Below are 56,589 nucleotides of genomic sequence, written 5' to 3' on the forward strand. Positions count from 1 at the left end.
GCAAGTCGACCTTCGTGCGCCAGATCACCGCCGTCGAGCAGCGCACCGACGGCAAGATTTGGTTCGACGGCAAGGAAGTGAATTTCAACGGCCCGATCGAGGCGCGCGAGGCCGGCATCGAGACGGTGTTCCAGAACCTGGCGCTGGCCGACGACCTCGACGTGCCGTCGAACCTCTTCCTCGGCCGCGAGAAGGTGCTGTTCAACCTCGGCCCGTTCTCGATCCTCGACCGCAAGGCGATGCGCAGGGCGACCGAGGCGGCACTGGTGCGCACTGCGGTGAAGATACCCAACCTCTCCAGCACCATCCGCCACATGTCGGGCGGGCAGCGCCAGTGCGTGGCGATCGCCAGGACGGCGACCTTCGCCTCCAAGCTGATCATCATGGACGAGCCGACGGCCGCGCTCGGCGTGCAGGAGACGGCGCAGGTCGAAAACATCATCCGCACGCTCAAGGCTAATGGCGAGCCGCTGATCCTGATCAGCCACAACATGCGGCAGGTGTTCGATCTTTGCGATCGCATCGTCGTCTTCCGGCGCGGCCGCATCGTCGCCAATCTGCGCAAGGAGAACACCGACGGGCAGGATATCGTCGCCTACATCACCGGCGCCAAGACCGGAGAGGCGGAGCTCGCCGCCGCCTGACAGGTCTTGCGGCGGATCGGAAGCGATCCGCCGCGATCAGCAAATCCCCGTGCCCGAGAGGCACGGGAAAGTTTTCAGAACCACCCCTCAAAGGACATTCCATGACTCTCCGCTTCGCTCTTCTCGGCGCCGGCCGCATCGGCAAGGTGCATGCCCGCGCCGTCGGCTCGAACCCCGATGCAAAACTGGTCGCCGTCGCCGACGCCTTCGAGAAGGCGGCAACCGACCTGGCGTCTGCTTATGGCGCCGAGGTGCGCACGATCGATGCCATCGAGCAAGCCAAGGACATCGATGCCGTCATCATCTGCACGCCGACCGATACGCATGCCGATCTGATCGAGCGCTTCGCCAGAGCCGGCAAGGCGATCTTCTGCGAGAAGCCGATCGACCTCGACGTCGAGCGCGTCGAAAAATGCCTGGCCGTGGTCGAGAAGGCCAAGGCGACGCTGATGGTCGGCTTCAACCGCCGCTTCGACCCGCATTTCGCCGCCGTGCGCAAGGCGATCGACGACGGCGCCATCGGCGCCGTCGAGATGGTCACCATCACCTCGCGCGATCCGGGCGCGCCGCCGCTCGACTATATCGCCCGCTCCGGCGGCATTTTCCGCGACATGACCATCCATGATTTCGACATGGCGCGCTTCCTGCTCGGCGAGGAGCCTGTCGCGGTCAGCGCGCACGCCTCGGTGCTGGTCGACAAGAAAATCGGCGAGGCCGGAGATTTCGACTCGGTCAGCGTCATTCTGGAAACCGCGTCGGGCAAGCAGGCCGTCATCTCCAATTCGCGCCGCGCCACCTACGGCTACGACCAGCGCATCGAGGTGCATGGCTCCAAGGGCATGGTCGCGGCGGAGAACCAGCGGCCGGTGTCGATCGAGCTCGCCAACGACAAGGGCTACACGCGCCCGCCGCTGCACGATTTCTTCATGACCCGCTATCTCGACGCCTACGCCAACGAGATCGCCGCCTTCATCGCCGCTGCGACGTCGGGCAAGAAGGCCGCGCCGAGCGGCAAGGACGGGCTGATCGCGCTGAGGCTGGCCGATGCGGCGCTGGAATCGGCGAAGACGGGCAAGACGATCCGCATCGGCTAAACGCGCCCAAACCGTTGTTGTAGCGAACACACAGGAGCAGAGCGATGAACGGTTCAGCCGGTCGCAATTCACAAACGCGCGCCATCGTTACTGGCGGCGCGCAGGGCATCGGCTTCGCTGTCGCCGAGGCGCTGGCCGACGAGGGCTGCCGCGCGCTGGCGCTGATCGGCCGCTCGCAGGACAAGGGCGACAAGGCCGTCGCCGCGCTCAAGAAATCTGGCGTCGACGCCATCTTCATCAGTGCCGATGTCGCCAGCGTTGCCGACTGCAAGCGCGCGGTCGCAACGGCGATTTCCCACTTCGGCGCCATCAACGCGCTGGTCAACGCCGCCGCCACCTCGGCGCGGGGCTCGCTGGTCGAAACCGGCGAAGAGCTTTTCGACCAGATCTTCGCCACCAATGTGCGCGGCCCTTTCTTCCTGATGCAGGGCCTTGTCGCGCATCTGTTGGAACGCAAGGCGCCCGGCTCGATCGTCAATGTGCTGTCGATGTCGGCGCATGCCGGCCAGTCCTTCCTGACACCCTATTCGACCAGCAAGGGCGCGCTGATGACGCTGACCAAGAATGTCGCGAGCGCCTACCGGAAGAACCGCATCCGCTGCAACGCCGTGCTGCCAGGCTGGATGGACACCGAAGGCGAGGACATCGTGCAGAAGAAATGGCACGCAGCACCCGACGACTGGCTGGCAAAGGCCGAGGCTTCGCAGCCCATGGGCCAGCTGGTCAAGCCGGCGCAGCTCGCCCGGCTGATCACCTATATGCTCAGCCCGCAGGCCGGCGTCATGACCGGCTCGCTGGTCGACTACGACCAGAACATCGCCGGCGTGATCGGAGAGTAGCAGCTGGCTTCGGCGTAACGGTGCGCGGGCCTAGAGCCCCCATGTCTGTCGGTTGCCGCAGCGTTGCCTTTCCCTCATAGTTATAAATCCGAACAATCATGGGGGTGGAATGATGTCTGCGCCCGAACATACCAGTTGGACTGTCGCCGAGGCAAAAGCCCAGTTCGCCGAGGTTATCGAGCGGGCGCGGTACGCGCCGCAAACGATCATCGAAAACGGCAAACCAAGCGTGGTTGTCGTGTCGGCCGAAGAATGGCTTCGAAAGACCGGGCGAAAGGGTACGCTTGCGGAATTCCTGTTGGAATCACCACTGCGTGGTGCCGATTTGGACTTTGAACGTCAACACGACGAACTGCGTGATCTGCCGGTATGAATCGCTACTCACTTCGTCATCCACGGGCGGAGCAAGGAGCGAAGCGACGCGCGCAGACCCGAGGATCCATGCCGTTACTTTGAAGCGTCGCAGCGGCGCAGAATTTTGCTCGGATGCATTCCTCGGCCAAGGTCACGGAATGGATCCCAGGGTCTTCCGCGACGGAGCTTCGCTCCTGCTTCGCCCTGGGATGACGAAATCGCGAGGTTCGGCCATTCCGATTGGCTCTCATCACCCACGTGACAAACACCCCCGCATCGACTATATGAGCCGCATGATCAACCTGTCCGCCACCTATTGGTACTTTAGCAGCTCGCTGGCGGCGGGAGGATTACGCTCGATCTGAAGATTGCAGATCAAAAATCCGACAAGCCGCCAGACCTGGCGGCTTTTTTGTTTCAGCCGGCAGGTCTCCTAACCAGGAGCAGAAAGCCGTGTTGACCACCACCGACGACCTTCGGGTCACCGAAATCAGGGCGCTGAGCACGCCGGAACAAGTGATGCGCGAAATACCGCGCACGCTGACGGCAACGCGCACAATTGCCACGTCACGCAACGCCATCCATTCCATCTTGACCGGGGCCGACGATCGACTTGTTGTCATCGTCGGCCCTTGTTCCATCCACGATCCGGTCGCCGCCGTGGACTATGCCAGCCGTCTGGCGGCGCTGCGCGAGACCCTGGCCGACCGGCTCGAGATCGTCATGCGCGTCTATTTCGAGAAGCCGCGCACCACGGTCGGCTGGAAGGGCCTGATCAACGACCCCGACCTCGACGGCAGCTTCAACATCGAAAAGGGGCTGCGCATGGCGCGCAACGTGCTGTCGGCCGTCAACAATCTCGGCCTGCCAGCGGCGACCGAATTCCTCGACATGACCATCCCGCAATACATCGCCGATCTCGTCGCCTGGGGCGCCATCGGCGCTCGCACCACCGAAAGCCAGATCCACCGCGAGCTCGCCTCGGGGCTCTCCTGTCCGGTCGGCTTCAAGAACGGCACCGACGGCAATCTCAGAATTGCGGCGGAAGCGGTGAAGTCGGCCGCCCAGCCGCATCATTTCATGGCGGTGACCAAGGGCGGACGCAGCGCCATCGCGGCAACCACCGGCAACGAGGATTGCCATGTCATCCTGCGTGGCGGCATCCAGCCCAACTATGATGCGGCGAACGTGGAAGCGGCCGCCGCCGAGCTCGGCCGCATCGGCGTAGCGCCGCGGCTGATGATCGACGTCAGCCACGCCAACAGCGGCAAGAAGCCGGAAAACCAGCCGAAGGTGGCGGCCGACGTCGCTGGCCAGGTCGCGGCAGGCGACGAGCGCATCATCGGCGTCATGATCGAGAGCAATCTCGTCGCCGGACGCCAGGACGTGGTGGCCGGCAAGCCGCTCGTCTATGGCCAGAGCATCACCGACGGCTGCATCGATTGGGCGACCACCGAGACCGTGCTGCACGGCCTTGCCGGAGCCGTCGAGTGGCGCCGCTCGGCGCGGCGCGCCATGATGGATGACAACCGGCAGGGGGCCGCCTGACGCGACCACCGGTGCCGAAGGGCGGCGGATCACGCCGCCCTCAGTCCCTCCCATGCGGTGAACACCGAGACCGCGAACAAAAGCAGCCCGGCCGCCCGGCCGGCGACAGCGGTCGCGCGCGGATTGGCGACCAGCAGGTCGCGGCTGCGGCCGGCGGTGATCGCAAGCCCGCCATAGATGGCGGCCTGTGTAAGCACCGTCAGCAGCCCCATGACGGTCGCCTGCATCCAGATCGGACCGTAGGCGGGCTTCAGGAACTGCGGATAGACGGCTAGTACGAAAAGATAGGCCTTTGGATTGATCAGGCAGGTCACCAGCCCCTGGCGAAAGGCTTTCCAGGCGGTGCGGCTGCCGGCGGGCGCATTCTCGCCGACGGTAATGGAGCTGCGCATCAGCGTGATGCCGATGTAGGCCATGTAGGCGGCGCCGGCAATCAGCAGCGGCTTGAACAGGATCGGCACGAAATGCATGAGCAGCCCGACGCCGACGGCGCCGTTCAGCGTGTGCACCATGCCGCCCAGCATGATGCCGCCGGTGGCCGCCAATCCCCTGTCGCGGCCGCCGGTCAGCGCATTGGCCAGCACGAACAGCATGTCCATGCCCGGCACGGCGATGATGCCGAACAGCAGGATGAAGAACAGCCAGAGGTTTTCCGTGTAGCTCATGTCAGTTGCCTGGCGTCTCGCACGGCGAAGCCGCAGCCGAATCTGTTGATTTTCAATTTGATAGGCAGGCCGTATAGGTGATCCCAACTGACGGTGTAGTGTCAGTTGCCTTCGAGCTTGAGTGAAGAAATGCGCAAGGCGTCGCGCCTGTTCGAGATCATCCAGATCCTGCGGCTGGCCAGGAAGCCGGTGACGGCGGCAATGATCGCCGAGCGACTTGAGGTGACGGTGCGCTCCGTCTATCGCGACATCGCCGCGTTGCAGGCAATGCGCCTGCCGATCGAGGGCGGCCGCGGCATCGGCTACATCCTGCGCCCCGGCTTCGACCTGCCGCCACTGATGTTTTCGATCGAGGAGATGGAGGCGATCGTGCTGTCGCTGGCGCTGCTGGAACGCACCGGCGACGACGAGCTGAAGCAGGCCGCAAAGCGCGTCGGCGCCAAGATCGCCGGCGCGGTGCCGCCACCTTTGCGGCAGACGCTCGATGCCAACGCGCTTCACGCTTGGGGTTTTGCTGCGCCTTCCGCGTCGGCCGTCGATCTCGCCCTGGTCCGCCGCGCCATCCGTGACGAGGAGAAGCTCGACCTCTCCTATCGCGATGAAGCAGGTCGTTTGACCCGGCGCATCATCCGCCCGATCGCGCTGATCTATTATGCCGAGACAGCAAACACCGTTGCCTGGTGCGAACTCCGCCAGGCCATCCGCAATTTCCGCAGCGACCGCATCGATGGCTGCCAGCCGACCGGCCTATTGTTCAAGGGCGAAGGCGACCGGTTGCGGCAGATGTGGGTCGACGGCTGGGAGATCAACGCGCCGGCAGGCGGCAACTAAGCACATCGCAGGTCGCATGCTTTGGAGATTGGCCCAAACGTCCATCGGTTCGTCATCCTAGGGCGAAGCAAGGAGCGAAGCGACGCGCGCAGACCCTAGGATCCATTCCGTGACGCTAAGGCGTTGCAACGGTTACAGAATTCTGCACCGTTGCAATTTAGGTCATAGGTCACGGAATGGATCCTCGGGTCAAGCCCGAGGATGACGACGTTGGGGGAGGCTTCAGCCAATTGCGAATGTTTGGGATGGTTCACTGAGATGAACGATGGAATCTTGTCTGCGGAGAAAGCCGGCACCTTCTTCGTGTCGGCGAACGACGTGAATCACCTCACATCCATCCAGCGCTGTTCCTGGAAAGACCTCGCCATCGCATGCACGGTGCGCTCGATCTCCAGCCCTTCATCGAAGTCGATGATCCGCGCCGGCTTGCCGGCAATCCGGGTCAAGAGCTCGCGGCATTCGATCATCTTGAGGTCGTTGAAGCCCAGCCCATGGCCCGGCGCCGGCAGGAAGGAGTCGTAGGGCTTGTGGTGCGGCGCCACCAGCACGGTGCGGTAGCCTTGCTCCGTCGGCCGGTCGGCGGTGAGGTAGAGCTGGAATTCGTTCATCCGCTCCTGGTCGTAGAGGATCGAGCCTTTCGAGCCGAAGATCTGGATGGCGATGCGGCCCTTGCGGCCCCAGGCCGAGCGGTTGACCAAGAGCGTGCCGGCGACGCCGTTTTCGAGATGCATCAGCACGCTGGCGATGTCGTAGGTTTCGACCGCGCGGCGCCCGCCCGAAGCGACCTTGCGGTCCGCATAGGGCTTGGCCATGTCGCACATCACGCGCGAAACACGGCCGAACAGCACCTTGATCAGCGACAGCGGATGCACGGCGAAATCGTCGAGCGCGCCATAGCCGGAGGCAGCCTCATGCTTCCAGAAGAACAGCGCTTCGGGATCGGCCATGAAATCCTCGTCCATCTCGATGCGCAGCAAATTGACGTCGCCGATCACCTTCTCCTCGAGCAGCGCGCCGATATGGCGGATGGCGGGGTTCTGGATGTAGTTGTAGCCGAGCACGGCGACCTTGCCGGATGCCTTCGCCGCCTTGGCCATCGCCTCGGCCTCGGCGAAGCTCGGCGCCATCGGCTTTTCGCACCACAGATGTTTGCCGGCTTCGAGGATGGCGATGGCCATTTCCGGATGGAACTGGTTGGGCGTGGTCAAGGAAACGACATCGACTTCCGGGTCGTTGACGACGGCGCGCCAGTCGCCGGAACCCCTGGCGAAGCCGAACTCGCGGGCCTTGCGCCTGGCGAGGTCGTCATTGATCTCGCCGAGATGCACCAGTCGCGGCTTGGGCACATCGGGAAAGACCGTGCCGACCGCGTTCCAGGCAATCGCGTGGCACTTGCCCATGAAGCCCGTACCGATGAGGCCCACTCCGACCATGTCGATGTCTCCGATGAAGGGGAAGGAATTCTGTATGGATGAGTTAGTCCATTTCCGGAGGGAATGGAACGTCCAAATCATTTTTTATGGTGTTCTTGCGCAAACTTGCTATGATGGGGCAGGAGAAGACATCGGCAGATGAGCGGGGGCGAAGCGACGATGGACGAACGGGTGCCTCGCGACTTCGAGACGCTGCGCGCGACGATCCTGGAGCGCCGCCATAACCTGCCCAAGCGCATCGCCCAGATTGCTGCCTACGCCCTCGACAATCCCGACGACATCGCCTTCGGCACGGCCGCCAGCATCGCCGCCTCGGCCGGCGTCCAGCCCTCCACGCTGATCCGTTTTGCCCAGCAGCTCGGCTTCGACGGCTTCACCAGCCTGCAGCAGGTGTTTCGCGAGCGCCTGCGCGAACGCAATTCCTCTTATGACGAGCGATTGGCGGCCTTGCGCGCCAAGGCCGAGGAAGGGGCTGGGCACCGGGCGATCTTCGACGGCTTTGTCGCCGCCGCCAGCACCTCGCTCAACGATATTTCGCGGGCGCTCAACGACGCACATTTCGAGGAAGCGATTGCGCTGCTGGCCAAAGCCGAGACCATCTACCTGCTGGCCAAGCGCCGCTCCTATCCGGTGGCGTCATACATCGCCTACGCCCTGGGCAAGCTGAAGATCCGCAACCAGCTGATCGAGTCGGCCGCCGGACTGAATGCCGAGATGATCGGCTTCGCCACGCCGAGGGACGCCGTCATCGCCATCAGCTTCTCGCCTTATGCGCCGGCGACCATCGAGGAGACGCGCTCGATCGCCGAGCAGGGCGTTCCGATCGTCGCCATCACCGACTCCTCGTTCTCGCCGCTCGCCCAGTTCGCAAAAGTCTGGTTCGAGGTCGCCGAGGCCGATTTCGGCGGCTTCCGCTCCTTGTCGGCGACGATGGCGCTGGCCATGGCGCTAACGGTTGCCGTTGGCGAGAAGCGGCGCGACGCCGGCCGCAAGCGCAAGGCCTGAACGGCCTCGCATCCGCCTTTTTCGGTCGGGGAACGCTCATTCCATATTGACTATGGATTGGAATTATTATTTCATATTGCCGGCGCCACGTTGCCGCTCGCGCGTGTTACCCACAACAACGTTGCTCGATACAACAAGGCCGATGGGAGGTTCGAATGGGCGAAGCCGTGGAAGCGAAACCGCTCGACGTCATCACCATCGGCCGCGCCTCGGTCGACCTCTACGGCCAGCAGATCGGCTCGCGGCTGGAGGACATCACCTCCTTCGCCAAGTCGATCGGCGGCTGCCCGGCCAACATCTCGGTCGGCACCGCCAGGCTCGGATTGCGCTCGGCGCTGCTCACCCGCGTCGGCGACGAGCAGATGGGCCGCTTCATCCGCGAGCAACTCCGGCGCGAAGGCGTTTCGGTCGACGGCCTGAAGACCGACAAGGAGCGGCTGACCGCGCTTGTGCTGCTGTCGGTCGAGAGCGAAGGCGTCTCGCCGATGATCTTCTATCGCACCGATTGCGCCGACATGGCGTTGGCGGAAGAGGATATCGACGAGGCGTTCATCGCCTCGGCACGCGCGGTTGTCGTCACCGGCACGCATTTCTCGCGTCCCAATTCCGATGCCGCCCAGCGCAAGGCGATCCGCATCATGAAGGCCAAAGGCGGCAAGGTGGTGTTCGACATCGACTACCGTCCGAACCTCTGGGGCCTTGCCGGCCATGCCGAGGGTTTTGAGCGCTACGTCAAGTCGGACCGCGTCTCGGCGCAGCTGAGGACGGTGCTGCCCGATTGCGACCTCATCGTCGGCACTGAGGAAGAGATCATGATCGCCTCGGGCGCCGACGATTGCCTGAGCGCGCTGAAGACCATCCGCGCGCTGTCCCCGGCCACCATTGTGCTCAAGCGCGGCGCCATGGGCTGCATCGTTTATGACGGACCGATCAGCGACGATCTCGAGGACGGCGTCGTCGGCAAGGGTTTTCCGATCGAGGTCTATAACGTGCTTGGCGCCGGCGACGCCTTCATGTCGGGCTTCCTGCGCGGCTGGCTCGGCGGCGAAAGTTTTGCCACGGCCGCGACCTGGGCCAATGCCTGCGGCGCCTTCGCGGTGTCGCGCCTGCTCTGCGCGCCGGAATATCCGACCTTCGAGGAGCTGCAGTTCTTCTTGAAGCAAGGCAGCAGGCATCTGGCGCTGCGCAAGGACGAGGCGATCAACCACATCCACTGGGCCACCACGCGCCGGCGCGACATTCCCTCGCTGATGGCGCTGGCCTGCGACCACCGCGTCCAGCTGGAGGATGTGGCGGCTAAGGTCGGGGCCGATTCATCACGCATCGCCGATTTCAAGGTGCTGACCGTCAAGGCGGCGGCAAGGATTGCCGCCGGCCGCGACGGCTACGGCATGCTGCTCGACGAGAAATACGGCCGCGACGCGATGTTCGAATTCGCCCGCCATCCCTTCGCCTGGCTTGGCCGTCCGGTCGAACTGCCAGGCTCGCGGCCGCTGCGTTTTGAATTCTCGCAGGACATCGGCTCGCAGCTCGCCGAGTGGCCGGTCGAGCACTGCATCAAGTGCCTGTGCTTCTATCATCCGGACGATCCTGAGGCGCTGAAGCTGGAGCAGCAGCAGAAGCTGCTCAGCCTGTTCGAAGCCGCGCGCAAGGTCGGCCGCGAACTGCTGGTCGAGATCATCGCCGGCAAGCATGGCAAGCTCGACGACACCACCGTTCCGCGTGCGCTGGAGGAACTCTATGCGCTGGGCATCAAGCCCGACTGGTGGAAGCTGGAGCCGCAGGCCTCCGCCGGCGCCTGGGCGAAGATCGAAGCGGTGATCCTGAAGAACGACCCCTGGTGCCGCGGCGTCGTGCTGCTCGGGCTGGAGGCGCCGCAGGACGAGCTGGTCGCCGCCTTCGCCGCCACCGCAAATGCACCAATCGTCAAAGGCTTCGCCGTCGGCCGCACCATCTTCATCAACGCCGCCGAACAATGGCTGGCCGGCAGGATGTCGGATGACGAGGCTGTCGCCGACATGGCATCGCGCTTCGAGCAGCTGACCGAGGCATGGCTTGCCGCGCGCGGCCGTAAGGCAGCATAAGAAGACCGCTGAAGGACTGCGGAGGAGACACCATGAGCAAGACCGTTCGCCTGACGATGGCGCAGGCGCTGACCCGCTTTCTGTCGCGCCAGATGACCGAGATCGACGGCAGGAAGATACCGATCTTCGGCGGCGTCTGGGCGATCTTCGGCCATGGCAACGTCGCTGGTGTCGGCGAGGCGCTCTATCAGCTGCGCGAAGAATTGCCGACCTTCCGCGCCCATAACGAGCAGGCGATGGCGCATGCGGCGATCGCCTATGCCAAGGCGAATTTCCGCCGCCGCTTCATGGCGGCCACCAGCTCGATCGGCCCCGGCGCGCTGAACATGGTGACGGCGGCGGCGCTGGCGCACGTAAACCGGTTACCCGTCCTGTTTTTGCCGGGCGATGTCTTCGCCAACCGGCTGCCCGACCCTGTGCTGCAGCAGGCCGAGGACTTCTCCGACGGCACGGCGAGCGTCAATGACTGCTTCCGCCCGGTATCGCGCTATTTCGACCGCATCACGCGGCCGGAGCAGATCATCCCGGCGCTCAACCGTGCCATGCAGGTGCTGACCGATCCGGCCGAATGCGGCCCGGTGACGCTTTCGCTCTGCCAGGACGTGCAGGCTGAAGCTTACGATTATCCCGAAAGCCTGTTTGCCGAACGCGTCTGGACGCCGCGTAGAATTCGTCCCGATCGCCGAGAGCTGACCGCCGCCGTCGCGGCGCTGAAGGGCGCGAAAAAGCCGCTGGTGATCGCCGGCGGCGGCGTCCTCTATTCGCAGGCTTCGGGCGAGCTGGCGAAGCTGGTGCAGGGCGCCGGCATTCCGGTCTGCGAGACGCAGGGCGGCAAATCCTCGCTGCCGGATGATCATCCGCTCAACATGGCGGCGGTCGGCGTCACAGGCACGTCGGCCGCCAACCGGCTGGCGGAAGAGGCCGACGTGGTGCTCGCCGTCGGCACGCGCCTGCAGGATTTCACCACCGGATCGTGGGCGCTGTTCAAGAACTCCGGCCGCACCATCATCGGCCTGAACACGCAAGGTTTCGATGCCGGCAAGCACTGGGCGCTGCCACTGGTTTGCGATGCCGCCGAAGGTCTTGTCGAACTCGGTGCCGCGCTGGGAGACTGGAAGGCGCCGAGCGCCTGGACCGACAATGCACTGAACGGCAAGAAGGACTGGCAGGCTGCTGCCGCCAAGGTGACCGCCTCGACCAATGCGGCCTACCCTTCCGACGCGCAGGTGATCGGCGTCGTGCAGCGCGCCATGGGCTCGGGCGTCACCTTGCTGCACGCCGCCGGCGGCCTGCCGGGCGAATTGCACAAGCTCTGGCAGGCGGGCGCGCCCGGCTCCTACCACGCCGAATACGGCTTCTCGACCATGGGCTATGAGATCGCCGGCGGCCTCGGCGCCAAGATGGCCAGACCCGACCAGGAAGTCGTCGTCATGATCGGCGACGGCTCCTATCTGATGCTCAATTCCGAGATCGCCACCTCGGTGATGCTAGGCCTCAAGCTCACCATCGTGCTGCTCGACAACCGCGGCTATGGCTGCATCAACCGGCTGCAGATGGCGACAGGCGGGGCCAACTTCAACAACCTCCTGAAGGACGCCCGCCACGAGGTAATGCCCGACATCGACTTCGCCGCCCACGCGGCAAGCCTCGGCGCCATATCCGAGAAGGTCGCGTCGATCGCCGAACTGGAAACGGCGCTCGCCAAGGCGAAGAACAATGAGAGGACCACGGTGCTGGTCATCGACACCGATCCGCTGGTCTCGACCGAAGCCGGGGGGCACTGGTGGGACGTCGCCGTGCCGGAAGTCTCGACGCGCCCCCAGGTCAACGCCGCACGCAAGAAATATGAGGAAGCCCTGGGCGACCGCCAAGGCTGAGCCTCGCAACCGACTGAAGCTGGAGTGACGACTTGAAAGCCAAACTGGGCATGTCCCCCATCGCGTGGTGGAATGACGATCTCGTGGAATTGAGCGATGACGTGTCGCTGGAGGAGTGCCTGCGCCAGTCGCGTTCGGCGGGCTTCACCGGCATGGAAATGGGCCGCCGCTTCCCCAACGACCCGAAGGTGATGCTGCCGATCCTCAAAGCGGCCGACGTCACGCTTTGCGGCGGCTGGTTCTCCGGCACGCTGGTCGACGAGGACATGGCCAAGAACAAGGATCGCATCCAGCCGATGATCGACCTGTTCAAGGCAGTCGACGCGCCCTGCATCGTCTATGGCGAAGTCGGCCGCTCCATCCAGGGTGACCGCTCTAAGCCTTTGGCCACCAAGCCGAAACTTTCAGACGACGAGATGAAGGCCTATGGCCGCCGCGTCACCGAATTCGGCGAATGGTGCGCCGACCAGGGCATGCCGCTCTCCTACCACCACCACATGGCGGCGGTGGTCGAGACCGAGCCGGAGCTCGACGCCTTCATGCGCCATTCCGGCGAAGGCATTCCGCTCTTGCTCGACGCCGGGCATCTCGCCTTTGCCGGCGGCGACGTGCTGCGCGCCATCGACAACCACCACAAGCGCATCAACCACGTGCATGTGAAGGACGTGCGCATGGCCGTGATCGACGGGCTCGACCGCACCAAACAGTCCTTCCTAGATGCCGTGGCGCTCGGCGCCTTCACCGTTCCGGGCGACGGCTCGCTCGATTTCGGCGCCATCGTCCAGCGCTTCGCCGACCATGGTTATGAAGGCTGGTTCGTCGTCGAGGCCGAGCAGGATCCGAAGAAGAACCCGCCGCTGAAGATGGCTGAGGTCGGCCACAGGGAACTGATGCGGGTGATGACGGCAGCCGGCTACACGGTGGAGACGCAAGGGTTTCCGAATGCATGACCGCTGGATCGGACGCCGCCGGCGGCCTATCTGAGCACAGGTCCGCTGAACCTCGGATGGCGCGATGAAAGACTATGAGCACCCCTTCTTCCGGCCGCTGTGGCGGCGCGTTGTCGTCGTCGCCGTCTGCCTGGTCTGGTCGGTGATCGAGTTCGCCTCCGGCACGCCCTTCTGGGGCGTCATCGCGCTCGGCTTCGCCGGTTATGCGGTGTGGCAGTTCTTCTATCTCTACAAGCCGGCCGAGGAGAAGGCTGACCCCGAACCGAAGGAATGAAGCGGTCGATGGGCTGGAGGGTTCACGGATCGGACAGCGCATGGCGCATCGATTGCGTTGACGATTGGCTGAAATGCCTCTCACTTCGTCATCCACGGGCGAAGCAAGGAGCGAAGCGACGCAGCGCAGACCCGAGGATCCATTCCGTAACTTCGAAGCAGCCGCTGCGGTACGGAATTCTGCTCCGCTGCGCCTTCGACTGAGGGAACGGAATGGATCCTAGGGTCTTCGCGACGGAGCTTCGCTCCTGCTCCGCCCTAGGATGACGAGGTTGGATGGCCTGCATCCATCAGAGCCAATGTCGAGGAAATTAGGAGAGACAAAAATGTCGAAACTGCTCGTCAAGGCCGATAAGGGCCACGGCCACGTCGCTCATGTCACCCCGCAAAGCGCCGGCTGGACCTATGTCGGTTTCGATCTCCATCGGCTGCGGCCGGGCGAGACAGCTTCGGGCGAGACGGGCGACCGCGAGGTCTGTCTGGTCTTCGTCACCGGCAAGGGCAAGGCGTCGGCCGGCGGCAAGGATCTCGGCCTGCTCGGCGAACGCATGTCGCCGTTCGAGGGCAAGCCGTGGTCGGTCTATGTGCCGGAAGGCTCGGATTGGTCGGTCACCGCCGACACCGGGCTGGAGCTCGCCGTCTGCTCGGCGCCAGGCCTGGGCGGCGGGTTGCCGGTTCGTGTCATCGGCCCGGACGATCTCGGCCAGGAGGTGCGTGGCAAGGGCACCAACACACGCTACGTCACCAACATCCTGCCCGAGGGCAAGCCGGCCGACTCGCTGCTGGTGGTCGAGGTCATCACGCCGGGCGGCCACACCTCGAGCTATCCGCCGCACAAGCACGACCAGGACAATCTCCCGGTAGAATCCTATCTCGAGGAGACCTACTACCATCGCCTCAACCCGCCGCAGGGCTTTGCCTTCCAGCGCGTCTATACCGATGCCGACAGGAACGGCGTGCGCGATCTGGACGAGGCGATGGCGATCGAGGATGGCGACGTCGTGCTGGTGCCCAAGGGCTATCACCCTTGCGCGGCCTGCCACGGCTACGATCTCTACTATCTCAATGTCATGGCCGGCCCGAAGCGGACATGGAAATTCCACAACGCGGCCGAGCACGAATGGTTGATGAAGGCCTGACCGGGTTCTTTCGTTCCCGCCGAAACCATTGGTCCAGCGCGGAAAAATGGTCGGCTAACGACCGCACGGCTCCGTTTGCCTTCGAAAACCCACGAAAGCTTCGTCAATCCGTCATGGAAATCACCTATGGCAGCGGGTCTGATACATGTCGCCCGAGGCGCTGAGCTGTTTTGGGACAACGACTTGCCGCAACCAAAGACTTGAAGCGCGTCACATCGATCCCCGTCGGGTAATGCGCTTCGACGAGGACTTTTTATGCGTTACGCCATCTATTTCACCCCACGGCAGGACGAGCCGCTGGCGCGGATCGCCGCCAACTGGCTGGGCCGCGATCCGTTCGGCGCGGCGACCCGGCCGGTCGAGGCGGTGGGTGAATTGTCGGCCGCGGAAGTCGCCTTCCACACCGCCTCGGCGCGGCGCTACGGCTTTCACGCGACGCTGAAGGCGCCCTTCCGGCTGGCGCCGAACGAGACGGAAGCCTCGCTGCGCGCCGCGCTCGACACTTTCGCCGAAGCGACGCCGCCGGTCATCATTCCGCGTCTTGTCGTCGGCCAGATCGACGACTTCTTTGCCCTGGTGCCGGAACAGCCATTGCCGGCGCTCAACAGCTTCGCCGGCGAGGTCGTGCGTGCCTTCGACAGTTTCCGCGCGCCGCTGAGCGAGGCCGAAATCGAGCGGCGCAGCCCGGATTCGCTGAAGCCGGACGAATTCCGCAACCTCTGCCAGTGGGGTTATCCTTATGTCTTCGAGACATTTCGCTTTCACATGACGCTGTCCGGCCGCGTCGGGCCACAGGAAAGCCAACGTGTTCTGGCAGCGATTGACAGCCTGTTTGCCGATGTGCTCCAGCGTCCGGTGTCGGTGGATGCGCTGACCCTGTTTGTCGAAACCGAGCCGGGCGCCCCGTTCATGGTGCTTTCCCACCATGCGCTTGGACACCGCTCGGCCAGGAAGACCGCTTGAGCCGACTGCCCGATTTGACCGCCAGGTTTGACAACTTGAGACCAAGGACCGCCTGAGATGACCGCCGAGACCGTTTTGAACAATGCCCGCATCGTGCTGCCCGGCGAGATCGTCGAGGGCTCGCTGCTGCTGCGCGACGGCCTGATCGCCGCCATCGAGCCGGGCGATGCCCGCACCGGCGAGGACATGGGCGGCGACTACATCATCCCCGGCCTGATCGAACTCCACACAGACCACCTTGAAGGCCATTACGCGCCGCGGCCGAAGGTGCGCTGGAACCCGATCGCCGCGGTGCTTGCCCATGACGCACAGGTGGCCACCGCCGGCATCACCACCGTGCTCGATGCCTTGCGCGTCGGCATGGATGAGGACGCCGACCTGACCTCCGACGACGTCCGCAAGCTTGCCGACGCCATCGAGGACAGCGTGCGCGAAGACCGGCTCAGGGCCGATCATTTCCTCCATTTGCGCTGCGAGGTCTCGGCGCCGGACTGCCTGAAAGCCTTCGCCAATTTCGACACCGACGACAGGGTCAAGCTCGCCTCGCTGATGGACCATTCGCCGGGCCAGCGCCAGTTCGTCGATCTCGAGACCTATGCCTATTACTACCAGCGCAAGCTGAAGCTGACGGACCGCGATTTCCAGGAATTCTGCGAGAAGCGGATGGCGGAATCGGCGCGCAATGCCGGTCCGAACCGCGCCTTCATCTCGGCCGCCTGCCACGAGCGCGGCATCGTTCTCGCCAGCCATGATGACGCCACCGCCAGCCATGTCGGCGAGGCTGTCGAACAGGGCGTGCGCGTGGCCGAATTCCCGACCACGGAAGAAGCGGCAAAGGCCTCGAAGGCGGCCGGCATGGGTGTCTTGATGGGCTCGCCCAATGTCATGCGCGGCGGCTCGCATTCCGGCAACGTCTCGGCGCGCACTTTGGCCGCCGCCGGCCTGCTCGACATCCTGTCGTCCGACTATATTCCCTTCAGCCTGATCCAGTCGGCCTTCTTCCTCGGCGACGTCGTCGAAGGCATCTCGCTGCCGCAGGCGGTGGCCATGGTATCGAAGAACCCGGCCGAGGCCATCGGCCTTGCCGATCGCGGCGTCATCGAGCCTGGTCGCCGCGCCGATCTGGTGCGCGTGCGCGTCGACGACCATGTGCCGGTGGTGCGCACCGTCTGGCGGCAGGGCCGCCGGGTCGCATGATGGTTTCAGCCTTGATCGAGCGCACGCTGGCCGAGACCTTTCCGATCCGCAACGGCGTCTTCGTCGCCGTCGTCGGGCCGAGCGGCGCCGGCAAGGATACGGTGATCGGCTACGCCAAGCAGCGCTTTGCCGGCGAGACCCGGCTCGAATTCGTGCGCCGCGTCATCACAAGGCCGAGCGACGCGGCAAGCGAGGATCACGACACGCTTGCCGACGCCGCCTTCGCCGAGGCCGAAGCCGACGGCGCCTTCGCAATCTGCTGGGACGCGCATGGCCTGCGCTACGGCCTGCCCGCCGATGTCGACTGGGCGGTTGGCAACGGCCATGTCGCCGTGGCCAATGTCTCGCGGTCAGTCCTCCCTGCGCTGCGCGAGCGCTATGCCAATCTGGCGGTGGTCGAGATCACCGCCGCGCCGGAGATCCTGGCCGAGCGGCTGGCGGCGCGCGGTCGCGAATCGCGCGGCGAGGTGCTTGCCCGCCTGGCGCGCAGCACGACCGTGACGCTTTCCGGACCGGACGTCACCTCGATCGACAATTGCGGCGCCAGGGAAATCGCCGGCGAGCGCTTCGCCGAAGTGCTGCGCAAGGCAATGGCCGTATCCGACCTGTCGGGATTAATTGGATAAAGCATGTCTCCCGACAGTGCAGCGGTTTCGGGATAAAGCGATGCTAAAAAGCAAAGACCAATTCCCGGAAAGCGTGAAACGGTTTTCCGTCCGGAATTGCGCCAAAACAAATAGATAGAGCGGGTCAGCGTTTCGGTTAAACGATGAGCCGCTCCGGTTTATGTTGCGTGCCGGTCCCGACCTGCAGGACGGGTGTCAGCTGACGTGGTTGCCGCAGGTTGCGCTGGCGCGTCCAGGACCGCGACGTGATGCCGGTACACCATTTCCCAGCCCTTCCAGCCGGTGAACAGCAGGATACAGACAACGATGAATGAAAGCAGCACGCCCCAGGGCCGAACTGCGGCTTCGGCACCCTCGCTATAGCGCAGATAGAAGTTGACCAGCGCCAGAACGACCGCCGTCAAATTGCCGAGCATGTGATACCAGGCATCGGTCAATGCGCGAATGCGCGGCTCGCTGAAGAAGTCGATAAAACCAGCTACTGCTGCCAGGAGAGCCATCACGATAGCTGCCCCAATCAGCCACATTGATGCCCGTGCCCAGAAGGCATCGGCAGTCCTCCAGAACACCAGGTCGGTGACAAACGCGCCGACAAGAAAAGCAACAGGAAATGGAATGAGCATCGGATGGATGGGGTGACTCCCCACCTTGGCGGTGCTTACCGGATTCGTGGCCATGGCGGCGCCTCCGAACGTTAAAGCTCAGGTCAACGCAAATATATCAGTTTCGTTCCAATCGCAGATTGAGCCCGGAGACCGTTTTCGCGAAACACGCGATCTTGCTGCCAAGTCGCTGGGCGCGGCATGGATGCGGCCAACATTGGTTGCGGCATAAATGACCGCTTACTGGAAGTTCTGCATTACTCCGCCGGCGCGCCGGCAACGTTTCTGCGCGTTGCTTCCATCATCCGCCGCCGGGCCCTGAACACGCCCCATTGCTGGTCGACCAGCACGCCGATCAGGATCACGCCGCCCATCACTGCGAAGTTGAGCGAGGAGGGGATGCCGAGCAGGTTGACGAGGTTCTGCAGCTCCTGCAGCAGCACGGTGCCCAGGATGACGCCGATCAGCGAGCCTTCGCCGCCGCGCAGCGAAAACCCGCCGAGCACAGCGGCGGCGATCGCGTAGAGCTCGTAGAACTGGCCGTGGCTGGCCGGCGAGATGGAGCGTGTGTACATGGCGAAATAGATTGCCGACAGCGCCGTCAGCACGCCGCAGATGACATAGGCCGACATCACCACGCGGCCCGTGCGGATGCCCGAATATTTCGCCGCTTCCTCGTTTTTGCCGATGGCGTAGAGATAGCGCCCGAACACCGAGCGGTGCAGCACCACCCACATGACGATGGCAATGACGATCAGCGCGATGAAGCTGTTCGGCACGCCATAGCTGCGGCCGGCGGTCAGGAACTCGAGGTCCGGGAAATTCTGCCCGAAGGCAAAGCCCGCCGTGCCGTCGGCGGTGTAGAAGCGCGCCACGCCGCGATAGATGAGCAGGCCGCAGAGCGTGACCACGAAGGGCTGCAGTTTCAGCCTCGTGATCAGCCAGCCATGCACCAGCCCGATGACGGCGCCGAGCGCGATGATGATGATGAAGGCCAAAGGCCAGCCAAGCTCGCGCACGGCGATGAAGTCGATGAACAGTGTGCCTAACAGCGCCACCACCGAGCCGACCGATAATTCGATGCCGCCGGTGATGATGACGAAGGCCTGGCCGATCGACAGGATGCCGAACAGGCCGATCAGGTTCGAGGTGTTGGCAAGGTTGATCGGCAGCAGGAAGCGCGGGTTGATGATCGCCACCACCGCGCCGACCACCAGGATCAGCACCAGCAGGCCAAGATCTTTCTTGCTCATTGCACTCCTCCCGCTGCCTGCAGCGATTTCGGCTTCTTGCCCACCGCCAGCAAAAGCACGTTTTCCTGGCTGAAATCGGCCTTGTCGAGAATGCCGGAAATCTGCCCCTCATGCATGACGGCGATGCGGTCCGAGACGCCGATCACCTCTTCCATGTCGCTGGAGATCATCAGCACGGCGACACCGGCGTCGGCCAGCGCCCGCATCAGCCCGTAGATCTCGGCTTTGGCGCCGATGTCGATGCCGCGTGTCGGCTCGTCGAGGATCATCACCTTGGGGTTCATCGCCAGCCATTTGGCCAGCACGACCTTCTGCTGGTTGCCGCCCGACAGCGTGCCGGTGCGGGTCAGGACCGACGGCGCCTTGATGCCGAGGTCCTTCTTCTGCTTCTCGGCGGTGGCGATTTCCGCGCTGGTCGACACCAGCGAGCGCTTCGCATGCGCCGGCAGATTGGGCAGCGAGATGTTCTGCGCGATGGAGAGGTCAAGCAGGATGCCGGTGAGCTTGCGGTCCTCCGGCACCAGGAAGATGCCGTTCGCCACCGCGTCGGCAGCGGAGCCGACGTTGAGCGCCTTGCCCTCCAGCGCGACACTGCCGGCGAGCCGCTCGTCGATGCCGAAGAGGACGCGTGCCAGCTCCGTGCGCCCCGAGCCGACCAGCCCGGCAAGGCCGAGGATTTCGCCGCGCCTCACCTCGAGGTCGACCGGCCGGTCGGGATAGGCGGTGGTGCAGACGGAACTGGCCGAGAGCGCCACGCCGCCGGGCGCACGGCCTGCTTCGGCGGCCTTCTCGCGCTCCTTCAGCATACGGCCGATCATCAGCTTGACCATCTGGTCGTGGTTGATTTCGCTCTTCGGCAGCGTGCCGGCGAGCATGCCGTCGCGCAGCACCACGACACGGTCGGCGACGCGCTCGACCTCGTGCAGGCGGTGCGAGATGAAGATGACGCTGATGCCTTCCGCCTTCAGTCCCTTGATGACGTCGAGCAGCTTGTCGGTCTCGGCGATCGGCAGGCTGGAAGTCGGCTCGTCGAGGATCACCAGCCGCGCCCTGATCGACAGCGCCTTGGCGATCTCGACCATCTGCTGCTGCGCAAGCGACAGCGAGGCGACCGGCGCGTCGGCGGAAAAATTGGCGCCGACGCGCTTTAAGAGCGGCGCCACCATCTCGCGTAGCTTGGCGCGGTCGACGAGCTTCAGTGGCCCGCCGCGCAGCGGCTCGCGGCCGAAGAAGATGTTGGCGGCGACATCGAGGTTGTCGAACAGATTGAGTTCCTGGTGCACGAAGGCGATGCCGGAGCCGAGGCTGGCTTCCACGGTCAGCCCGTCATGCGCGACGCCGTCGACGGTGATGCTGCCGCTGTCCGGCCGCGTCACCCCGCCGAGGATCTTCATCAGCGTCGATTTGCCGGCGCCGTTCTCGCCGACCAGGCCGATCACCTCGCCCGGCCTGACCTCCATCGAAAACCCGTCCAGCGCCACGACGCCAGGATAGGTCTTGCGCACCGCCTCAAGGCTCAGGAATGGAGCGGATTGAACGATGGATGGGTCGGAATAGTTCATCGCGCCATGGTTCATCGAGCTAGCCAGCAGCCGGTGGGCCACAGACTGACGGGCCTTGCAAGGCCCGTCAATACAGGCGCCGGCTCAAGGTCCGCTTTGAGCCGGCGCAACTGTGCTGAGCTTACTTGCCCTGCATTGCCTTGAGATTTTTGGCGTAGGCGTCGACGTCATCCTTGCCGATGATCTTGGTCGGGATGATGATCAGGTTACCGGCCGGGATGCCCGACTTGTCGCCCTTGAGATAGGCGGCCATCAGCTTCATGCCCTGATAAGCCCATTCGAACGGCTGCTGCACGACGGTCGCGGCGACCGTGCCTTCCTTGACGCCGCCCAGCGTGATCGGATCGTCGTCGAAGCCGACGACGGTGATCTGGCCGAGCTTGCCGGCGTCGCGCAGCGCTTCATAGATGCGCGGCGTATTGTAGGAATAGAAGCCGACCATGCAGGTGATGTCGGGGCTGGCGACCAGCGCATCCTCGACATTCTTCTTGGCGCGCGCCTGGTCGATGTCGTCGCCGCGCACGTCGACCAGCTCGATCTTGCTGCCGGCGAGCCCGTCCTTCATGCCCTGGATGCGCTCCTTGGCGTTGTCGGCGCCGAGCAGGCCGACGAAGCCCAGGCACTTGCCGCCGTTGGGCATTGCCTTCTTGGCGATCTCGGCCGCCTGCTTGCCGGCGTCGACGTTGGACGAGCCGATATAGGCGACGCGCTTGGTCTGCGGGGCGTCGCTGTCGGTGGTGAACAGCGCCGTTTCCGACGCGATCTTGTTCAGCCCGTCGGTCGATGTCTTGGGGTCGACGGCCGAAACCATGATCCCCTTGACGCCGGCGGTCACCAGGTCGTCCATCAGCCGCTGCTGGATGGCGACCGACGACTGTTCGGGATATTTGAGTTCGAGAGTATAGTCGGGCAGTTCGCCCTGCGCCTTCTTCACGCCGGCTTCCGCGGCCTTCCAGAAGTCCGACGCACCGTTGACGACGAAGGCCAATGTCGGCTTATCGTCGGCACGCGCGATCGCCGTGGCCGCCAGGCCAAGCAGCAGGGCTGCCGTGGCGACGGATGCATTCCTGATCACAGATTTCATATTCAACCTCCCTTTTGAAACTATCGCTGATATCGGCTGCGGCCCGGACGCCCTCCTCCTCAAGGGGTGGCCCAAAGGTCTGGCAACTTAGGAACGGAGCCAATCCAGCCGCGACCGAAACACTAGACACTCATTCGACGTTCGTAAATAGTCCGATTTGTCTGACATTTTCGTGAGTGTGCGGCGGGTCCGTTTCCGGGGTCAAGCCGGTCTGATGGCGCGCCGCTTACACTCGTTGCCGTCACCGGCCGGAAGCCCCGATCTGGTTGCGACGCGTTGACAGTAGGACGCTTACGACTATTAGTAAAGAGTATTAGTTATGAGATGCCCGCAGCGGAGGAGACTATCGAAGCAGGGCGCGCACGGGAGGAGGGAGAGCGGTGGCGATCAGCTTTGCCGCCGCGGCGGTTTGAGAAAAATCAACCATTTTCCGCCCTTGGCCGGTCGTTTTTCGTCGTGTGATGACGCGAGTGGCATGGGATGCCTTGCGTGTGATAATATATATAAGCAAGGGTGCCCTGTCCGATAGGCGCGCCCGACGACATCTTGCCTTTGATGCGGCTTTGCCTGAGAGCGGCCGGGCTTGGGAAACGACGATGAGCGAACCGACACAACTGCGCGACCCTCCCGAGGCATCGAAGCGCCGCAGGCCGGCCGCCCGCGGCCCGAAGGGTCGCGTCACCATGACCGACATCGCCAGGGCCGCCGGCTGCTCGCAGGCGACGGTATCGTTCGTGCTCAACAATTCGCCGGGCATCCGCCTGTCGCAGCAAACCCGCGACCGCGTGATCGAGGCGGCACGGGCGCTGGGTTATTCGCCGCCACTGTTTTCCGCGCTGCGGCCGCCGGTGGCGCCGTTCGAAGGGCTGGACGGCGTCATCGGCTTTGCCGTCGACCAGCTCGCCACCAGCCCCGAAGCGGTGGTCGCCATCGAGGGCGCACGCCAGGCCTCGTGGAACGCCGGCAATGTGGTTCTGGTGGCGCAGACGATGGGCGACGCCGTGATGGAGCCGAAGGCCATCGAGGCGCTGACCCGGCGCGGCATCTCGGCGCTGATCTACATGACCATCTTCACCCGCGAGATCACCGCGCCGGACTTCCTCTATGGCCTCGACATTCCGGTCATCCTGCTCAATTGCTACACGGCCGACTATGCGTTTCCGGCCGTGGTGCCGTCCGAGATCGCCGGCGGCCAGAGCGCCACCCGGCATCTGATCAGCCACGGCCATCGCCGCATCGCCACCATCACCGGCGAGCCGTGGATGCAGGCGGCGCAGGACCGGCTGAAGGGCTATCGCCGCGCGCTCGCCACAGCCGATATCCCCTTCGATCCGGAACTGGTGGTCGAAGGCGACTGGTCGGCCAGCGCCGGCTACGCCGCGACGGTGAAACTGCTCGCGCTGAAGGACCGCCCGACCGCCATCTTCTGCCAGAACGACCGCACCGCCATCGGCTGCTACGAGGCGTTGAAGGAGGCCGGACTGCATATCCCGCAGGACATTTCCGTCGTCGGCTATGACGACGAGGAGATCGCCCGCCATCTCTTCCCGCCGCTGACGACATCGATCCTGCCGCATCTGGCGATGGGCCAATGGGCGATCGAGCAGCTGGAAACGCCGCCCGCGCCCGGCCGCGGCCGCTATCCGATCACCAAGCTGGAATGCCCGCTGGTGGAGCGGGAGAGCGTGGGGCACGTTAGGGGAGCGGCAGCATGAGAAGCCCTAGGTACCAGCCGAAATTTCGCAACTGTATTGACATTGTCATGACAGTCATTAGATATCTGAAGATATCTGATCCCGACACAGGAGGATTTCGGATGGCGCAGTTCAGTCATGCGGGCCGCAATCGCGACGCAGCGCGCAAGGATGATGTGATTCAGATCCGTGCTTCGGCGGGGACGAAGGCCATCCTTAGCCGCGCCGCGAGCTTGCGCGGGCAGAGACTGTCGGAATTCATGCTGGACAGCGCCCGCAGGCAGGCCGAGGAGACCATTCTCGACCAGCGCGCCTTCTTTCTCGATACCGACGCGCATGAGAGATTTCTCAATCTGCTTGATACCCCGAACAAACCGACCGAAGAACTTCGCGCACGTATGACGCGCAAGCCCGCCTGGGAGCGTTGATGCCCGCTGAGGGAGGGCAACCGCAGGGATTTCGTGTCAGCCCTCCGGAGCGCCTGACTGTCGATCATGACGTCTCCGAATTTCGCAATGGTAAGCATTGGTCCCTTGACGACTGGTTGCGTAACCGTGCCCTCGCAGGTGAAGGACTTTCTGCCCGAACCTATGTTGTCTGCGATGCGGACACGAAAGATCGCGTCGTCGGCTACTATGCGATCTCGACGGCGATGGAGGAGCGGGTCGCGCTGCCAAGCGCGAAGCTGCGCAGGGGCATGCCCGAGCAAGTTCCCCTGCTTCTGATCGGCCGCCTGGCAGTCGATCAGGCGCTCCAAGGAATAGGGCTCGGGGGTGACTTGCTTTCCGATGCGCTGCGGCGCTGTCTGGCAGTCTCGGACATTGCCGGGGTTCGCGCCGTGGTGGCGCACGCAATCGACGATGACGCGATGGGTTTCTATCAGCGGCACGGCTTTGTCCTGTCTCCGTTGGGCGAGCGAGTCATGCTGATGCCGATCGAGACGGTGCAGGCACTGTTTTCGAGAATTTAAGTCGAGCCCGCATGGATCAACTGCAAAGACGAGGAGATCGCCCGCTTTTCGCCGCCGCGCAGAATGGCAGATAAACAAACATTCACCCCGATCGCAACTGCGCGCGCATGGCGTCGCGGAAGCTGCGGAAGTTCGGATAGCCGAGCAGCGCGAGCAGCCTGAGCAGCGTGGTCCTGGGAAGCCCCGTGGCCTCGGCCATGTCGTCCGCCCTCATGAAGGCGGCGTCGGCCCATCGGCAGCGAAGGAAGTCGCTCAGCGCCGGATGTCTGGCCACCGGCTTCGGCTCGCAGGCCAGCGCCGCGACAAGCGTCGGCGGCGGCGACAACAGACCGGGCCGCGCCGGCATCCGCCCGCTTCAGGCCAGGTTGATGGCGACGTTGCGCAGCAGCGCAACGGATTTGCGCATGCCTTCCATCGGCGACAGCATCATGTCCTCGTGCTCGATCGACAGCACGTCGTCGTAGCCGGCCTGCTTCAGCGCCGTGCAGAACTGCCGCCACCAGGTTTCACCATGGCCGTAGCCCAGCGTGATGTAGTTCCAGGCCCTTTCGGCAAACAGTGTCGGCGGGCGCGCATCGAGCGTGCCGTCGATGCCGGCCGGCACCGGTTCGACGCGCGTATCCTTGGCGTGGACATAATAGATCGCGGAGCCAAGCTTGCGCACGGCGGCGATGGGGTCGGCACCCATCCACATCGGATGGCTCGGATCGTAGTTCGCGCCGACCGTCTCGCCGACGGCATCGCGCAGCCGCAACAGCGTCTGGACGTTGTACACGGCCTGATGGCCGTGCAGTTCCAGGCAAAGCTTCCTGATGCCGAGATTGTTCGCGAACTTCACCAGATCGCGCCAGTAGGGAATGATGCAGTCGTCCCACTGGTAGCGCTGGATGTCGGCGCATTCGGGCGGCCAGTCGGTGACGATCCAGTTGGGGTTGGCATCGCCCGGACCGCCCGGCAGCCCGGACATCATCACCACGCGATCGATGCCCATCAGGCTCGCCAGCCGGATCGTGTCCTCGGTCACCCGGCGGTGTGTCTTGCCCTGCGGCCCTGGATGCAGCGGATTGCCCGAGCAGTTGAGCGCCGCGATCGTCAGCCCGTGGTCGCGAACCTTGGCGGCGAATTCGGCGCGAGCCGCCGCACTGTCCAGCAGCGCCGGCAGATCGATGTGCGGAGCCGACGACCAGTTGCCGCAAGCAAATTCCAGCGTTTCCAGCCCCAGTTCGGCGGAGGCGCTCAGCATCTCGTCGAACGATAGGTTGCCCAGGCTGTCGGTGATCATGCCAATCTTCATCTGCGGGCTCCTGGTTGACTTGGGACTACACGGTCAGAGCGTCACGGGCTCGAACCTGCCCGACCTTGCGGAGGCAAGCGCCGCTTCGCAAAGGATCATCGCCTTACGGCCGTCGCTTGCCGTGACGGCTGGCTTCCGCCCCGTCTCCACGCAGGAGATGAAGTGATCGATCTCGGCGGCGTAGGATTCAGCGTAGCGCTCGACGAAGAAATAATAGGGCTTGTCGCGCGATATGCCGTTGCCGCCATACGCCTCGACCGAGGTCGGCAGCCGGTTGCCGGCCTGCAGCATGCCTCCGGCGCCATGCACCTCGATACGCTGGTCGTAGCCATAAGCGGCCCTGACGCTGTTGTTGATGTGGCACTGCCGGCCGGACGCGGTGCGCAGGATGAACATCGCGGTGTCGTAGTCGCCGAGCTTCCTGTATTGCGGCGCCACCAGGGACGACCCGGTGGCGAACAGCTCTACCGGCTCCTCGCCCAGCATGTTCCGCGCCATGTCGAAGTCGTGGATCGTCATTTCGCGAAAGACACCCCCGCCTCCGGCCAGCGCCTCCTCGGTTTCCGGTTCGGGATCGCGGCTGGTGATGATGACCTGTTCGACGGCGCCGATCTCGCCGGCGACAAGGCGCTCCTTCAGTGCCCGGAAGCTCGGATCGAATCGGCGGTTGAAGCCGATCTGGAACGGCACTCCGGCCTTGGCGACCGCAGCCAGGCACTCGTCCGTGCGCTTGAGGTCGAGATCGATCGGTTTCTCGCAGAAGATCGCCTTGCCTTTCGACGCCGCGGCCATGGCAAGACGGGCATGCGTGCGCGTCGCCGAGGCGATGAACACCATCTTCACCGAAGGATCGTTCATCACCGCCTCGGTGTCGGCGATCTCGGCGCCGGTCGCGGCGGCGACGTGGTGTGCCGCCTCGCGATTGGGATCGACGATATAGCGCAACCGGATCCTCGGGTGGCGCGCGAGATTGCCCGCGTGCACGCGGCCGATCAGCCCCACCCCGAACAGACAAACATCCATCATGCGTTCGACTTTCCTGTCGGGCCGTCCTGTCGCGGAACGGCCAGTTCATGTTGCCGGGCGGTGTTCACTTCACCGCGCCCATGGTGAGTCCGCGAACCAGGTGCCGCTGCACCAGGAGCGCGAAGAAGACGATCGGCAGCGCGCCGATGACACCCGCCGCCGCCATGGAGGCCCAGTCGGTATCGATGCGTCCGATCAGCGTCGCGGTGCCGCGCGGCATGGTCATGGCGCGCGGCGTCGCCGTAAGTGCCAGCGCGAAGAGAAATTCATTGAAGGTGACCAGCACCGCGAAGATGGCGGTCGCCGCCAGCCCGGGAGCCGCCAGCGGCAGCGTGATGCGGCGAAAGGCGCCGAAGCGCGAATCGCCGTCGACCATCGCGGCCTCCTCGAGATCGACGGGGATCTCGCGAAAGAAGCTCTCCATCATCCAGACGCAGAAAGTGATGTTGAAGGCCGTGTAGGTGGCGATCAGGCCGAGCCAGCTGTCGAGCAGCCCGAGGCTCAGCATCAGCAGGTAGACCGGGATCAGGATGACGACCGGCGGGATGATGCGCAGCGTCAAAAGGAACAGGCCGACCTTGCGCTCCATGGCGAAAGGCAGGCGGAACCTGGCGATCGCATAGGCGCCCATCGCGCCGGCCACCAGCGCGATGGCGACGGAGAAGAAGGTCACCACCAGCGAATTCGTCAGGTAAGAGCCGAACTGCTTTTCGGTGAACAGCCTGACGTAGTTGTCGAGCGTCGGCACATGCGGGTAGAGCGTGCCTTCCTGGGTGATCTCGCGGTTGGACTTGAGCGAGGTCGAGACCAGCCAGTAGATCGGCAGGAGCACGGCGGCCAGCACGAAGACGGTGGTCAGGATGCGCGCCAGGCGGGTCCTCATGACGCATCGACCCTGCGCAGGAGCCTGATGGCGCTGAAGGCGAGCGCGAGCACGACGAGGCCGATCGTCACGAACAGCGCCGCCGCGTATCCGGTCTGCTGGAACTTGAACGCGGTGTCGTAGCCGTAGATTGAGATCAGCCTCGTCGCCTCGCCCGGCCCGCCCCGGGTCAGCACGAAAACCTGGTCGAAGGTGCCGAAGGCGTCGATGGTCCGCAGCACGATGGCCACCGCCAGCACCGGCCGCATCATCGGAAAGGTGAGGTCGGCAAAGACGCGCCACGCGCCGGCGCCGTCGACGCGCGCCGCCTCGAACGGCTCGTGCGGCAGCGATTGCAGGCCGGCAAGCAGGATCAGGAACATCAGCGGCGTCCATTCCCAGACATCGAGCACGACCAGGCCGATGAAGGCATTGAGAGGGTTGCCGAGGATCTGCACCGCGCCGCCGCCCAGGGCCACCGAAAGCGCAGTCAGCATGCCGGCGTCGCTGGCGTAGATCAGCCGGAAGACGATGGCGACAACGACCGGCGTGACCACCATCGGGATGATGAGCACGGTCCTGAGCAGGCGGATGCCGCGAAACTCGCGCAGGCAGAACAGCGCCAGCGCAAAGCCGAGCACCGCCTCGAACGACACCGACAGCGCGACGAACTTGACGGTGATCCAGAGCGCGTTGAGGAACTGCGCGTCGCTCCACAGATGCAAATAGTTCTGGAAGCCCACATCGGAGATCGGCGAGCCATAGCGGTAGGCCCTGGTGCTGGCGCGCAGGCCATCCCAGAGCGGATAGACGAGCACGCCGAGCACGATCATCAGGCCCGGCGCCAGCATGAGATAGGGAAGGGCGAGGTCGAGCCCCGCCCCCTGCAGGCGATATTTGCGCGCCTGCGTTGCGCCCCGCATCAGTAGTAACCGGCCGTGGTCAGGTAGTCCTTGACCTGCTTGGCGGCATTGTCCAGCGCGGCGCCGCCGCCGGAGCCGGCCTGCAGCGCCTTGTTGAGCTCGATGCCGAGCAGTTCCTCGACCTTCGCCCAGTCGGGCGTGCGCGGCCTCGGCAGCGCGCCGGCATCGAGCTGCTGCAGGGCGACCGGGATCAGCCGGTTGCCCGGCTTGGCGATGCCGAAGGCGCTGCGCTTGACCGGGATCGAGCCGGCTTCCGAGAGCTTTGCCTGGGTTTCGGCGCTGACATACCACTTCAGGAACTCGATCGAGTTGGCCTTGTTGGGTGCCGATTTCGGCACGCCGGCAATGAAGATGCCCATCTGGGCGATCGCCTGCTGCTGCTTCGGCACGACGCCGAAATCGAGCTTGCCCGCCACCTTGGTTTGGGCGGGATCGTCGGCTTTCAGCGCATTGCCCGAATATTGGATGATGGCGCCCGCGTCGCCGCCGAGGATCGCAGCACCCTCCTGGTCGGAATCGAACTCGACGACGCCGCTCGGCGCGTTCTGCTTCATCGTGCCGACGAAGAAATCGGCCGAGGCCTTGCCTTCGGCCGAATTGAAGATCGGGTTCCACTTGTCGTCGAAGAAGGAGCCGCCGAACGACAGGAAAACCGGATACCAGCTGGTGACGATCGGATTGCCGGAGACGCCGCGGAAGACGACCGGATATTTGATCTTGCCGGCGGCGACGCCTTCCTTGCCTTTGGCGATCACCTCGTCCCAGGTCTTCGGTGCGCCGCCGGTGAAGACGTCATTGCGGTAGGTGAGTGTCTGCAGGTCGCCGACGAACGGCACGCAGATCAGCGTCGGCTTGGCGTTCTCGAAGCCCTTGACGCGCGGTCCCTTCTGCGGCGGCCAGTAGCCCATGTCGATCATCGAGCCGATCCAGTCCTTGTCGGAACCGTCGATGCCGCCGGCGCCAAGATCCTCAAGCACGTTGGCGGCGCCGAACTGCGGCACCCACGGGTCGTCGAGCAGATAGAGGTCGTACTGGCCGGCGCCGCTCTGGGCATCGGCGAACCACTTCTCCAGCGTCACGCCGTATTCGTCCTCGAGGAACTCGATGTCGAAGCCGGCCTCCTTGGCTTGGGGGATGATCTTCTGCTTGAACGGCGTCAGCCCGCCATCGGCGAAGGCGCCGATGATCACCTTCTTGCCGGCCGCCCTGGCCGGCATCGGCAGGCCGAGCGTGGTGAGGGCGGTGGTCGCCAAAGCCAGGCCAAGCCCGGCCTTGATGACGGAGCGGCGAGTAAGTCTGCTGGAATGCATCATTTCACTCTCCCATTGTTGTTGACCCTGTGGACGGCGGTAAGGCCGGCCGGATTGAAGAAACAGGCGTTCGCCGGGTCGAAGGCGACGCCGATGCTTTCACCCACCACTCCCCGGAAATCGCGCCCGGCACGCACCGAGACGTTGCCGCCTTCGAGACGGACATTGACCAGCGTCTCGTTGCCCATCGGCTCGACGACGTAGATTTCGCCGGGCAGCGCGCCCGGTTCGCCTGGCTGGGCGACGCTGCAGTCCTCCGGCCGCAGGCCGATCTCGACGACGGAAGCGGCGCGACAGGCGGTGAGCCGCGCGGCATCCAGCGCGACGACCTTGCCGCCCACCGTCACGCCGTCGTCGGCAAGCCCGGCGGGCAGGATGTTCATCGGCGGATTGCCGACGAAGGTGGCGACGAAGCGGTTTGCCGGACGATCGTAGATGTCGATGGGCGGGGCCATCTGCTGCAGCTCGCCGCCATGCATGACGGCGACGAGGTCGGCCATGGTGAGCGCCTCGACCTGGTCATGGGTGACGTAGATGGTGGTGGCGCTGAGGCGCTGGCAGAGCCGCTTGATCTCGCCGCGCATGGTGAGCCGCAGCCGCGCGTCGAGATTGGACAGCGGCTCGTCCATGAGGAAAGCCGCTGGATCGCGCACGATCGCGCGCGCCAGCGCCACGCGCTGCCGCTGCCCGCCGGAGAGCTGGCGCGGCCGGCGGTCGAGCAGGTGGCCGATTTCGAGGATGGCGGCGACCTCGCCGATCTTGGCCTTGCGCCCGGCATCGGGCGTGCCGCGGATCCACAGCGGATAGCCGATGTTCTCGGCGACCGTCATCTGCGGATAGAGCGCGTAGCTCTGGAAGACCATGGCGATGTCGCGATCGCGCGGCTGCAGCCGCGTGACGTCGCGCTCGCCAATGAAGACCTTGCCGGCGGTCGGCATGTCGAGGCCCGCCAGGATTCGCAAAGCCGTCGTCTTGCCGCAGCCCGACGGGCCGAGGAGCGCGAGGAACTTGTGGGCCGGCACGGCAAGGTCGAGCGATCGCAGCACGTTGAGCGCGCCGAAATTCTTGACCACGCTTTTGTAAACGACCGAACTCATCGCCTTCCCCGGCGCCCCATTCTGCCTTCAGGCCTTGCGTTCGTCGACTGTGAAGCCGACGCGTTCCGCCAGCGCCTTCAGTTTGCGGTAGCCCATCCTGGCATAGGTCAGGGGATGCGCCTTGGCCGGGTCCTGCTCGGCCTCGACCACCAGCCAGCCGCAATAGCCCTTGTCGGCGAGGATCCTGAGCAGCGTCGCATAGTCGATCGCGCCGTCGCCGGGCACGGTGAAGATGCCTTCCATCACCGCGCCCATGAAGCTCATGTCGGCCTCGCGCGCTTTCTTCAGCACCGCCGGTCGCACATCCTTGCAATGGACATGCACGACGCGGCCGACATGGCGGCGCAGCAACTGCTCCGGGTCGCCGCCGGAGAAGGCGCAATGGCCGGTGTCATAGAGCAGGCCGACCGCCTCGCCGGTGGTCTGCATCAGCATGTCGATCTCGGCGTCGGTCTCGACGATGGTGCCCATATGATGGTGGAAGGCCATGCCGACGCCGAAATCGGCGAAGCGCTCGGCCAGCCGCGTGATTTTTTCGCCGTAAGGCTTCCATTCGTCGGCCGCGAGCTTCGGCCGCTGCGAGATCGGATCGTGAATGGCGCCATGGCGGCCGCGCGAGGTGTCGGCATAGACGACATGTTTCGCGCCGAGGTCCTTGAGCAGCGTCAGATGCGGGCGGATCGCTTCAAACTCGTCCTCGACCTCCTTCTCGCAGATGCGGCCGTCATACCAGCCGGAAACCAGCGCCAGCCCGTAATGGTCGAGGATCGGCCCCAGCGTGCGTGCCTGGCGCGGAAACTTGCCGCCAAGCTCGGTGCCGGCATAGCCCGCCTCGGCGGTTTCGCTCAGGCAGGTCTCCAGCGGCGTATCGCCGCCGAGTTCCGGCACGTCGTCATTGGTCCAGGTGATGGGATTGATGCCAAGTCGAACTGTCGTCATTGCTCGCTTTCGGTCCCGCGGCCGGAAGGTTGCGGGCGTTCGTTTTGAGGAGGGAAATGGCCACGGTTCTGTCGGCAGGACCCCTGCCGTTTCTTATTTTGGCCGGACGCCCTCCCAGCGCCTTGCCAGACTGTCTTGCGTTGACGTCTTGCCCCGACGTCATAGAGGCAACTCTACGCCGCTCTGTCTCCATCGCGAGGGCCAGTTTTCCGGAAAATGAAGGAACCAGTTCAAGTCGACCGGCGGCTGTGGCAGGATGGGTAGGATGGGAAATCTGGAAATCATCGAGCGGCGGCGCGAGGCCCCCCTCTCTGTCCTGCCGGACATCTCCCCCTCAAGGGGGGAGATTGGCAGCTTTGGCGCCTCGCTTCTTCTTGCGACATTGGCAATTGGCGAAAGCCGGCGCGACATCCGATCTCCCCCCTTGAGGGGGAGATGTCCGGCAGGACAGAGAGGGGGGCGAAGGAACTCGACGCTGGAGGCCAAGCGTCTCTCAACCCGCCATTCCATCCATGGCGCAAGGTAAGCCATGCGCCCCCACCCCAAACCCCAGGCCTTCCCCCTCGATATGCTCGCGGTAAACCGCGCGAGCCCCGAGCACCTCTCCCGCCAGCTCTATCACGGCCTCGTCGCCATCATCCGCAACCGCACGCTCGCGCCGGGCTCCGAACTTCCCTCCACCCGCGCGCTTGCCGCCGAGCTCGGCCTTGGCCGCAACACCATCGTCTCGGCCTATGACCAGCTGGTCACCGAGGGCTATCTCGCCAACCGCCGGGGCGCCCGGCCGGTGATCGTCGACCTGCCGGAAGGTCCGCGCGAGACGCCGGCTGAAGCGCTGCCAACGCCCTTGCGCGCGCCCTCGCGGCGCGGCGAGGAGCTGCTCAGCCAGCCCTGTCACCACGGCACGCCGGGCCGCTTCGCCTTCCATCCGGGCATGCCGGACGCGCAGAGCTTTCCATTTGGCGTCTGGGGCCGGCTGGTGGCGCGCCGCGCCAGCCATGGCGAAACGCTGTTCGGCACCTATGAGGTGACCGGCCATCCGGCGCTGAAACAGGCGATCGCCTTCTATCTGTTTTCGGCGCGCGGCGTGCGCTGCCGGCCGGAGCAGATCGTCATCACCACCGGCGCCCAGGCTGCGTTCGATCTTCTCGCCCGCCTGCTGCTCGACCCTGGCGATACCGTCTGGATGGAGGAGCCCGGCTATTACGGCGCCAAGGCCGCCTTCACCGTCGCCGGCGCCCGCATACTGCCCATCCCGGTCGACCAGGAGCGCGGCTGGCACCTCGATGCACCCGACCCCGCGCCGCGCCTCATCTATGTGACGCCGGCCTGCCAGCATCCGCTCGGCATCACCATGCGCATGGAGGAGCGGCTGCGCCTGCTCGACATTGCCGAGACGTCCAACAGCTGGGTGATCGAGGACGATTTCGACGGCGAATACCGCTTTCAGGGCCGCCCGGTGCCGGCGATCCAGAGCATGGACCGCTCCGGCCGCGTCATCTATGTCGGCACCTTCGCCAAGCTTCTGTTCCCGGCCCTGCGTATCGGCTTCATGGTGCTGCCGGCGGAGTTGGCAGGCCGCATCGTCAACGCGCTCTCCACCACCGGCCAGTTCGCGCCGCTGCTGCTGCAGGCAGCCCTTGCCGACTTCATCACCGAAGGCCACATGAGCCGCCACCTGAAGCGCATGCGCCGCATCTACGCGCAGCGCCGCCAGCTTTTTCGCGACATCGTCGCCGAGCGGCTCCGCGACGAGATCACGCTTTCGGCGGCGGAAGCCGGCATCCAGGTCGTCGGCTATCTCAAGCCCGGCATCGACGACATCGAGGTCAGCCAGGCGGCGGCGCGCAGGGCGGTCAACGTCTCGCCGCTGTCGAAGTATTTCCAGAACACCGCCGCCACGCAAGGCCTGGTGCTGGGCTACGCCGCCTGCAACGCGGCCGAGACCGCCGACGGCGTCGACCGGCTGGCGGCGGCGATACGCGACACGCTGGCGTGAAGGCGCGCCGGCGCCTGTGTCATGCCGGGTGCCTCAGGCTCGGATAGGACTCTCCCCTTGTGGGCAGGGCAATCGCATATGGCAGCGCCAGTCCCCCACTCCGGCCGCTGCGCGGCCACCTCTCCCCCATGTCCATGGGGAGAGGAAAATCCGAGCCTTTCAAGGCCGCGACCTCGGCGGTTGGCATTTCCTCTCCCTCGCCGAAGGTGGGGGAGAGGTGGCTCGGCGAAGCCGAGACGGAGTGGGGGAGCGCCATATGCGATTGCCCCCACGCTTGGCAGCGATCCCGCCGCGGGCTAGCCTGCGGCCAATAGCAATTCCTGGAAAACTGTACCGCGGTTTTCCGTCCGGAGGGGCTGAGCGGTTTCTGAACCGCGCTGATAAAAGCGAGGGCAAGATGGCGTCGATCTTCACCGTTCACGAAGCGTCAGGCTATGAGCAGCTGATGGGCCGCTGGAGCCGCAGGCTGGCGCCTTTGTTCATCGACTTCGCCGGGCTCGCCCCCGGCGAAAAGATCCTGGACGTCGGTTGCGGCACCGGCAGCCTGACCTTCGAGCTGGCGAAATCCGCCGGTCTTGCCGAGATCCAGGCCATCGACTTCTCGCCGGTCTTCGTCGCGGCGGCGAAGGAGAAAAACACCGACCCGCGCATTGAAATCCAACAGGGCGACGCCACCGCCTTGCCTTTCGAAGACGGCAAATTCGACCGCGCGCTCGCACTGCTGGTGCTGCACTTCGTGCCGGAGACCGGCAAGGCCGTAGCCGAGATGCGCCGCGTCGTGCGGCCGGGCGGCGTGATCGCGGCCGTGGTGTGGGATCACTATGGCGGCATGCCCGGCATGCGCATGATGATCGACACAGTGGCAGCGCTCAGCGAAAGCGGCCGCCAGCTGCGCAGCCGCTACTGCTTCCAGCCGATGATGCAGCCCGGCGAAATGAAGCGGACTTTCGTCGAGGCCGGCCTTGCCGGCGTCATCGAAGCCGAGCTGATGATCCGCATGGACTACCAGAATTTCGAAGACTACTGGGCCCCGATCGCCGCCGGCGAAGGCCCGCTCGGGAAGTACATGACCACGCTGGATGGAGCCGAGCGGGAGCGCACCGAGGCGGCTGTGCGCGATGCGTATGAGGCGGGCCGGCCGGACGGGCCGCGATCGTTCGCCAACGTGGCTTGGGCTTGCAGGGGGGTGGTGGGGTGAGGTGGAGCAGGGCACAAGAGCCCCATTCAGCTCTTTCTTAACAAGGCGCTAAAGCATACTCCCGGGCGTGACGATTCTGGTCGGACAGAACGCTGTCTCTTCCCCGCATCGCAGTAAACCGCTTATGGTCGTCGCTCACAACGGGGGTCGATTTGTCTGATTCTGCATTTTTTGCCGCTGGTGCACTTTTCTCGACCGACTATCTCAATGAAGGCATAAAGGAGAGTGCGGCCTACCGTGGCGTCGACGTGGTCGACCTGCGTGTCCAACTTGAAGCTATCGCGGCCTCCTTCCCGCAAAACGCCAGGACCAACGAGAGCCAGACTGAGGATGATTTTATTTTTCCGGTGCTAGCGGCGCTTGGCTGGTCGGAGTTCATGCGTCAGCAAAACCTGACGGTCACCGGCCGCGATGACGTGCCAGATGGTTTGCTATTTTCCGACGCATCCGCGAAGTCCACCGCCAATGCACAGCGGGACCAATGGCAGCGATATGCGCACGGTCTAGCGGTCGTCGAGTGCAAGCGCTGGTCGCGCCCCCTGGACCGCGCTTTCGGTCGGGCTGAGACGACTGCGCCATCGACTCAGATGCTGCGCTATTTGCGCCGGCTCGACGACATCACCGGCGGCAAACTCCGGTGGGGCATCCTCACTAACGGCCTGCGCTGGCGGCTCTATTGGGCTGGAGCCCGCTCGATCTCGGAGGAGTTTCTAGAGGTTGATCTTGGCCGGGTTTTGGCCCTGGGTGAAAGATCGGACCTTTTTGCCGACGAGACCGCTAGGGATCACTGGCTGCGAGTGTTTGCAGTCATGTTCGGCCGCCAGGCCTTTCTGCGTGACGGCGTAGATCAGCGTTCGCTGCACGACCGCGCGCGGGCGGAAGCTGCCTTTTATGAAGAGCGAGTGGCGGCCAGCTTATCCAACGTTGTGTTTGAACAAGTTTTCCCAGATCTTGCCAAGGGACTGGCGGAATCTGCACCGGACGCTCCGATGCATGAGATCCGGGATGCGGCCTTGGTCCTTCTCTATCGCCTCTTGTTCCTCCTTTACGCAGAAGACCGCAATTTGCTGCCGGTCAACGACGACCGCTACGATGATTACGCCCTCCGCCCACTCCGCCTGGAAGTCGGCGAACGTGTTACGAATGGTGATGCCTTTTCTACCACCGCGGCAAGGTTCTGGTCACACATCTCCGATCTATCCCGTATGATCGACAAGGGTGACAGTTCGGTCGGCATTCCTCCTTATAATGGTGGACTATTTGCAACCTCCGCGACACCGTTACTCGCCAGCGCGCGTATCTCCGATAGCATTATGGCGCCCGCGCTTGACGCGCTATCCTATGAGCGTGCATCGGGCCAGCGGCGCTACATCAACTACCGTGATCTGTCGGTTCAGCAACTTGGGTCTATCTATGAACGATTATTGGAATTCGAGATCGTCCGGGAACCTTTCGGCGACATAGATTACCTCGCAGTCCGTCCGAACCTGTTCGCGCGCAAGAACTCCGGCAGCTACTATACACCTGAGGAACTCGTGGGTCTGATCCTCGACGAGGCGCTAAAGCCGCTAATCACCGAGCGGCTGGAAGCTTTCCGATCGGCTCAGACCGCGCTGTCCGAGGAAGGCGAAGACCAAAAACGTCGGATCCTGCGAGAGGTAGATCCCGCTGAGGCGATCCTGTCACTTCGTGTGTGCGATCCGGCTATGGGCTCAGGCCATTTCTTAGTTAGCCTCGTCGACACCTTGGCCGATCATGTTCTCGATGCCATGGCTGAGGCCGCCGTTTTGGGTGCGGGTCTTAACTACAACTCGCCACTGGCGGACAAAATCGAGGACATTCGTGGCACAATTCTGAAGAACGCTAGGGCTGCAAACTGGACGATTGATGAAGGGCAACTGGATGACCGGCATATCATCCGCCGGATGGTCCTAAAACGGTGCGTGTACGGCGTGGACAAGAACCCGATGGCAGTCGAACTCGCAAAGGTCGCCCTCTGGCTGCATACGTTCACCGTCGGGGCACCGCTTTCGTTCATCGATCACCATCTGCATACGGGCGACAGCTTGTTCGGCTTCTGGGTTCGTGATGCGATCGACAAGGCTAGTTCCCTTGGCGGCGAACTCTTCTACAACGAGGCCCTGCGCAACGCTCAACGATCTGCGGAAGCAATGAAAACCATTGAGGCCCTCACCGATGTGGAGATCGGCGAAGCGCATCGTTCGGCGGCCATGTACGAGGACATCGAACTGATGACCGGTGAACTCGACGGTTTTGTCAGCTTTATTCATGCGCTTGACTGGCTCGATCTAAAGAGCAAGTCGGATATAGGCCTCATTCGTCTTTGGCTCGATGGTCGTTTTGGGGAGCCTATTCCGATCGCACGAGGCCGCAAAGCGCCGCAGACGGGAATGGCCAAGCCAGACGAGGTCGAGGCGTTCACCGCAATCTGGCGCCGCGCCCGCGAGCTAATCTCCGAGGAGCGGTTCCTCAACTGGCAAATCAGCTTTCCAGGCGTCTGGAATAGCTGGGCTAGCACAAGCAGGGAAGGCGGGTTCGACGCCGTGGTTGGCAATCCGCCATGGGATCGGATTAAATTACAACAAGTTGAGTGGTTTGCTGCACGTCGCCCCGCAATCGCACGAGCGCAGCGGGCATCGGACCGAGCTCGAATGATCACCAAGCTCAGGTCGGATGGCGATCCACTGTTTGAAGACTTCGTGAAGGCAGACATGCGCGCCGCCGACGGGGCCCGTGTAGCCCGCGGTTCTGGCCACTATCCACTACTCAGTCGAGGGGATATCAACCTGTACAGCCTGTTCGTTGAGCGCAGCCATGCACTGGCGAAGCCCACTGGCATGATCGGACTCTTAGTGCCTAGCGGTATCGCTTCGGATCTGTCGGCCAGCGCCTTCTTCCGCAAGATAGCGACTCACGGGCACCTGAAAGCACTCTATGATTTTGAAAATCGCCGTCCGCGCTATGGCCTCGAACCGTTTTTTCCCGACGTCGACAGTCGGTTCAAATTCTGCGCACTCGTTACCAGCCCCAGCCGCCAGTTCGACCAGGCAACGTGTGGCTTCTTCCTTCAGGCGGCGTCAGAAGTTGCCGATCCTGACAAAGTCTTCTCCATTAGAGCGACTGATTTTGCGAGCGTAAACCCCAACACCGGAACAGCACCGATTTTCCGCTCTCAGCGGGACATGGAGATAATCACGGCGATTTATGCGCGCCTGCCTGTGCTCGTTGATCGCTCCAGTGGGACGCCCGTTGCCGCTTGGCCGCTACGATACGCGACTATGTTTCACATGACCAACGACAGCCACCTGTTTCGCACCCGCACCGAGTTAGAAGAACTCGAAGGGGCCTGGGAGGTCGGCGGAAATTGGTTCGAGTCCTCCTCTGGTAGATGGGCACCGCTCTATACGGGTCGGATGATCCATCAGTTCGACCATCGTGCCGCATCTGTAACGGTGAATGAGATGAACCTTCATAACACTGCGCAAAGCGCCGAAGTTACAGCCGAAATGAAGGCAGATCCAACGTTTCTGCCTACACCTCAATATTGGGTGCCGGAAAGTATAGTAGCAAATACGACCGCACAGAGCACTGTTATCGTTTTTCGTGACATCGCACGCCCAACGGATGCCCGAACAATGATAGCTGCCCTTGTTCCTCGGGCAGGCTTTGGGAATAAAGCGCCCCTATTGTTATCGCGGGATGCCACTCTTAGTGATTTGGACAAGGCGCTAATCGTAGCGAATCTCAATTCGGTTATTTTCGACTACATAATTCGCTCAAAAGTACAGGGAGCCAGCTTGAATTGGTTTATTCTCGAGCAGCTTCCCATTGTCCCGCAAGCTCACTATAGCCGCCGGTTCGGGCATTCCACCGCTGCCGACATCGTTAGAAAAGCCACTTTGGAACTGAGTTACACGGCGCACGATCTAGCGGCGTTGGCATACGGTGTCGGATATCTAGACGCGGAAGGCAAAGTCCTCCCGCCCTTCATTTGGGATGATGACCGCCGTTTGACCCTTCGCGCAAAACTCGATGCGATATACTTTATTCTCTATGGCGTATTTGATCCATGCAATATCACGCAGAGCCGGGAAGATATCCGCTATATATACTCGACCTTTCCGATCGTTGAGCGGGAAGAGACCGAAAGGTGGGGTACCTACCGCAGTAGAGAGTTGTGTTTGGCATGGATAAACGCGCTTATAGCCGGTCAGCCCGACGCACCCATCAACTCACATTGATCAATCCGCTCGCCCGACGTGACTTGGCTGCGGAAGCAGTGGGAGTCGTTATCATACACTCTTTGGACAGTCGACCTCCCTAAGCGAACCCCCAGCGTCGAGCATTCTTTCGGCTTTGATGGACACACCTATCGGCAAGTATCGTCTCGTATTTTGCTGGCGATATAAACTTTGCGTCGTAAACATTATCGGCTTTTCGAGTTAGGTGAAGTATCGCCGGCCGCGTGATCGACAAAATGGGTTGAATACGGACCTGATGTGTGTTGTTTGAAAAATGCGTAATGTTCGTGACGAGTTGTTCACCGGGGAAATCCAACCGGATAGCTCTCTCCTCAGTTTGGGCGACTCCGAAGTAGGCGCCCAGGGTTGCCACCGGGAGTTGCACGGCAGACCCGGGTTTACCTTGCTGCCCTCCTGTCTCGCGGGCCAATATTTGAAGATAAAGGTGCTTGGGTTTAGCCGAGATAGCGCTGAAAGCCGAAAGGAACCCGTCCTTTTTCCCTTGGCTTTGCTTTGGTAAATTCAAGATCTTTTCGAACAACGGACGAGGTTGCGGTTTGGCACCTGCGGACAAAAAAGGCTTTCCAGACTTAAGCAATCTGGCGGGGGAGCGGTCCTCTGCAGCTGATCCTGGTAATTTCGAAATTCGCAATACGTCATTAATGCCGACAGCTGTGGCCTGTTTCTTTATTGTGTTCCAATATGCATCAAAAGCTTTTTCTTCGGCGCTGCCTCGCAAACAACTTACCTCCAGCGAAGCCTCGCTATTTCGCTGAAGGCCGCCGCCGGTGAGGTTCGTCGAACCAACAATTATTCTCACTTCCGAGGTGGAGCGGAATTCGTAGTATTTGGGATGGAAAGTGGCGTTTGCGAACTTATCTTCCACAAAACCGGCGTATGTACGGGTAGGATAGAGGTTCTTCAGAAGTATCCCATAGTACAAAGCGTCGGGTGTTGTTACTCCGTTGCCCGCCCCATATATGCTCTCGATCCGTCCCCCTCTCGCAATTAAAGCTTCAATGCTTGAGCAGAGTAATCCGAGGCCCTCCCATCTAGCATATGCAACTGCGAACCGCACTCGCTCAACTGTAGGATCTTTGAGCAGTTGGATCAGGCGCTCTCGGGTGGCTTCATGACCATGAGTCACCTGAGCAATAAGCACTGGTTTTGCGTTCACGAGACATCCCCTCAGCAGGCTCCCCGAACAAGGTAACCTACACCCCCAGCAAGCCCGAGGATTCCACTTCGCGCAAGTGCTGGTGAGCCGATGTCCGACCGCCCCATGCACACATCTGATTTGCTCGGATCGCTAGTGATTCAAGCTGACTGACCAAACTCACAGTCGGCGTCCGAAATCGAAACTTTGATACCGCATTGAAAGGCAAATTTCGCGGACGGTTTGGCGAGGATGACAACAAATTTTATGGCGCGCCCGAAGAGATTCGAACTCCTGACCCCCAGATTCGTAGTCTGGTGCTCTATCCAGCTGAGCTACGGGCGCGCAACAGGCCATGTATGACATGGCCTCGCGATCCGGTCGTGACGACCGGCCGCGATGTGGTGTGTTCCCTAGCGACTGAATTTCGGAAAAGCAAGCCGATCCGGCAAAAGTTTTGTCGCAGGCGTCATCCGGCGAGGCAAGCCCGGACCCCGATCCTTCGAAATGACCAAGACCCGGAATCTAGCCCCGGTCTGACGCAACGACGGCGGTTCCCAGTCGTCAGGCCGGGCGGCGCAGGCCGTTGCGGGCCTGGTCGAGGCGGACCGGCTGGTCAGGGATGGTGACGGCGAAGACGGTGCGGCCGCCGACCGATTCGACGAGCTCGACCGTGCCGCCATGGGCGCGGATCAGTTCATGGGCGATCGCCAAGCCGAGACCGGTGCCGCCGCTGCGGGCCGAGCCGCGGAAGGCCGCGAACAGGTTTTCGCGCGCCTTGGGCGGCAGGCCGGGGCCGGTGTCGGTGACGATGATGCGGCTGACGCTGCCGGTGCGCTCGGCCGAGACGGCGAGCCGGCGCACCAGCGCGCTCTCGGTGTCGGCGGCCATCGCCTGCACGGAGTTGCGGCAGAGGTTGCTGAGCACGCGGAACAGCTGGTCGGAATCTGCATCGACCTCGAAAGCCGGGTCGACGGCGTTGATGAACTGGATGCCTTCCTCGATGTCGAGCAGGCCATGCACGTCCTCGACCAGCTGATGCAATCTCAGCCTGCGACGCGCCGGCGCCGGCTCCTGCGTGCGACCGTAGGCCAGCACCCCTTCCGAATAGGCGACCGCGCGGTCGAGGGTGCGCAGCAATTTCGGCGCGAAGGACTGCACGGTCGGGTCCTTCACCTGGCGCAGCCGGTCCGAGATCAGCTGCGCGGAGGCGAGGATGTTGCGCATATCGTGGTTGATTTTGGAGACGGCGAGGCCGAGGTCGGCGAGATGTTTCTGTTCGGCGAGCATCTTCTGCAGCCGATCCTGCATCTGCGCCAGCTCGCGCTCGGCGACGCCGATCTCGTCGGCCCGCTCCGTGGGGCAGATGACGCGTCCAGGATCGTCGGGCGCCTCGGAGAAGGACAGGATCGAGCGCGTCATGGTGCGGATCGGGCCGATCATGATCAGGTCGATCGCCGCATAGACCAGCATGGCGGTGAACAGCGAGATCAGCAGCGAGACGACGGCGACGTTGCGCGAATAGCGCAGCATGGCGTTGCGCAGGCTGTAGTCGGGCATGATCAGCTCGAATTCCTTGTCGCTGTCGCCGACCGGACCGAAGACGCGCAGCATGTGCTTGCCGCCGAAGAACAGCGTGTCCAGCGCGCCGGTCATGCCGTTGACCAGTCCGACATTGGCAATGTCGATGTGCTCGTCGACCTGCGGCGGCATGTCGGCCACGACCAGCAGGCGCGAGACGCCGCCGTCGCGCACCGCGATCGCCTTGGCGCCGATCGCCATCAGCACGTCGTTCTGGGCGGTGTGCGAGAGCGAGTTGGGTTCGCCCTGCAACAGCACGATCGACACGGCGGCGGCGGTGCTCAGCCTCTCCTTCAGCCAGGCCACCCGGTAGCTGGCGATCCAGGGCAGGAAGATCAGGATTTCGGCGATCAGCACGAAGACGATGGTGAGCAAGAGAAGCTTTGTCGACAGGCCGCGCGACAGCGGCACGCGGCGGGCAGCGCTCGCCGTCGCGGGTCGGCCCTTTTCTTCGGTGGGCAGTGCTTCACTCGTCATGACGCGAACTTCACGAAGGCTTGATGAGCCAAGATTATGCGATTTGGAGCTTTTTTGCCAATTTCAACCTTGGGCCAAGAAAAATTGCCCGGCGGCGGCGCGGATTGACTTCCAAAAACCTTCTTTCTATAAGCCCGCTCACGCTCGGGCCATTCGTCCCGGCGCGGTTTCGATCGCGCCTAAACAGGCCCCGGCAAAAGCTCCTGTTACAGAGTGACAGAATCAAGAAGGGCCGCACCCCGCGGTATTAAAACAAATGAAGCGTACCTACCAACCGTCCAAACTCGTCCGCAAGCGCCGGCACGGTTTCCGTGCCCGCATGGCCACCAAGGGTGGTCGCGGTGTTGTCGCCGCCCGCCGCAACCGCGGCCGCAAGCGGCTCAGCGCCTGAACGGAAGACGAGATCGTTGCCCGCAACCGGCAAGCCAAAGGGAGCCACTCCCGGGCGGCTTCTGAAGCGCGCGGAATTCCTGGCTGCGCGCGGCGGCGAGAAGCGCCGCGGGCGGCTGTTTCTCGTTGAGGTTCTCAAGCGTGGCGACGATTTTGCGCCGCGCGTCGGCTATACCGTGACCAGGAAGGTCGGCAACGCCGTTGCGCGCAACCGCATCCGGCGCCGGCTCAAGGAAGCGGTGCGCGTCCATGCCGCCGATGACATGGCGCCCGGCAATGACTATGTCATCGTCGGGCGCGAAGACGTGCTAGCCATTCCGTTCGGCCAGTTGAAGGCCGAGCTTTCCCGCCGATTGCGCGGAACACGATAGGCCAAGAGCATCTATGGAAACCAACCGCAATTTCTTCATCACCATCGCGTTGTCGGTGCTGATCCTGACGCTATGGCAGGTGTTTTACATGGGCCCGCGCATGGAGGCCCAGCGCGAGACGGCGCGCGTCGAGCAGCAGCGCATCGAAGCGCAGAAGAAGGAAGCGGGGACCGCGAATCCGAATGCGACGGCAACGCCAGCGGCGCCGGGAACCGTACCCAGCGCGGCAGGGAACGGCGCGACGCCCCTGAACCGCGACCAGGCGCTGGCGGCGACGAAGCGCGTCAAGATCGACACGCCGAGCCTCGAAGGCTCGATCAACCTCGCCGGCGCGCGCCTCGACGATCTGAAGCTCAAGCACTACACGGAGACGGTCGACAAGAACTCGCCGGAGATCGAGCTGCTCAATCCGCAGGCGCTGCCGAACGGCTATTTTGCCGAGATCGGTTTCGTCGGCAATGACAAGACAGGCGCGGTGCCGGGTGCGGAAACCGTGTGGAGCGTCGACGGCTATCCGACGCTGACGCCCGATGCGCCGGTGACGCTCACCTACACCAACGACAAGGGCCTGACCTTCAAGCGCACCTTCTCGGTCGACAAGGACTATATGTTCACGGTCTCCGACACCGTGCAGAATTCCGGCAGCAGCGCCGTCTCGCTGTTCAACTATGGCCGCGTCACGCGCTACGACAAGCCGGCTGTCGCCAGCACCTATGTGCTGCATGAGGGCCTGATCGGCTTCACCGGCACGGAAGGCCTGCAGGAACACAAATACGCGTCGATCGAGAAGGACAAGCAATACAAGCCCGGCAAGTCGACCGACGGCTGGCTCGGCATCACCGACAAATACTGGGCGGTGACGCTTGTCCCGACGGAGAAGCAGCCGTTCCAGCCCGCCTTTTCATATTTCGACTTCAACGCCGGGCCGCACAGCCACAGCTACCAGTCCGACTATCTGACGGACGCCATCAATGTCGGCGCCGGCCAGTCCGCGACCGTGGAGACCGAAATCTTCGCCGGCGCCAAGGAAGTCAACAAGATCAATGCCTATGCCGAAGACCGCCACATCAAGCGCTTCGACCTGTTGATCGACTGGGGCTGGTTCCACTTCATCACCAAGCCGATGTTCTGGCTGATCGACACGCTCTACAAATTCTTCGGCAATTTCGGCCTGGCGATCCTCGCCACCACCGTCATCGTCAAGGCGCTGTTCTTCCCGCTCGCCAACAGATCCTACGCGTCGATGGCGAACATGAAGAAGGTGCAGCCCAAGATGCTCGAAATCCGCGAGAAATACGCGGACGACAAGATGAAGCAGCAACAGGCGATGATGGAGCTCTACAAGACCGAGAAGATCAATCCGCTCGCCGGCTGCTGGCCGGTGGCGCTGCAGATCCCGGTGTTCTTCTCGCTCTACAAGGTGCTTTACATCACCATAGAGATGCGTCACGCGCCTTTCTTCGGCTGGATCCAGGATCTGGCCGCGCCCGATCCGACCTCGATCTTCAACCTGTTCGGCCTGCTGCCTTTCGCGGCGCCCGCGTTCCTGCCGCATATGGGCGCCTGGGCGGTGGTCATGGGCATCACCATGTTCCTGCAGATGCGCATGAACCCGGCGCCGCCGGACCCGACGCAGGCCGCGGTGTTCACCTGGATGCCGGTGATCTTCACCTTTATGATGGGCAGCTTCCCGGCAGGCCTCGTCATCTACTGGGCCTGGAACAACACGCTTTCGATCCTGCAGCAGGGCGTGATCATGAAGCGCCAGGGCGCCAAGATCGAATTGTGGGACAATCTGGCCGCACTGTTCCGCAAGAAACCATCGCCGGCGGAATAGCCGGCATCCCGACCCGAAAAGCCTCGCCGCGCGCGAGGCTTTTTCGTATGAGCCGACACGCCGCCATGGCGGGGATTGGTGCTATAAGGCGGATCATCCTAGTTTGATCGGAGCAGGCGGCTTTATCGCTCCCTGTCTCAGCAAATCGTGGACCGATTTCGATGGCCGGACCCAATCCCAATATCAAGCATCCGATTGCGATGCATCCACGCGTCGGCTTCCTGAAGGGGCTGGTGAACGCGCCGAACATCGAGATCGGCGACTTCACTTATTACGACGACCCTGACGGACCGGACAAATTCGCCGAAAAATGCGTGCTGCACCATTACCCCTTCATCGGCGACAGACTGATCATCGGCAGGTTCTGCGCCATCGCGGAGGGCGCGCGCTTCATCATGAACGGCGCCAACCACGCCATGTCCGGCTTCTCGACCTATCCGTTCAACATCTTCGGCCATGGCTGGGAGGAAGGCTTTGATCCGCAGACCTGGTCAAAGGAGATCCGCGGCGACACCGTCATCGGCAATGACGTGTGGATCGGCATGGATGCAGTGATCATGCCCGGCGTCAAGATCGGCCACGGCGCGATCGTGGCAGCGAAATCGGTTGTCACGCACGACGTGCCGCCCTATGCGATCGTTGCCGGCAACGCGGCCAGGGTGGTGAAGATGCGCTTCGATGACAAGACGGTGCGGCGGCTGTTGATGGCGGCCTGGTGGGACTGGCCGGTCGACAAGATCAGCCGCAACCTTGATGCCATAAGGGGCGCCAACATTGCCAGGCTGGAGGCCGCGGTTTGAACGCACCGAACAAAACGACGATCGGCGCCGAGCTGTTCACACGGGGCTGGATCTTCATCCGCGGCGTGCCGGCGATGAAGTTCCTCCCCCCGGAAGGGCCGCCCGAGATCGCCTTTGCCGGCCGCTCCAATGTCGGCAAGTCGTCGTTGATCAACGCGCTGGTCAGCCAGAAGGGCCTGGCGCGCACCTCTAACACGCCGGGCCGCACGCAGGAGCTCAACTATTTCGTGCCGGACGGGTTTTCCGGCGAGGGCGCCGACCTGCCGCCGATGGCGCTGGTTGACATGCCTGGCTATGGCTACGCCAGCGCGCCGAAGGATAAGGTCGACAGCTGGACGAAGCTGGTGTTCGACTATCTGCAGGGCCGCGTGACCCTGAAGCGCGTCTATGTGCTGATCGACGCGCGCCACGGCATCAAGGCTAAGGACGAGGAGGTGCTGTCGCTGCTCGACAAGGCGGCGGTGTCCTACCAGGTCGTGCTGACCAAGACCGACAAGATCAAGGCGGCCGGCGTGCCGAAGCTGATCGAGGAGACGCTCGGCAAAATCAAGAAGCGGCCGGCGGCCTTCCCGTCGGTGCTGGCGACCTCGTCGGAAAAGGACGAGGGGCTGGACGAGCTGCGCGCGGCGATCGCGCTGGCCGCAAGCGGCGGTTAGGGCAGTTCCAGGAAAACGACCGGTTTTTCCGTCTGCCTTAATGGGGACTTAGAACGGTTCAATCCGCGGATGCGGATATGGTCCGCGCCTGCTCCTCGGCCGCAAGTCTCTCGGTGCCGTAGGCTTTCAGAAACATGCTGACGCCTGACCTGACGACGTGCTCGATCTCGGCCTGGCTCGGCGCCTTGGTGCGATAGGCAAAGATGCACTGGCGAAACAAGCCAGCAAGGCAGAGCTCGGTGAACTGATAGGCGGCGAGATCGACATCGTCGATCTTCAGCAACCCCCGCTCGACCGCCACATTCAGGAAGGTCGCCACCTTGTCATGGCCGCGCTTGGGGCCGCGCTCGTAGAAGCGCGCGCCGAGCTCAGGAATCCGGTCCGACGCGCCCACCACGGTGCGCTGCGCCTGGATGACCTTGGCCGAAGTGATCTTGGCCGAGAGCACCTTGCCGAACTTGACCAGCGTCTCGCGCAAATCCTCGACATGGTCCAGGACGTCATACATGTTCTTGAAGATGGTGCCGCGCTCTTCCTCGATCAGCGCCTCGAACAGCTCTTCCTTGTTGGCGAAATAGACATAGATCGTGCCCTTCGAGACGCCGGCCTCGCGCGTGATGTCGTTCATCGAGGCGGCCTCGAAGCCCTTGTCGATGAAGACGCGGCGCGCGCCTTCTATGATCTGGGCCCGCTTGACCGGATCCTGCCCGGCCGCCGGGCGGCCTTTGCGCAGGTCGAGCAGATCGCTATCCGCTGTCGTTTCGACCATTAGAGTCATACCTCACGAAATATTTCGAACCATGCGGTTCGATTTGCTCTTGATATGGGCCTCTTTCCGCGCTATGTCAATCACCAATTCGAACCGAACGGTTCAGTCCGACTGACCTTACCCAGAGAGATTATCATGTCCTCGAACGCGTCCGCCACCGCCGAAGTCCGCACATTTCCCAATGCCAAGGTCCAGCCGTCGACCGAAGCTCCGGAAGCGCCCGTCCAGCCCGTTGTTCCGGTCGCCCCGCCTGTCGAGGCGCCGGCCAGGAAGAAGCGCTCGGTGCGCTCGATGCTGCTGCCGATCATCGGCCTGGCCCTGCTCGGCGCCGGTTCCTGGTATGGGTATAACTACTGGACCGACGGTCGGTTCATGATCTCCACCGACGATGCCTACGTCCAGGCCGATACGTCGTTCGTGTCGCCGAAAATATCCGGTTATATCGACAAGGTCCTGGTGAGCGAAAACCAGCAGGTCAAGGCCGGCGATCCGCTGTTCGTCATCGACAATGGCGACTACAAGATCGCCGTCGCCCAGGCGGAGGCGCAGATCGCCACGTTGAGCAAGACGCTCGACCGCATCGACGCGCAGACCAAGGCGGCGCAGGCCTCGCTGCAGCAGGCGCAGGCGCAAAAGGTCGCGGACCAGGCAGCAGCCGACAACGCGGCGCGCGCCCAGGTCCGCGCTGCACAGTTGGTGAAGACGCATGTCGGCACGCAGGCACAGCTCGACGACGCACAGACCGCGCTCGACCAGGCCAATGCCGCTCTTATCGGTGCCGACGCGCAGATAACCGCCGCACAGGCCAATATCAGCGTGCTGGAAGCGCAGCGCGCGGAGCAGGCAAGCACGCTGGCCTCACTGCAGCTGACCCGCGACAAGGCCGCGCGCGACCTGGCCTTCACCGTGCTCAAGGCGCCCTATGACGGCGTCGTCGGCAACCGCTCGGTCGAACAGGGCGACCTCGTCAGCCCCGGCCAGAAGCTCGCCGTCGTGGTGCCGATGGACAAGCTCTACATCGTCGGCAACTTCAAGGAGACGCAGCTCGGCAAGATGGTGCCCGGCGAGAAGGTCCGCATCACGGTCGACGCGATCGACGGCCAGACCTTCGAAGGCACGGTCTCGTCGCTGGCGCCGGCATCGGGCGCGGTGTTCTCGCTGCTGCCGCCGGAAAACGCCACCGGCAACTTCACCAAGGTGGTGCAGCGCGTTCCGGTCCGCATCGACGTGCCGGCCGACGTGCTGAAAACCGGCAAGCTGCGCGCTGGCCTCAGCGTCGTCGTCGCCGTCGACAGCCGCACCGCGCCTGCCGCGACGACCAACTAGGCACTTTGGGGGGCGGCTTGGCGGCCGTTGAGCGCTGAGCCGCCCCGCCTGCCAAGTATTTGTATCCACGCAATTCCGGACGGAAGCCGCCACGCAGGTTTGCTGGAATTGCTGTTAGGGAGGCCATGACATGGCAACCGCAACCATCACCGCAGGATCGATACCGGGACGGCCGGCGGCCGCAGCGCCGGCTCTTCCGGCCGACCACATGCCGGTCCGCCGCGTCATCGCCTTCCTGGCGATGGTGTTCGGCATGTTCATGGCGATCCTCGACATCCAGATCGTCTCGGCCTCGCTGGCCGAGATCCAGGCCGGCCTCTCCGCCAGCTCGGACGAGATACCGTGGGTGCAGACCGCCTACCTGATCGCCGAGGTGGTGATGATCCCGCTGTCGGGCTTTCTCAGCCGCATGCTGTCGACGCGCGTGTTGTTCACCATCGCGGCCGCAGGTTTCACTGCGGCGAGCGCGCTCGCCGCGACGGCGACCAACATCGACCAGATGATCGTCTACCGCGCCATCCAGGGCTTTATCGGCGGCGGCATGATCCCCAGCGTCTTCGCGGCCGCCTTTACCATCTTCCCGCCGTCGCGGCGCGCCGTCGTGTCGCCGATGATCGGCCTGGTGGCGACGCTGGCGCCGACCATCGGCCCGACGGTCGGCGGCTATATCAGCCATGCCATGTCGTGGCACTGGCTGTTCCTGATCAATGTCGTGCCCGGCATCCTGGTGGCGACGGCGGCCTGGTCGCTGATCGATTTCGACAAGCCGAACCTCAAGCTTTTCAGCAAGTTCGACTGGTGGGGCCTCGTCGGAATGGCCGCCTTCCTCGGCTGCATGGAATATGTGCTGGAGGAAGGCCCCAACCATGACTGGCTGCAGGAACAGGCGGTGTTCATCTGCGCCATCATCATGACCATCGGCGCGGTCGTGTTCTTCTGGCGCGTCTTCACCGCCGAGGAGCCGATCGTCGACCTCAGGGCCTTCAGCAACGTCAACTTCGCCTTCGGGTCGCTGTTCTCCTTCGTCGTCGGCATCGGCCTTTACGGGCTCACCTATCTCTATCCGGTGTTTCTCGGCCGCATCCGCGGCTACGATTCGATGATGATCGGCGAGGCGCTGTTCGTCAGCGGCCTGGCGATGTTCGTCACCGCGCCCATCTCCGGCATCCTGTCGAGCAAGATGGACCTCAGGCTGATGATGATGATCGGCTTCTTCGGCTTCGCCACCGGCACATGGTGGATGACGCATCTGACCGCCGACTGGGATTTCTACGAGCTGTTGATCCCGCAGATCCTGCGCGGCTGCTCGATGATGCTGTGCATGGTGCCGATCAACAACATCGCGCTGGGCACCCTGCCGCCGGAGCGGCTGAAGAATGCGTCGGGCCTGTTCAACCTGACCCGCAACCTCGGCGGCGCCGTCGGCCTTGCCGTCATCAACACGGTGCTGATCGACCGCAACGCCTTCCACTATGCAAGGCTTTCCGAGCATGTGCAGTGGGGCAGCGAGGCGGCGCAGACCAAGCTGCAGAACATGACGCAGAATTTCGAGCAGACCGCCGGCCTCGACGCCACGAGCGCCGCGATCTCGAAACTGTCCGGCATGGTTCACCAACAGGCGGCGCTGCTGTCCTTCATCGACGTGTTTCTCATGCTGACGGCGCTGTTCGCCACGCTCGGGTTCTTCGTGCTGTTCATCAACAAGCCGGCCCAGCAGGGCCGTGGCGGCGGAGGCCATTGAGGAGCCGGAACCCCCGCCTGGCATCCTCATACATGACCCCGGAAATCGGCAACGATTTTCGGGGTCATGTTTTTTGAGGATCAAATGTGCTCTGCCGACGGCGCCGTGGACTGCTGTCAGGCCGAGGCCGGCTTGAAGCTCAGCGCCACGCCGTTGATGCAGTGACGCAGGCCGGTCGGCGGCGGGCCATCGTCGAAGACGTGGCCGAGATGGCCGCCGCAACGGCGGCAATGCACCTCGGTGCGGATCATGCCGAGCGAGCGGTCGACGGTTTCGCCGATGGCCTTGGGGATCTCCTGCCAGAAGCTCGGCCAGCCGGTGCCGGAATCGAACTTGGTCTCCGACGAATAGACCGGCAGGTCGCAGCCCGCGCAGGCGAACACGCCCTTGCGGTGCTCGTTGAGCAACGGGCTGGTGCCGGGATATTCGGTGCCTTGCCTGCGCAGCACGTCGAAGGCGGCATCCGACAGGATGGCGTGCCATTCGGCATCGGTCTTGGTGACCTCGAAGGTTTCGGCCGCCAGGGCCGGCCCTGCGCCGCCCATGCGCAATGAAGCTCCAATGCCGACGAGCAAGGCGCTGGCTGCGGCGCCGGTCCACAGAAAATCGCGACGGTTCATTGCCTTTCCTCCTGCACTCTTGTGCCAGATCGGGGCGCCACCTGGAAAATCAAAAGGCGGTGACGCCCCGTTCGCGCCACCCCGCATCGAGCCAAACCTGACGATGCGGAGTGGTGCTTGCCGGCAGCGCGGATCATAGGAGAGAGACGGCGGCCGGCGGTACAGTCCTATCTTCGCCGGCCGTTGTCCCCTTGTTACATCTTCGGCAAAAGAACCTTGTCGATGACGTGGATGACGCCGTTCGATTGGCGGACATCGGCGATGGTGACGTTGGCGACATTGCCGTTCTCGTCGGTGACGGTGACCTTGCCCTTTTGCGATTTCAGCGTCAGCTCGCAGCCGCCGACCGTCTTGACCTGATGCGCGCCGCCATCGGCCTTGGCCATCTTGGCGACGTCCGCTGCCAGCGCCTTGGCGGCGATGACGTGGCAGGTGAGGATCTTGGTCAGCTTGTCCTTGTTTTCGGGCTTGAGCAGTGTTTCGACGGTGCCCGCGGGGAGTGCCGCGAAGGCTTCGTTGGTCGGCGCAAAGACGGTGAAGGGGCCTGCGCCCTGCAGCGTGTCGACGAGGCCGGCGGCCTTGACGGCGGCGACCAGCGTGGTGTGGTCCTTCGAATTGACGGCGTTCTCGATGATGTTCTTCTTGGCATACATGGCCGCGCCGCCGACCATCGGATTGGCGGCATAAGCAGCAGCGCCGAGCGCGGAAAGGCCGATCGTGGAGGCGAGCAAAAGGGTGGCGAGTTTACGCATAATATCAGTCTCCTCAGGTTGTTTTCCCCATCCTTGGGAACGCGAGGAGATACGGGTCGTGGAAAACTTAGTTTCATCAGCGCTGGAAAGAATCTTTTCTTTTCCATAAACGCCGCAAAGATTTACGCCAAGGCCGCTTCGTGACGAGTTTAACCCACCCAGCTTAGCCGAGGCTTGATATAGATTTTCGCTATTCTTGTGCTGGAAATTTTCTGCCTGAGGTGGTCAGATGCCCTTCAGGTCGCCCGCGGCGACGACGGGGCCGGTCGGCTGGCCGGTCGGCGAGCCGCCTGTCGGCTCGAGGCTGACGGCAAGCACGGCGCCTTGCGCCAGCTTCTGCTGCACGGCCGGCGTGACGGCGACACGCGCGGTCTGGCCGGCCGGGATGACGCCCATCGAGACCGGCGCGTTCTTGCCCTCGATCATCCACAGCTCGAAATCCTTGCCGGCGCCGCGCTCGCCGGAGACGAGCGACAGGCCGACCTCATGACGGGCGGCGTCATAGACGGCGAGGTATTTGACGTTGCTGTTGTTGGCGGCGAGCGATGCGACCAGCCTGGTCTGCGGCTGCGGCACCGGCGGGATGACGGAAGGCAGAGCGACGTAGACGGCCAACGCGGCAATCGCGGCGGCGGCAAGACCGCGCCAGAAGGCGAGGCTCGACCACAGGCCGGCACGCGGCGCGGCGGAGGTGGCCGATGCCGAGGCAAACAGTCGCCGGTCGATCGCGACCTTGACCGAAGCCGGAGGCTCGACCGCGGCATAGGCCGCGGCCATCGGCGAAAGGTGCGCTTCCCAGGCATCGACCAGGCGGGCAAACGCCGTCTCGGTTTCGATACGGCGGGACGCGATCTGGCGTTCGTCGGCCGGCAGAACGCCGAGAACGTATTCGGCGGCTAGCAGGTCGTCGCCTCCACGTTCCGGTCCGTTGTCCTCTGCCAGCGTCATCTTTCCAGGCATTCTCTAAGCTTGAGCAGGCTTCGCCGCAGCCAAGTCCGCATCGTGTTCAGCGGCACGCTGTGGCGCTCCGCCAATTCGGCATAGCTTTCGCCGTTCAGGTAGGCGCCCCGGACGGCCGCCGCCCGGTCCTTCTCCAGTTCATCCAGGCAATGGTAGATGCGTTCGGCTTCGCCGCCCGCGACAGCCATCGCCTCCGGTCCCGGCGCGGGATCGGCGACCTCGAGCGCGGCATCGATATTGGCAGAGGGGCTGCGCCGCGCCCTGATGCGGTCGATCGCATGGTTGCGCGCAATGGCCACCAGCCAGGAAATCGGGCTCAGATCGGAAACGGCGAAACGATCCGCCTTCGTCCATATCTTGACAAAGACCTCCTGCAGCGCTTCCTCCGCATCACCCCGGTCCTTCAAGACACGAAGGCAGACGCCGAAAAGTTTCCCGCTGGTCTGCCGGTAGAGCAGATCGAACGCAGCCCGGTCCTTCATCGAAGTCCGGACGATCAGCTTGCTGATGTCCTGAGGCCCCATGCGGGCAAGTTAGAAGATCGCGGTTTATTTGCAACGGCGCAGTCGGTGTTGCCCGCGAAAGGCTGCCGTGCCTCCGGGCCGGCCGAAGCGGCGGGGCCGCCCAAGATGCCGGCCGATTTCGTCATTGTGACTGCAAAGCCGTTTGCGGCCTGCGGCAATTCCCGCTAAGACGCCGCCGTCCTCGCCACTTTGGGAAACGCACCGATGACGGATATCGCCGCCACCGCCGAAATGCAGGCCGCGCTGCTTTCCAGAGCGCTGCCCTATATGCAGCGCTACGAGAACAAGACCGTGGTGGTGAAATATGGCGGCCATGCCATGGGCGACCACGAGCTCGGCAAGGCGTTCGCCCGCGACATCGCGCTGTTGAAGCAATCCGGCGTCAACCCGATCGTCGTGCATGGCGGCGGGCCGCAGATCGGCGCCATGCTCAACAAGATGGGCATCGAATCCAAGTTCGAGGGCGGCTTGCGCGTCACCGACCAGAAGACGGTCGAGATCGTCGAGATGGTGCTGGCCGGCTCGATCAACAAGGAGATCGTGGCGTTGATCAACGCCGAGGGCGAGTGGGCGATCGGGCTCTGCGGCAAGGACGGCAACATGGTGTTCGCCGAAAAGGCGCGCAAGACCATGATCGATCCGGATTCCAACATCGAGCGGGTGCTCGATCTCGGTTTTGTCGGCGAGCCGGTCGAGGTCGACCGCACGCTGCTCGATCTTTTGGCGCGCTCGGAAATGATCCCGGTGCTGGCGCCCGTGGCGCCCGGCCGCGACGGCCATACCTACAATATCAACGCCGACACCTTTGCCGGGGCGATCGCCGGCGCCTGCCGCGCCTCGCGCCTGCTCTTCCTCACCGACGTGCCCGGCGTGCTCGACAAGAACAAGCAGTTGATCGACGAATTGACGGTGGCCGAGGCCAAGGCGCTGATCAAGGACGGCACGGTGTCGGGCGGCATGATCCCCAAGGTCGAGACCTGCATCGAGGCGATCGAGCGCGGCGTCGAAGGCGTCGTCATCCTCAACGGCAAGACGCCGCATTCGGTGCTGCTGGAGCTGTTCACCGAGCACGGCGCCGGTACGCTGATCGTGCCGTAACTGCTTATCAGCCGGCTAATTTTTTCTCTTCGCGAATCGAACCGCCCTCCACGGCAGGGATGGCCGGCTTCCACGCGGCGCGTGAAAAAATCATCGATTCCTCTTCGGCATCCTGCGGGGCGCCCCAGAATTCGGCGAGTGTCGGACCGTCCGTCACGCGGCGATCCGAGACCAGAAAACCCCAGACCTCGCAGAACCAGACGCGGCGACCCATCTGCGTATACCAGCGCATCGAATGGCGCTGCTCGGGATCGGGGTGGAACAGGATACGCGCCAGCGCCTTCGGCCGCGACTGCACGGCAAGCTCGATCAGCTTGACGCTGAAGAACAGCATCCAGGGCTTTAGCCGCGTCATCTTCAGCACCTGGTGCTTGTAGTCCCAGAGGCGGACGTCCTGCTGGATCACCTTGCGGTCTTTCGCGATGCGGAAGAACGGCGTCCAGCGGTGCGGCGTGACATAGAGCGCCTGGATCTGGTCGGGATCGTAGGCGATGAGCTGGCGGAAGCCGCGCCAGAGGTCGCGAAGGCCTTCGTCCTCGAAGCCGGCCACCCAGGTCGCCATCGACAGGATGCCGTGCTTTCTGAGCAGCCGGATGGCCTCGCGGTCGGACTTTGTGCTGCCGCCCTTGCGGATCAGCGACAGCGTCTCCTCGTCGGTGTTCTCCATGCCGAGCAGCCAGCGGATGACGCCGGCCTTGCGGTAGAGATGCAGGATATCGGCGTCGCGCACGATGTCGTCGGCGCGGGTCGAACCGACGATCAGCACCGGCACATTCTCGGCGATCATGGCATCGAGAAAAGCGCGCCAGGCCTTCTTCGAGGAGGTCGGATTCTCGTCGGCGAGGTTGATCAGCTCGATACCTTGCGTCCGGTACAGCCAGGCGATTTCTTTTGCGAAGCTGACCGGATCGCGGTGCCGCCAGCGCGTCCAGAAGCCGCGCTGGCCGCAATAGTTGCACAGATGCGGACAGCCGCGCGAAAACTGCATGACGACGGCGCGCTTGCCGCCCCAATAGCTGTAGCGGCGATGGTCGATCAGCTCCCAGCCGACGCGCCAGGCATCGAGTTCGGCAATGGTCATCGCCGGCTGCGTGGCGAAAGGCCGGCCGAGGTCGTCGCGATAGGCGATGCCGGCCACGCCTGCCAGCGGCCGGCGCATCTCCAGTGCCTCTGCCAGCGCGACGATTGTCGCCTCGCCCTCGCCGCGCACGATGACGTTGAAGGCGTCGGTCGCGTTCAGGATGTCATGCCAGTGATAGGTCGGAAAGACGCCGCCATAGATGACGATGGTCCCGGGCGACTCGGCCTTAATCATACGCGCGATGGCAACCGAGGTCGGATGCGCCGAGGTCGAGCCGGAATGGCCGATCAGAACGAAATCGGGATCGCCGATCAGGGCGCCGCGAACGAGGTCTTCGCGCGGCATCGGTCCGAATTCGGCATCGACCAGCCGCACCGCATGGCCGGCATCGATCAGCGGACCGCCGATCGCCAGGAGCCCGAGTGGCGGCAGGTGATCGTCAGGCACGCGGCTGCCGATGGCCGTGTGCGGCGGGTTGATCAGCACGATGTTCATGGCGGACCTTTTTGCGGTGACGGTCCGCACCTACTAGCCGGCGATCCAGACGCCGGATTGGCCTTGGTCAGCAGTTTGCGTGCAGCTTTTCCGCAGGAACGAGCACTCGTTGCGTCGCCGCGATTCCGAACGGAAATCGCGGAAATCCTTTTCGCGCCTCACTCAGCCAATTCAAACCGCGACCACTGCCCAACTGCCTGGAAACTGGGGGTCGGATTCCTGTTTTCCGCAGATATAAACTTTTATTAAAATGTTAGGTGCTCATACTGTTGCAGTGGACCGCAGAGGATACCGCATGGCGTTGAATCCCGAATTTAAACTCGATCAATCCAGCCTGATGACACCCAAATTGATCAGG

The 56,589-nt window shown here is 63.5% G+C and carries 52 protein-coding genes and 1 tRNA gene (2 of these 53 running past the window's edge); 30 read left to right on the forward strand and 23 right to left on the reverse strand.

Annotated elements, in window-relative coordinates:
• From FJ974_RS02650 to FJ974_RS02670, 5 genes are all read left to right on the forward strand, one after another.
• On the forward strand, positions 1–644 hold the 3' portion of the coding sequence (locus FJ974_RS02650) for an ATP-binding cassette domain-containing protein (protein ID WP_140530991.1). It extends 127 nt beyond the left edge of the window; only the last 644 of its 771 coding nucleotides appear in the window; its start codon lies beyond the left edge, outside the window; its stop codon occupies positions 642–644.
• A gap of 101 nt (positions 645–745) precedes the next feature.
• Positions 746–1,738 carry an inositol 2-dehydrogenase gene (gene iolG / locus FJ974_RS02655; RefSeq protein WP_140530989.1) on the forward strand — a complete coding sequence of 331 codons (993 nt, stop codon included), beginning with the start codon at positions 746–748 and terminating at the stop codon, positions 1,736–1,738.
• A gap of 44 nt (positions 1,739–1,782) precedes the next feature.
• Positions 1,783–2,577: an SDR family oxidoreductase gene (locus FJ974_RS02660; protein ID WP_140530986.1), complete on the forward strand. Its 795-nt coding sequence runs from the start codon at positions 1,783–1,785 to the stop codon at positions 2,575–2,577.
• Between the two features lie 109 nt (positions 2,578–2,686).
• Positions 2,687–2,950 carry a type II toxin-antitoxin system Phd/YefM family antitoxin gene (locus tag FJ974_RS02665; protein WP_140530983.1) on the forward strand — a complete coding sequence of 88 codons (264 nt, stop codon included), beginning with the start codon at positions 2,687–2,689 and terminating at the stop codon, positions 2,948–2,950.
• 434 nt (positions 2,951–3,384) lie between these two features.
• A complete protein-coding gene (locus FJ974_RS02670; RefSeq protein WP_140530981.1) occupies positions 3,385–4,479 on the forward strand; it encodes a 3-deoxy-7-phosphoheptulonate synthase in 1,095 nt (364 codons plus the stop codon).
• A gap of 29 nt (positions 4,480–4,508) precedes the next feature.
• Here the strand turns inward: FJ974_RS02670 and FJ974_RS02675 are convergent, their stop codons facing one another.
• Positions 4,509–5,144: a LysE family translocator gene (locus FJ974_RS02675; RefSeq protein WP_140530978.1), complete on the reverse strand. Its 636-nt coding sequence runs from the start codon at positions 5,142–5,144 to the stop codon at positions 4,509–4,511.
• Between the two features lie 129 nt (positions 5,145–5,273).
• On the opposite strand from FJ974_RS02675, the gene FJ974_RS02680 reads away from it, so the two are divergent.
• A complete protein-coding gene (locus tag FJ974_RS02680) occupies positions 5,274–5,975 on the forward strand; it encodes a helix-turn-helix transcriptional regulator (protein ID WP_140530976.1) in 702 nt (233 codons plus the stop codon).
• A gap of 323 nt (positions 5,976–6,298) precedes the next feature.
• Here the strand turns inward: FJ974_RS02680 and FJ974_RS02685 are convergent, their stop codons facing one another.
• Positions 6,299–7,408, reverse strand: coding sequence for a Gfo/Idh/MocA family protein (locus FJ974_RS02685; RefSeq protein ID WP_140530973.1), 1,110 nt, complete (start codon positions 7,406–7,408; stop codon positions 6,299–6,301).
• Positions 7,409–7,567: 159 nt separating this feature from the next.
• Here FJ974_RS02685 and FJ974_RS02690 point away from each other — a divergent pair, with 159 nt between their 5' ends.
• The 9 genes from FJ974_RS02690 to phnN all read left to right on the forward strand — a co-directional run bounded on the left by FJ974_RS02690 (position 7,568) and on the right by phnN (position 17,522).
• On the forward strand, positions 7,568–8,413 hold the full coding sequence (locus tag FJ974_RS02690; RefSeq protein WP_181177041.1) for a MurR/RpiR family transcriptional regulator: 846 nt from the start codon (positions 7,568–7,570) through the stop codon (positions 8,411–8,413).
• A 155-nt stretch (positions 8,414–8,568) separates the two neighbouring features.
• Entirely contained in the window at positions 8,569–10,497 is a 1,929-nt protein-coding gene (locus FJ974_RS02695) for a bifunctional 5-dehydro-2-deoxygluconokinase/5-dehydro-2-deoxyphosphogluconate aldolase (protein ID WP_140530968.1), read from the forward strand.
• Positions 10,498–10,529: 32 nt separating this feature from the next.
• Positions 10,530–12,374 (forward strand): 3D-(3,5/4)-trihydroxycyclohexane-1,2-dione acylhydrolase (decyclizing), encoded by a 1,845-nt coding sequence (gene iolD, locus FJ974_RS02700; protein ID WP_140530965.1) that lies wholly within the window; start codon positions 10,530–10,532, stop codon positions 12,372–12,374.
• Positions 12,375–12,406: 32 nt separating this feature from the next.
• On the forward strand, positions 12,407–13,324 hold the full coding sequence (gene iolE, locus FJ974_RS02705; RefSeq protein WP_140530963.1) for a myo-inosose-2 dehydratase: 918 nt from the start codon (positions 12,407–12,409) through the stop codon (positions 13,322–13,324).
• A 64-nt stretch (positions 13,325–13,388) separates the two neighbouring features.
• Positions 13,389–13,598, forward strand: a complete 210-nt coding sequence (locus FJ974_RS02710) for a DUF3329 domain-containing protein (protein WP_140530960.1) — start codon at positions 13,389–13,391, stop codon at positions 13,596–13,598.
• A gap of 325 nt (positions 13,599–13,923) precedes the next feature.
• Positions 13,924–14,736 (forward strand): 5-deoxy-glucuronate isomerase, encoded by an 813-nt coding sequence (iolB, locus tag FJ974_RS02715; RefSeq protein ID WP_140530958.1) that lies wholly within the window; start codon positions 13,924–13,926, stop codon positions 14,734–14,736.
• A 255-nt stretch (positions 14,737–14,991) separates the two neighbouring features.
• Positions 14,992–15,699, forward strand: a complete 708-nt coding sequence (locus FJ974_RS02720; RefSeq protein ID WP_140530955.1) for a DUF1045 domain-containing protein — start codon at positions 14,992–14,994, stop codon at positions 15,697–15,699.
• Between the two features lie 57 nt (positions 15,700–15,756).
• Complete coding sequence (locus FJ974_RS02725) at positions 15,757–16,896, forward strand: alpha-D-ribose 1-methylphosphonate 5-triphosphate diphosphatase (protein WP_140530952.1); 1,140 nt, start codon at positions 15,757–15,759, stop codon at positions 16,894–16,896.
• Entirely contained in the window at positions 16,893–17,522 is a 630-nt protein-coding gene (gene phnN / locus FJ974_RS02730) for a phosphonate metabolism protein/1,5-bisphosphokinase (PRPP-forming) PhnN (protein ID WP_181177031.1), read from the forward strand. The genes FJ974_RS02725 and phnN overlap by 4 nt, the downstream gene beginning before the upstream one ends.
• 158 nt (positions 17,523–17,680) lie before the next feature.
• Here phnN and FJ974_RS02735 read toward each other — a convergent pair whose 3' ends face one another.
• From FJ974_RS02735 to FJ974_RS02750, 4 genes are all read right to left on the reverse strand, one after another.
• Positions 17,681–18,199, reverse strand: a complete 519-nt coding sequence (locus tag FJ974_RS02735; protein ID WP_140530949.1) for a DUF2231 domain-containing protein — start codon at positions 18,197–18,199, stop codon at positions 17,681–17,683.
• Positions 18,200–18,381: 182 nt separating this feature from the next.
• Positions 18,382–19,377 (reverse strand): ABC transporter permease, encoded by a 996-nt coding sequence (locus tag FJ974_RS02740; RefSeq protein WP_140530946.1) that lies wholly within the window; start codon positions 19,375–19,377, stop codon positions 18,382–18,384.
• The gene (locus FJ974_RS02745; protein ID WP_140531549.1) at positions 19,374–20,939 is read right to left on the reverse strand and encodes a sugar ABC transporter ATP-binding protein; all 1,566 of its coding nucleotides are present in this window, start codon (positions 20,937–20,939) and stop codon (positions 19,374–19,376) included. The genes FJ974_RS02740 and FJ974_RS02745 overlap by 4 nt, the downstream gene beginning before the upstream one ends.
• A gap of 121 nt (positions 20,940–21,060) precedes the next feature.
• Entirely contained in the window at positions 21,061–22,023 is a 963-nt protein-coding gene (locus FJ974_RS02750) for a sugar-binding protein (protein ID WP_140530944.1), read from the reverse strand.
• 596 nt (positions 22,024–22,619) lie between these two features.
• Here FJ974_RS02750 and FJ974_RS02755 point away from each other — a divergent pair.
• The 3 genes from FJ974_RS02755 (at position 22,620) to FJ974_RS02765 (ending at position 24,687) form a co-directional block, all read left to right on the forward strand.
• Entirely contained in the window at positions 22,620–23,738 is a 1,119-nt protein-coding gene (locus FJ974_RS02755) for a LacI family DNA-binding transcriptional regulator (protein WP_181177030.1), read from the forward strand.
• 101 nt (positions 23,739–23,839) lie between these two features.
• Positions 23,840–24,145 carry a DUF1778 domain-containing protein gene (locus FJ974_RS02760; RefSeq protein ID WP_140530941.1) on the forward strand — a complete coding sequence of 102 codons (306 nt, stop codon included), beginning with the start codon at positions 23,840–23,842 and terminating at the stop codon, positions 24,143–24,145.
• The gene (locus FJ974_RS02765) at positions 24,145–24,687 is read left to right on the forward strand and encodes a GNAT family N-acetyltransferase (protein ID WP_140530939.1); all 543 of its coding nucleotides are present in this window, start codon (positions 24,145–24,147) and stop codon (positions 24,685–24,687) included. Before FJ974_RS02760 ends, FJ974_RS02765 begins: the two co-directional genes overlap by 1 nt.
• An 82-nt stretch (positions 24,688–24,769) precedes the next feature.
• Here FJ974_RS02765 and FJ974_RS02770 read toward each other — a convergent pair whose 3' ends face one another.
• From FJ974_RS02770 to iolE (FJ974_RS02805), 8 genes are all read right to left on the reverse strand, one after another.
• Positions 24,770–25,033, reverse strand: coding sequence for a hypothetical protein (locus FJ974_RS02770; RefSeq protein ID WP_140530936.1), 264 nt, complete (start codon positions 25,031–25,033; stop codon positions 24,770–24,772).
• A gap of 9 nt (positions 25,034–25,042) precedes the next feature.
• Positions 25,043–25,981, reverse strand: coding sequence for a sugar phosphate isomerase/epimerase family protein (locus FJ974_RS02775; protein WP_140530934.1), 939 nt, complete (start codon positions 25,979–25,981; stop codon positions 25,043–25,045).
• A gap of 33 nt (positions 25,982–26,014) precedes the next feature.
• The gene (gene iolG, locus FJ974_RS02780; RefSeq protein ID WP_140530931.1) at positions 26,015–27,007 is read right to left on the reverse strand and encodes an inositol 2-dehydrogenase; all 993 of its coding nucleotides are present in this window, start codon (positions 27,005–27,007) and stop codon (positions 26,015–26,017) included.
• Positions 27,008–27,071: 64 nt separating this feature from the next.
• Entirely contained in the window at positions 27,072–27,890 is an 819-nt protein-coding gene (locus FJ974_RS02785) for a carbohydrate ABC transporter permease (protein ID WP_140530928.1), read from the reverse strand.
• Positions 27,887–28,792, reverse strand: a complete 906-nt coding sequence (locus tag FJ974_RS02790; RefSeq protein ID WP_140530925.1) for a carbohydrate ABC transporter permease — start codon at positions 28,790–28,792, stop codon at positions 27,887–27,889. Before FJ974_RS02790 ends, FJ974_RS02785 begins: the two co-directional genes overlap by 4 nt.
• Entirely contained in the window at positions 28,792–30,105 is a 1,314-nt protein-coding gene (locus FJ974_RS02795) for an extracellular solute-binding protein (RefSeq protein WP_140530922.1), read from the reverse strand. The genes FJ974_RS02790 and FJ974_RS02795 overlap by 1 nt, the downstream gene beginning before the upstream one ends.
• A complete protein-coding gene (locus FJ974_RS02800) occupies positions 30,102–31,199 on the reverse strand; it encodes an ABC transporter ATP-binding protein (protein ID WP_140530919.1) in 1,098 nt (365 codons plus the stop codon). The genes FJ974_RS02795 and FJ974_RS02800 overlap by 4 nt, the downstream gene beginning before the upstream one ends.
• A gap of 27 nt (positions 31,200–31,226) precedes the next feature.
• On the reverse strand, positions 31,227–32,138 hold the full coding sequence (iolE, locus tag FJ974_RS02805; protein ID WP_140530916.1) for a myo-inosose-2 dehydratase: 912 nt from the start codon (positions 32,136–32,138) through the stop codon (positions 31,227–31,229).
• Between the two features lie 568 nt (positions 32,139–32,706).
• Here iolE (FJ974_RS02805) and FJ974_RS02810 point away from each other — a divergent pair.
• The 3 genes from FJ974_RS02810 to FJ974_RS02820 all read left to right on the forward strand — a co-directional run bounded on the left by FJ974_RS02810 (position 32,707) and on the right by FJ974_RS02820 (position 39,597).
• On the forward strand, positions 32,707–34,137 hold the full coding sequence (locus FJ974_RS02810; protein ID WP_226891451.1) for a PLP-dependent aminotransferase family protein: 1,431 nt from the start codon (positions 32,707–32,709) through the stop codon (positions 34,135–34,137).
• 397 nt (positions 34,138–34,534) lie between these two features.
• The gene (locus FJ974_RS02815) at positions 34,535–35,335 is read left to right on the forward strand and encodes a class I SAM-dependent methyltransferase (RefSeq protein WP_140537593.1); all 801 of its coding nucleotides are present in this window, start codon (positions 34,535–34,537) and stop codon (positions 35,333–35,335) included.
• Positions 35,336–35,487: 152 nt separating this feature from the next.
• On the forward strand, positions 35,488–39,597 hold the full coding sequence (locus FJ974_RS02820; RefSeq protein WP_140537591.1) for an Eco57I restriction-modification methylase domain-containing protein: 4,110 nt from the start codon (positions 35,488–35,490) through the stop codon (positions 39,595–39,597).
• Between the two features lie 79 nt (positions 39,598–39,676).
• On the opposite strand, the gene FJ974_RS02825 is transcribed toward FJ974_RS02820, so the two are convergent.
• From FJ974_RS02825 to FJ974_RS02835, 3 genes are all read right to left on the reverse strand, one after another.
• Positions 39,677–40,774, reverse strand: coding sequence for a phospholipase D family protein (locus FJ974_RS02825; protein WP_140537589.1), 1,098 nt, complete (start codon positions 40,772–40,774; stop codon positions 39,677–39,679).
• A 247-nt stretch (positions 40,775–41,021) separates the two neighbouring features.
• Positions 41,022–41,098 (reverse strand) — tRNA-Arg (locus FJ974_RS02830).
• A 219-nt stretch (positions 41,099–41,317) separates the two neighbouring features.
• Positions 41,318–42,811, reverse strand: coding sequence for a sensor histidine kinase (locus FJ974_RS02835; protein WP_140537587.1), 1,494 nt, complete (start codon positions 42,809–42,811; stop codon positions 41,318–41,320).
• A 256-nt stretch (positions 42,812–43,067) separates the two neighbouring features.
• On the opposite strand from FJ974_RS02835, the gene rpmH reads away from it, so the two are divergent.
• From rpmH to yihA, 5 genes are all read left to right on the forward strand, one after another.
• Positions 43,068–43,202 (forward strand): 50S ribosomal protein L34, encoded by a 135-nt coding sequence (rpmH, locus tag FJ974_RS02840; protein WP_008833937.1) that lies wholly within the window; start codon positions 43,068–43,070, stop codon positions 43,200–43,202.
• A 16-nt stretch (positions 43,203–43,218) separates the two neighbouring features.
• Positions 43,219–43,572, forward strand: coding sequence for a ribonuclease P protein component (gene rnpA, locus FJ974_RS02845; protein WP_140537586.1), 354 nt, complete (start codon positions 43,219–43,221; stop codon positions 43,570–43,572).
• A gap of 13 nt (positions 43,573–43,585) precedes the next feature.
• The gene (gene yidC, locus FJ974_RS02850) at positions 43,586–45,409 is read left to right on the forward strand and encodes a membrane protein insertase YidC (RefSeq protein WP_140537584.1); all 1,824 of its coding nucleotides are present in this window, start codon (positions 43,586–43,588) and stop codon (positions 45,407–45,409) included.
• A gap of 161 nt (positions 45,410–45,570) precedes the next feature.
• On the forward strand, positions 45,571–46,209 hold the full coding sequence (locus FJ974_RS02855; protein WP_140537582.1) for a CatB-related O-acetyltransferase: 639 nt from the start codon (positions 45,571–45,573) through the stop codon (positions 46,207–46,209).
• The gene (yihA, locus tag FJ974_RS02860; RefSeq protein ID WP_140537581.1) at positions 46,206–46,865 is read left to right on the forward strand and encodes a ribosome biogenesis GTP-binding protein YihA/YsxC; all 660 of its coding nucleotides are present in this window, start codon (positions 46,206–46,208) and stop codon (positions 46,863–46,865) included. The genes FJ974_RS02855 and yihA overlap by 4 nt, the downstream gene beginning before the upstream one ends.
• Positions 46,866–46,923: 58 nt before the next feature.
• Here yihA and FJ974_RS02865 read toward each other — a convergent pair whose 3' ends face one another.
• Positions 46,924–47,634: a TetR/AcrR family transcriptional regulator gene (locus FJ974_RS02865; protein WP_140537579.1), complete on the reverse strand. Its 711-nt coding sequence runs from the start codon at positions 47,632–47,634 to the stop codon at positions 46,924–46,926.
• Positions 47,635–47,769: 135 nt separating this feature from the next.
• On the opposite strand from FJ974_RS02865, the gene FJ974_RS02870 reads away from it, so the two are divergent.
• Positions 47,770–48,960 (forward strand): HlyD family secretion protein, encoded by a 1,191-nt coding sequence (locus FJ974_RS02870; protein ID WP_140537577.1) that lies wholly within the window; start codon positions 47,770–47,772, stop codon positions 48,958–48,960.
• Positions 48,961–49,090: 130 nt separating this feature from the next.
• Positions 49,091–50,701, forward strand: coding sequence for a DHA2 family efflux MFS transporter permease subunit (locus FJ974_RS02875; protein WP_140537575.1), 1,611 nt, complete (start codon positions 49,091–49,093; stop codon positions 50,699–50,701).
• 116 nt (positions 50,702–50,817) lie between these two features.
• On the opposite strand, the gene msrB is transcribed toward FJ974_RS02875, so the two are convergent.
• The 4 genes from msrB to FJ974_RS02895 form a co-directional block, all read right to left on the reverse strand.
• Positions 50,818–51,321 carry a peptide-methionine (R)-S-oxide reductase MsrB gene (gene msrB / locus FJ974_RS02880; RefSeq protein WP_140537573.1) on the reverse strand — a complete coding sequence of 168 codons (504 nt, stop codon included), beginning with the start codon at positions 51,319–51,321 and terminating at the stop codon, positions 50,818–50,820.
• Between the two features lie 194 nt (positions 51,322–51,515).
• Positions 51,516–52,073: a fasciclin domain-containing protein gene (locus FJ974_RS02885; RefSeq protein WP_140537572.1), complete on the reverse strand. Its 558-nt coding sequence runs from the start codon at positions 52,071–52,073 to the stop codon at positions 51,516–51,518.
• 225 nt (positions 52,074–52,298) lie between these two features.
• Positions 52,299–53,021 (reverse strand): anti-sigma factor domain-containing protein, encoded by a 723-nt coding sequence (locus FJ974_RS02890; RefSeq protein WP_140537570.1) that lies wholly within the window; start codon positions 53,019–53,021, stop codon positions 52,299–52,301.
• Positions 53,018–53,557 carry a sigma-70 family RNA polymerase sigma factor gene (locus FJ974_RS02895; RefSeq protein WP_140537569.1) on the reverse strand — a complete coding sequence of 180 codons (540 nt, stop codon included), beginning with the start codon at positions 53,555–53,557 and terminating at the stop codon, positions 53,018–53,020. Before FJ974_RS02895 ends, FJ974_RS02890 begins: the two co-directional genes overlap by 4 nt.
• Positions 53,558–53,761: 204 nt before the next feature.
• Between FJ974_RS02895 and argB the strand changes: the two genes are divergently transcribed.
• Positions 53,762–54,655 carry an acetylglutamate kinase gene (argB, locus tag FJ974_RS02900; protein WP_140537568.1) on the forward strand — a complete coding sequence of 298 codons (894 nt, stop codon included), beginning with the start codon at positions 53,762–53,764 and terminating at the stop codon, positions 54,653–54,655.
• Positions 54,656–54,662: 7 nt separating this feature from the next.
• On the opposite strand, the gene bchE is transcribed toward argB, so the two are convergent.
• Positions 54,663–56,231 carry a magnesium-protoporphyrin IX monomethyl ester anaerobic oxidative cyclase gene (gene bchE / locus FJ974_RS02905; RefSeq protein ID WP_140537567.1) on the reverse strand — a complete coding sequence of 523 codons (1,569 nt, stop codon included), beginning with the start codon at positions 56,229–56,231 and terminating at the stop codon, positions 54,663–54,665.
• 295 nt (positions 56,232–56,526) lie between these two features.
• Between bchE and FJ974_RS02910 the strand changes: the two genes are divergently transcribed.
• Positions 56,527–56,589 carry the start of a class I SAM-dependent methyltransferase gene (locus FJ974_RS02910; protein ID WP_140537565.1) on the forward strand. 984 nt of this gene lie beyond the right edge of the window, so the window shows 63 of its 1,047 coding nt (coding positions 1–63); its start codon is at positions 56,527–56,529; its stop codon lies off the right edge, out of view.

It is taken from the genome of Mesorhizobium sp. B1-1-8, assembly GCF_006442795.2.
Classification (GTDB): domain Bacteria; phylum Pseudomonadota; class Alphaproteobacteria; order Rhizobiales; family Rhizobiaceae; genus Mesorhizobium.

What these genes read in the sequence shown, in the direction of transcription:
- iolG (WP_140530989.1), top strand. Translation starts at nt 746, where the DNA reads ATGACTCTCCGCTTCGCTCTTCTCGGCGCCGGCCGCATCGGCAAGGTG.
- FJ974_RS02660 (WP_140530986.1), top strand. Translation starts at nt 1,783, where the DNA reads ATGAACGGTTCAGCCGGTCGCAATTCACAAACGCGCGCCATCGTTACT.
- FJ974_RS02665 (WP_140530983.1), top strand. Translation starts at nt 2,687, where the DNA reads ATGATGTCTGCGCCCGAACATACCAGTTGGACTGTCGCCGAGGCAAAA.
- FJ974_RS02675 (WP_140530978.1), bottom strand. Translation starts at nt 5,144, where the DNA reads ATGAGCTACACGGAAAACCTCTGGCTGTTCTTCATCCTGCTGTTCGGC.
- FJ974_RS02680 (WP_140530976.1), top strand. Translation starts at nt 5,274, where the DNA reads ATGCGCAAGGCGTCGCGCCTGTTCGAGATCATCCAGATCCTGCGGCTG.
- FJ974_RS02685 (WP_140530973.1), bottom strand. Translation starts at nt 7,408, where the DNA reads ATGGTCGGAGTGGGCCTCATCGGTACGGGCTTCATGGGCAAGTGCCAC.
- FJ974_RS02690 (WP_181177041.1), top strand. Translation starts at nt 7,568, where the DNA reads ATGGACGAACGGGTGCCTCGCGACTTCGAGACGCTGCGCGCGACGATC.
- FJ974_RS02695 (WP_140530968.1), top strand. Translation starts at nt 8,569, where the DNA reads ATGGGCGAAGCCGTGGAAGCGAAACCGCTCGACGTCATCACCATCGGC.
- iolD (WP_140530965.1), top strand. Translation starts at nt 10,530, where the DNA reads ATGAGCAAGACCGTTCGCCTGACGATGGCGCAGGCGCTGACCCGCTTT.
- FJ974_RS02710 (WP_140530960.1), top strand. Translation starts at nt 13,389, where the DNA reads ATGAAAGACTATGAGCACCCCTTCTTCCGGCCGCTGTGGCGGCGCGTT.
- iolB (WP_140530958.1), top strand. Translation starts at nt 13,924, where the DNA reads ATGTCGAAACTGCTCGTCAAGGCCGATAAGGGCCACGGCCACGTCGCT.
- FJ974_RS02720 (WP_140530955.1), top strand. Translation starts at nt 14,992, where the DNA reads ATGCGTTACGCCATCTATTTCACCCCACGGCAGGACGAGCCGCTGGCG.
- FJ974_RS02725 (WP_140530952.1), top strand. Translation starts at nt 15,757, where the DNA reads ATGACCGCCGAGACCGTTTTGAACAATGCCCGCATCGTGCTGCCCGGC.
- phnN (WP_181177031.1), top strand. Translation starts at nt 16,893, where the DNA reads ATGATGGTTTCAGCCTTGATCGAGCGCACGCTGGCCGAGACCTTTCCG.
- FJ974_RS02735 (WP_140530949.1), bottom strand. Translation starts at nt 18,199, where the DNA reads ATGGCCACGAATCCGGTAAGCACCGCCAAGGTGGGGAGTCACCCCATC.
- FJ974_RS02740 (WP_140530946.1), bottom strand. Translation starts at nt 19,377, where the DNA reads ATGAGCAAGAAAGATCTTGGCCTGCTGGTGCTGATCCTGGTGGTCGGC.
- FJ974_RS02745 (WP_140531549.1), bottom strand. Translation starts at nt 20,939, where the DNA reads ATGAACTATTCCGACCCATCCATCGTTCAATCCGCTCCATTCCTGAGC.
- FJ974_RS02750 (WP_140530944.1), bottom strand. Translation starts at nt 22,023, where the DNA reads ATGAAATCTGTGATCAGGAATGCATCCGTCGCCACGGCAGCCCTGCTG.
- FJ974_RS02755 (WP_181177030.1), top strand. Translation starts at nt 22,620, where the DNA reads ATGAGCGAACCGACACAACTGCGCGACCCTCCCGAGGCATCGAAGCGC.
- FJ974_RS02760 (WP_140530941.1), top strand. Translation starts at nt 23,840, where the DNA reads ATGGCGCAGTTCAGTCATGCGGGCCGCAATCGCGACGCAGCGCGCAAG.
- FJ974_RS02765 (WP_140530939.1), top strand. Translation starts at nt 24,145, where the DNA reads ATGCCCGCTGAGGGAGGGCAACCGCAGGGATTTCGTGTCAGCCCTCCG.
- FJ974_RS02770 (WP_140530936.1), bottom strand. Translation starts at nt 25,033, where the DNA reads ATGCCGGCGCGGCCCGGTCTGTTGTCGCCGCCGCCGACGCTTGTCGCG.
- FJ974_RS02775 (WP_140530934.1), bottom strand. Translation starts at nt 25,981, where the DNA reads ATGAAGATTGGCATGATCACCGACAGCCTGGGCAACCTATCGTTCGAC.
- iolG (WP_140530931.1), bottom strand. Translation starts at nt 27,007, where the DNA reads ATGATGGATGTTTGTCTGTTCGGGGTGGGGCTGATCGGCCGCGTGCAC.
- FJ974_RS02785 (WP_140530928.1), bottom strand. Translation starts at nt 27,890, where the DNA reads ATGAGGACCCGCCTGGCGCGCATCCTGACCACCGTCTTCGTGCTGGCC.
- FJ974_RS02790 (WP_140530925.1), bottom strand. Translation starts at nt 28,792, where the DNA reads ATGCGGGGCGCAACGCAGGCGCGCAAATATCGCCTGCAGGGGGCGGGG.
- FJ974_RS02795 (WP_140530922.1), bottom strand. Translation starts at nt 30,105, where the DNA reads ATGATGCATTCCAGCAGACTTACTCGCCGCTCCGTCATCAAGGCCGGG.
- FJ974_RS02800 (WP_140530919.1), bottom strand. Translation starts at nt 31,199, where the DNA reads ATGAGTTCGGTCGTTTACAAAAGCGTGGTCAAGAATTTCGGCGCGCTC.
- iolE (WP_140530916.1), bottom strand. Translation starts at nt 32,138, where the DNA reads ATGACGACAGTTCGACTTGGCATCAATCCCATCACCTGGACCAATGAC.
- FJ974_RS02810 (WP_226891451.1), top strand. Translation starts at nt 32,707, where the DNA reads ATGCTCGCGGTAAACCGCGCGAGCCCCGAGCACCTCTCCCGCCAGCTC.
- FJ974_RS02815 (WP_140537593.1), top strand. Translation starts at nt 34,535, where the DNA reads ATGGCGTCGATCTTCACCGTTCACGAAGCGTCAGGCTATGAGCAGCTG.
- FJ974_RS02835 (WP_140537587.1), bottom strand. Translation starts at nt 42,811, where the DNA reads ATGACGAGTGAAGCACTGCCCACCGAAGAAAAGGGCCGACCCGCGACG.
- rpmH (WP_008833937.1), top strand. Translation starts at nt 43,068, where the DNA reads ATGAAGCGTACCTACCAACCGTCCAAACTCGTCCGCAAGCGCCGGCAC.
- yidC (WP_140537584.1), top strand. Translation starts at nt 43,586, where the DNA reads ATGGAAACCAACCGCAATTTCTTCATCACCATCGCGTTGTCGGTGCTG.
- FJ974_RS02855 (WP_140537582.1), top strand. Translation starts at nt 45,571, where the DNA reads ATGGCCGGACCCAATCCCAATATCAAGCATCCGATTGCGATGCATCCA.
- FJ974_RS02865 (WP_140537579.1), bottom strand. Translation starts at nt 47,634, where the DNA reads ATGGTCGAAACGACAGCGGATAGCGATCTGCTCGACCTGCGCAAAGGC.
- FJ974_RS02870 (WP_140537577.1), top strand. Translation starts at nt 47,770, where the DNA reads ATGTCCTCGAACGCGTCCGCCACCGCCGAAGTCCGCACATTTCCCAAT.
- FJ974_RS02875 (WP_140537575.1), top strand. Translation starts at nt 49,091, where the DNA reads ATGGCAACCGCAACCATCACCGCAGGATCGATACCGGGACGGCCGGCG.
- msrB (WP_140537573.1), bottom strand. Translation starts at nt 51,321, where the DNA reads ATGAACCGTCGCGATTTTCTGTGGACCGGCGCCGCAGCCAGCGCCTTG.
- FJ974_RS02885 (WP_140537572.1), bottom strand. Translation starts at nt 52,073, where the DNA reads ATGCGTAAACTCGCCACCCTTTTGCTCGCCTCCACGATCGGCCTTTCC.
- FJ974_RS02890 (WP_140537570.1), bottom strand. Translation starts at nt 53,021, where the DNA reads ATGACGCTGGCAGAGGACAACGGACCGGAACGTGGAGGCGACGACCTG.
- FJ974_RS02895 (WP_140537569.1), bottom strand. Translation starts at nt 53,557, where the DNA reads ATGGGGCCTCAGGACATCAGCAAGCTGATCGTCCGGACTTCGATGAAG.
- argB (WP_140537568.1), top strand. Translation starts at nt 53,762, where the DNA reads ATGACGGATATCGCCGCCACCGCCGAAATGCAGGCCGCGCTGCTTTCC.
- bchE (WP_140537567.1), bottom strand. Translation starts at nt 56,231, where the DNA reads ATGAACATCGTGCTGATCAACCCGCCGCACACGGCCATCGGCAGCCGC.